Here is a 44,177-nt window from a genome sequence, read left to right as displayed (position 1 = left end):
CCATCTACTCCCGACCGCTCAGGCTACAGAGTCCAAGGGTGATCACTATATAAAGAAGAAAGAGACGTTATTCTAGCGCCTCAAAGCACGGTTATCCACAGTAAAAACTTCTTTTGTGCAAAAATATGAATAACCCGGATCAGGCCGCCAAAATCCATGATCTGGCTGACGCATACGTCATCAAAAGCCTGAAAAAACAGTTTAAAAACAACTTTTATTCATGGTTACCAACAGACCAAATCTATGTTTTATAATGATTAATTAAGATTAACCACAGAAAAAAACAGATAGTCATGGATGCAAAGCAGACCTACCTTACAAGCTCATTGTAATTTGGCCAGTGATTAGGGCCCGGCAAGATAATCACGTTAAAGGTGTAAAAATTGTTTGCAAGATAACCAGTAATTCCCTACACTTTCGCGTCTTGATTTTTTACCCGTGGATATCAGCCACCTCACGTACATCAGTGTAAGTAGGACTGAGGCAATGAAAAGAACATTCCAACCCAGCGTTCTGAAACGCAAACGTACTCACGGTTTCCGTGCTCGCATGGCCACCAAAAATGGTCGTCAGGTTCTGAACCGTCGTCGTGCTAAAGGTCGTAAGCGTCTGTCTGCTTAATTCAGACTCTGCATAAGGTCGCATGACTGAATGACCGACTTCCGATATCCCCGCCAGTTACGTCTGTTGACTGGCGGGGATTTCAAACGTGTATTCGACCGTGCGGTCGTCAAAGTACCAGACCAGCACCTGCTGATCCTGGCCCGCCCTAACGATCTCGGACATCCCCGGATCGGCTTTGTCATATCCAAGAAAAATGTCCGTCGGGCGGTGCAACGCAACCGTGTTCGGCGTATCATTCGCGAATCGTTTCGCCTGCACCAGCATCAACTCCCGGCATTGGACATGATCATTCTGGCCCGCAAGGGACTGGACGGTCTTGATAGCCCGGATTTGCATGCCATGATCAGGCGCTGCTGGACTCGTGCCGGCAAAAAAGCCCGAAAGCTCACATAACAAACTGATGGTTCTACCACCATGGATGTACAGCGAGTCATATTGATCGCCGCTCTGGCACTGGTCTCCTACCTGATGGTGCTGCAGTGGAATGAAGATTATGGTCCTGCCCAGCAACAGTCGCAGCAGCAGGTTACCACCGTTTCTGCCTACTCAAGCAATGGCACTTCACAAGGCACTTCCGAACTGCCCCAGGCTTCCGGAGCCTCAGCCAGTGCTGATATTCCGGTCACCGACAGCAGCGCACTCGCGCAAGCTGAAAGCGGCACCCTGATTCACATCCGTACCGATGTGCTGGACCTGCTTGTAGACCCCCGCGGAGGCGACATCATCCAGGCCGCCCTGCCGAAACACGATGCGGTACTGAACAGCGAACAGCCTTTCGTGCTGCTGGAACAGAACAGCAACCGTACTTATGTCGCTCAGAGTGGCCTGATCGGTCAGGATGGACCTGATGCTGCCAAGAGTGGTCGCCCGCTGTACAGCAGCAAGCTGACCGAATATGTGATGGAAGGTGACAGCCTGACCGTCGATCTGAACCTGACGACTGAGGCTGGAGTTCAGGTTACCAAGCGCTTCAACTTCACCAAGGGTGAATACAAGGTAGGTGTCGAATTCATCGTCAACAACGCCTCCGTCGAGCCATTCGATGCGGTGCTTTTCGGCCAGATAAAGCGCGACGGTTCACCTGACCCGTCTCAGCAGACCTCCATGGGCATGCAGTCCTATCTGGGTGCGGTATTCTCGACTACCGAGAACAACTACCAGAAAGTCGACTTCAGTGACATGGATGAAGAGCGCTTCAAGGCCAAAACTCAGGACGGCTGGGTGGCCATGGTTCAGCACTACTTCCTCAGTGCCTGGATCCCGGCACCGGGTGCCGAGTACACCTATGAGTCTCGCAAGATTAACGGCCAGTACCTGGTTGGCTTCCTGTCACCGGACTTCAGTGTTGCACCGGGTGAAACCCAGAGCGTCAGTGCGAGCTTCTATGCAGGCCCTAAAGATGTCGACCAGCTGGAGCAGATCGCCCCGAACCTGGATCTGACCATCGACTATGGCTGGCTGTGGTGGATCGCATCCCCATTGTACATGCTGCTGAAATGGATCCATTCCGTTGTCGGCAACTGGGGTCTGGCCATCATCGGTATCACCATTCTAGTTAAAGCCGCGCTGTTCCACCTGAACGCCAAGGCGTTCAAGTCCATGGCCAAGATGCGCAAGTTCGGCCCGGAAATGGCCCGCCTGAAGGAACTCTACGGCGACGACCGTCAGAAGATGTCCCAGGAAATGATGAAGCTGTACCAGAAGGAGAAAATCAATCCGCTGGGTGGCTGTCTGCCGATCCTGGTACAGATGCCGGTATTCATCGCCCTGTACTGGGTGCTGATGGAGTCCGTTGAGCTGCGTCACGCACCGTTCTACGGCTACATTCAGGACCTTTCGCAGATGGACCCGTACTTCATCCTGCCGATCCTGATGGGTGTGACTATGTTCATTCAGCAGATGCTGAACCCGACACCGCCGGATCCCATGCAGGCCAAGATGATGAAGATGCTGCCGATTGTGTTCACCTTCTTCTTCCTCTGGTTCCCGGCAGGTCTGGTTCTGTACTGGCTGGTTAACAACATCCTGTCGATCGCCCAGCAGTGGGTAATCAACAAGCAGATCGAAGCCGGCGAAGTCAAAGACTAACGTCCGCTTCCGCAGTAAAATAAAAGGCTCCTTCGGGAGCCTTTTTGCGTTTCAGGATCAGGAGACTCACATGCTCAGCACTCAACAGGACACCATCGCCGCCCAGGCCACACCACCCGGACGCGGCGGCGTCGGCATTATCCGGCTGTCCGGTCCACAGGCGCTGAGCATTGCCGAACAACTGCTGGGCTTTGTCCCCAAGCCACGCCACGCTCACTACACGCCCTTTACAGGCGAGGGCGGGCAGGTGCTGGATCAGGGCATAGCGCTGTATTTCCCCAACCCGCACTCCTTTACCGGTGAAGATGTGGTCGAGCTGCAAGGCCATGGCGGTCCGGTGATCATCGACCTGTTGCTTCAGCGCTGTATCTCGCTGGGTGCACGGCTGGCACGCCCCGGCGAGTTCTCCGAACGGGCCTTCCTTAATGACAAGCTCGACCTGGCCCAGGCCGAGGCGATCGCCGACCTGATCGACAGTTCATCCGAGCAGGCGGCGCGCTGTGCGCTGCGCTCCTTACAGGGAGCCTTCTCCGAGCGGGTGCATGCACTGGTGGAAGCACTGATTCAGCTCCGTATCTATGTCGAGGCCGCCATCGACTTCCCGGAAGAAGAAATCGACTTCCTTGCCGATGGCAAGGTGCAAAACGACCTTGACCTCATCCTGCAACAACTGGGTGAAGTGCGCCAGGAGGCGCGTCAGGGCAGTCTGCTCCGCGAAGGCATGAACGTGGTGATCGCCGGTCGCCCCAATGCCGGCAAGTCGAGTCTGCTCAACGCTCTGGCCGGACGCGAAACCGCCATTGTTACCGATATCGAAGGCACCACCCGCGATGTACTGCGCGAACATATCCACATTGACGGCATGCCGCTGCATATCATCGACACCGCGGGTCTGCGCGATGCGCCTGATGCCGTAGAGCGCATCGGCATCGATCGCGCCTGGGAAGAGATCCGCAAGGCCGACCGTATCCTGATGATGGTGGACAGCACCCGCTCGGCCACCACCGATCCGGCCGAGCTCTGGCCGGAGCTGGCCGATCATCTGGATGATTTCAGCCATGTCACCCTGATCCGCAACAAGGCCGACCTGACCGGCGAGCCCATCGGCCTGGAGCAGCAGGGCGAGTACACCCTGATCCGCCTCAGTGCCAAGGGCGGCGAAGGCGTCGATCAGTTGCGCCAGCACCTGAAAGAGGTGATGGGGTTCAGCAGTACCACCGAAGGCGGCTTCATGGCCCGGCGTCGCCATATCGATGCATTGGAGCGCGCCCGCGAGCTGCTGGATACCGGGGCTGAACAACTGCAGCTACATGGTGCTGGAGAACTGTTGGCCGAGGATCTGCGCCAGGCCCAGCAGGTACTGAGCGAGATTACCGGCGAGTTCACTTCCGATGACTTGCTGGGACGAATCTTCAGTTCTTTCTGCATCGGCAAGTGAGGACTGTGGCCGTCACAGGCTCAGGAACCCACGGGAAAGCCTCTCGACCCAACCGCGCATAGCACGTTTTGGTCAGCGCGCAATTGATCGATTAATCTGATCTTTTTCAATCAATCATTTGCGTTCATTTCAGCGTGCAACAATGTCACACTCGATCTGCACGTTTTGAGGAAACAAAGAATGCAGATCAAAAACAGCAGCTCTGGCTATGGCCTGGTGAGTATCCTGCTGCACTGGCTGATTGCCGTGACAATCTTCGGACTGACAGCCGCAGGGCTGTGGATGGTGGACCTGAACTATTACAGTCCCTGGTACAAGGCCGCTCCTTTCTGGCATAAAAGCATTGGTATAGCCTTGGCAGCCGCCTTGTTGCTTCGGCTGATCTGGCGTCTTGCATCCCCGGTTCCCGACTCGCCTGCAAACCATAAGCGCTGGGAGGTAGTACTCGCACACCTCATGCACCGGCTGCTCTACATACTACTGATCGCCATTCTGGCCAGCGGCTATCTGATTTCAACCGCCAAAGGGCAGGGTATCAGTGTGTTTGGATGGTTCGAGCTACCGGCATTGATATCCGGCATCCCCCGACAGGCGGACATAGCAGGTGAGCTACACTTCTGGTTTGCCATGGCGCTGCTGGGCTGCGTCACACTCCACGCCATCGGGGCGTTGAAACATCACTTTATCGACCATGATTCCACACTGATACGCATGTTGCGTCCGGGTTCCATTCAATCGAAGGAGAAATAAAATGAAAAAACTGCTTACGGGTGCTGCGCTGAGCTCACTGCTGGCGCTCTCTGCCACTGCATCTCAGGCTGCCGATTACGTCATCGACCGTGAAGGCCAGCATGCCTTTATCAACTTCAAGATCAGTCACCTCGGCTTCAGCTGGATGTATGGCAGCTTCAATGACTTCAGCGGTAAGTTCAGCTGGGATGCCAACGCTCCTGAGGCCAGTCAGATAGAAGTTGATCTGAAGACCGCCAGTGTCGATACCAATCATGCCGAGCGTGACAAGCACCTGCGCAGCAGCGATCTGTTGAATGTGGACGAAAACCCGACGGCCCGTTTTGTCTCCAAAAAGGTCTCCAGCACTGATGGTAAAACCCTGGATATTACCGGTGACCTGACACTCAATGGTGTCACGCGCGAGGTCAACGTCGATGCGGAATTCATCGGTGAAGGAGAAGATCCCTGGGGCGCGTATCGTGCCGGTTTTGCAGGCACTACCCGCATCAAACTCAAGGATTACAACATCATGATGAATCTGGGGCCGGCCTCTGAAGAGGTCGAGTTGATCATCAGCTTCGAAGGCATCCGCCAGTAAATCGACTGCAACACCGGCCGAGAAGCAGCCTGAGCTGTTTCTCGGCTTCACTTTTTATCGCCTGGTCTGAGCATCACACGCCCAATCCGGCTTATCTCCTCAGTTCCCCCGCACGACCAATCCACTGGAACGTCTGCTCCATCTTCCAAAATCAGACCTGAGTCATCAAAAATCCATTTCAACATCCTCTGTCCGGGGGCATATCCTTTAATCAGAACTTACCCACAGACGTTAAGAAAAATTTGTCCTGCGTGTTTACCCACAAGGTATTCTGGATTGCTGTGTCGATCGATCAGATAGCCACCAGACATGATTTCGAGATACATACGGGAGGATGAAACCGAGTACAACACACATAGTTATTAACATAATCACTGATCGCATGCTGTTGATTTATAATGTATTTTGGAGATATATCCGATATTTATAAAAAATTACACACAAAAGAGCAGCGACCTTTCCGAGTAAGTTATACAGACAATCAACAGGCTTATACACATGCGGAATCACAGAAAAAGTGAACAACATTTTTTCTATACACTCATACCCACAAGCTGTACATGTGTCATTCAGCGTTTGTTCAACGGACTATTCTATCCACATTTGCCTGGGCAGATCGTGTGTTTGTATCCCGAAACAGAGTGTGCATGGTCAGTGGATAGTTTGAACCTGTGCATAAACGGCCTGGTTACACACAGCCTGCCCCCACCCGTGACTCAGCCTGTACGCAAACGCTATACAAGGTTTGAAGATGGGTAAGTATCTGAAATGTATGGGTTAAGCAGAGGTACTCACGTAAAATGTGCTTCCCATATATAAAGCATAATAATCATCTTCTTATATAAAAGACTTTCTTATCTCTTTATATATAAGCTCATAGGCGTTCAGAGGTGAGCTGTTCAATCCTTGACCATTTCTTAAACGAAGACAGAAGGCTATACTTGTCAGCCTTTTCACCAGACCTCATCGGTCAACTCTAAACATGCAATTTTGTGAGGCCTTCTGTGGATTACCCTGACCACTTTGATGTAATCGTAATTGGTGGTGGACATGCCGGTACGGAGGCTGCGCTAGCGTCTGCTCGCATCGGCGCTAAAACGCTGCTGCTGACCCATAACATCGAAACTTTGGGGCAGATGTCCTGTAACCCCGCGATCGGGGGAATCGGCAAGAGTCACCTGGTCAAGGAAATTGATGCGCTTGATGGTGCCATGGCACGAGCGACCGACCGTGGCGGTATACAGTTCCGAGTGCTCAATGCTCGCAAGGGGCCTGCTGTGAGGGCTACGCGTGCTCAGGCAGACAGGATTTTGTACAAGGCGGCGATTCGCTCGATTCTGGAAAACCAGCCTAATCTGCAAATCTTCCAACAGGCAGCCGATGATCTGATCGTGGAGGGAGAAACAGTAAAGGGCGTCGTAACCCAAACCGGTATCCGCTTCCATGCCCGTTCTGTCGTTCTGACCGCGGGTACCTTCCTGGGTGGGGTCATTCATGTTGGCCTGGACAGCCATGCCGGCGGTCGTGCCGGTGATCCCCCGTCGATTCGACTGGCGCAGCGATTACGTGAGCTGCCGTTAAGAGTTGATCGTTTGAAGACAGGGACACCGCCCCGTATTGATGCCCGCAGTGTCGATTTCTCAGTGATGCAGCCACAGCCGGGTGATACGCCGACGCCGGTAATGTCATTCATGGGCTGTGTTGACGACCACCCGCAGCAGGTGAACTGCTACATCACGCACACCAACCTGCGCACGCATGACATCATCCGCGGAGGCCTGGATCGCTCGCCAATGTACACCGGCGTGATCGAGGGCATAGGGCCGCGTTACTGTCCATCCATCGAAGACAAGATCAACCGCTTTGCTGACAAGGACCAGCATCAGGTCTTCGTCGAACCCGAAGGGCTGACCACCCACGAGCTCTATCCCAACGGCATCTCAACCAGCCTGCCGTTCGATGTGCAGATGGAACTGGTGCGCTCCATTCGTGGCTTCGAGCATGCCCATATCACGCGACCGGGTTATGCCATCGAGTACGACTTCTTCAATCCCCAGGACCTGCGTCACACACTGGAAACCAAACATATCCAGGGGCTCTACTTTGCCGGTCAGATCAACGGTACGACCGGGTATGAAGAAGCGGGCGCTCAGGGACTGCTGGCCGGCTACAACGCTGCCGCCCGGGCATTGGACCGCGAAGCCTGGTATCCGCGTCGTGACGAGGCCTACATCGGCGTGATGGTCGACGACCTGATTACTCTGGGGACGTCCGAACCTTACCGCATGTTTACCAGTCGGGCTGAATACCGCCTCATCCTGCGCGAAGACAATGCCGACCTGCGTCTGACTGAAAAAGGCCGCGAACTGGGTCTGGTGGGTGATCAGCGCTGGGCACGCTTCGAGGCCAAACGAGAAGCGATGGAACAGGAGCTGCAACGGCTGAAAAACACCTGGGTGCATCCGAATACGCCGGAAGCCGAGCAGCTTGATGCCAAGCTCAAGACCGGGTTGAACCGGGAATACAATCTGGCTGATCTGATCAAGCGACCCGAGTTGAACTACACGGACGTGGCTAACCTCAAAGGCGAGCCGATCGAAGACGAGCAGGCGGCCGAGCAGGTCGAGATCCAACTCAAGTATTCCGGCTATATCGAGCGTCAGAAAGGCGAGATCGAACAGATGCGTCGTCAGGAGAATACCCGCCTGCCGGATGACTTTGATTACGAGCAGGTCAGCGGGTTGTCCAACGAACTGAAGCTGAAGCTTGGCCAGCAGCGCCCGGAGACGTTGGCACAGGCATCCCGCATCCAGGGCATGACCCCGGCGGCGATCTCGCTGCTGCTGGTGTACCTGAAAAAGCGTCAGCTCAACAAAAGCGTCAACAAGCAGGTAGCCGAGTAATGTCCGAATTTCGTGATCTTTTGCTGCGCGGCTTGAAACCGCTGCAGATTGAACTGGATCATCGCCAGATCGAGCGCCTGTTGGCTTACCACCAGATGTTGGTGAAGTGGAACAAGGCCTACAACCTGACGGCTGTCCGGGACCCTGCCGAGATGATCACTCGGCATTTGATTGACAGCCTCAGTGTGCTGCCCTGGATCGGCGAAGGCCGCCTGCTGGACGTGGGCAGCGGGCCGGGTCTGCCCGGTATTCCTCTGGCGATCTGCCGTCCCGATCTGCAGGTGACCACGCTGGACAGCAACGGCAAGAAGACCCGGTTTCAGGTCCAGGTGAAAGCTGAACTGGGCCTGGATAACCTGACCGTCATCAATGGGCGCGTCGAAGCGGTCGACGCCGAACCCTTTGACATGGTGATATCGCGTGCCTTTGCATCCATTGCCGACATGCTCAACTTAAGCGGACACCTGGCGGCTGATCAGGGTGTTTTTCTTGCCATGAAAGGGCTGTATCCTGATGCCGAGATTGAACAGATGCCGGCAGGTTTTACGTTGCGTGAAACGCACCGGCTGGAGTTGCCGGATACCGATGGCGAGCGGCACCTGCTGATTCTAGGGAGAGCATAGGCGTGGCCAAAATCATCACGATCACCAACCAGAAAGGCGGCGTCGGCAAGACGACCACCTGTGTGAATCTGGCTGCGTCATTGGCGGCGACTCACAAGCGGGTGCTGATGATTGACCTGGACCCCCAGGGGAATGCCACGATGGGCAGTGGCATCGACAAGCACCGACTCGAATATTCGGTGTATGAACTGCTTACCGGACAGGCTGAAGTCGGTGACGCCATCATCAAGGAAACCCAGTGTGGCTATCATCTCATTGGCGCCAATGGTGATTTGACGGCAGCCGAAGTTGAATTGTTGCAGCTGCCGCGTCGAGAGTTCCGGCTCAAAATGGCGCTGCTGCCGATCATGGATGATTACGATTACATCCTCATAGACAATCCACCGTCACTGAACCTGTTGACGGTTAATGCGCTGGCAGCATCGGCGGGTGTGATCATTCCCATGCAGTGCGAGTATTACGCGCTGGAAGGGATCAGTGCATTGGTCGGTACCATCAACAAGATCAACCAGCGTTTGAATCCGTCATTGAAAATTGAAGGTATCCTGCGCACCATGTTTGACCCGCGCATGAGCCTGACCAAGGATGTCTCGGCTCATCTGGTCGAATACTTTGGCGACAAGGTCTATCGCACGGTTATCCCGCGCAACGTACGCCTGGCAGAAGCGCCGAGTCATGGATTGCCCGCGTTGCAGTATGACAAGAACTCGCGTGGTGCTCTGGCCTATCTGGCCTTGGCCGGCGAGTTGATCCGACGTACGGATCGCGAACAGGCAGCAGCGGTTCAACCGGCGGAAACAGCGTTGACGGAACAGGAAACAGAATAAATGGTAGCGAAAAAACGCGGATTGGGACGTGGCCTGGATGCATTGCTGTCTGATGTTACCGGCAGTCACGGGTATTCCGACCCGAATGGCCATGTGAATAACGACCCGCAAGGAGACAACCTGCGGGAACTGGCGGTCAATGTCATTGAACCGGGCCGTTATCAGCCGCGTCGGGATCTCAATCCCGAAGCCTTGGAAGACCTGGCCAGCTCCATCCGTAGCCAGGGGGTGATGCAGCCGATTGTGGTTCGACCGGTGGCTGGCGATCGCTACGAGATCATTGCCGGGGAGCGCCGCTGGCGTGCCAGTCAGATGGCGGGGCTCGACCGCATTCCCGTGATCATTCGTGATGTGCCTGATGAAGCTGCCATCGCGATGGCCCTGATCGAAAACATTCAGCGAGAAAACCTGAATCCGATCGAAGAAGCCATTGCCCTACAGCGTCTTCAGAACGAGTTTGAACTGACACAGCAACAGGTGGCCGATGCGGTTGGCAAGTCCCGCTCAACCATTGCCAACCTGTTAAGGCTGATGAATTTGACGCCGGAAGTGCGCACCCTGCTCGAACATGGCGACCTGGAGATGGGACATGCTCGAGCGCTGTTGGCCCTGCAGGGCCTGGTACAGATTCGGGCTGCGGATGAAGTGGTTGCGAAAGAGCTGTCAGTGCGTCAAACCGAAGAGTTGGTAAAACGCTATCAGGGACAATCTGAAACGCCCGCCAAACCCAAATCGACTCCGGATCCTGAGCTTGAACAGCTCGCCAGTTCACTGTCACAGCGACTTTCAACCGGCGTCAGCATTCGCAGCACGTCCAATGGCAAAGGCAAGATCTCGATCGACTTCAAGACACGAGAGGAGCTGGACGCGATCCTGCAGTTGATCTCTTGACCCGACGCACCAAGGTGGAAAGAAGTTAAGACCTTAGTGCAAAACTGTTGGGATTAAGTTGAGAATGTGGGGGGGAATGCCTATAATCTGCCCGCTATTTGGGCACTGTTCAGGCAAGTGACAGGATCGATATTGAGTAAGGGTGAAGCAGAACAGGCTCCGGCTGCCGTCAGTCGTCATGTCAGACGCAGCTACAGGGAGTTCATACGCATCCTTCTCGTGCAGGCCGTGTTGATACTGTTGGTATCTACGGCCTGTTTGCTGAAAGGCACAGTGGAAGCCTACTCAGCGCTGATCGGCGGCATGCTTTACCTGCTGCCAAACCTGTATTTTACATGGCGTGCATTAGGCAACCGGCACGCCAACAGTGCACGAACCGTACTGGTCAGTATGTACGCGAGCGAAATAGGGAAAATGATGCTGGCGGTAGCACTATTCAGTGCCGCCTTCCTGATGGTTCGACCCCTGAGCCCATTTTCCCTATTTGGCACCTTCATTCTGCTGCAACTATCCGGCTGGATACTGCAGATGAAGCTGTTCAAGACCAGTTCCTGAAAAACTTTGAATGAGAGACGCTGAGAATGGCAAGTGGAACAGTTACATCCTCAGAATATATATCCCACCACCTGACGAACCTGACGTTCGGCAACCATCCTGAAAAGGGTTGGGGCTTCGCGCACGGTGCGCAGGAAGCAGCAGAAATGGGATTCTGGGCGATCAACGTAGATAGCATGATCTGGTCTGTTGGCCTGGGTCTTCTGTTTGTTTGGTTCTTCCGCAAGGTGGCCAAGGCTGTGACTTCCGGAGTTCCGGGTAATGCTCAGAACTTCGTGGAAACCATCATCGAATTCATCGATGAAAACGTGAAGAGTATCTTCCATCACAAGAACCCGGTGATCGCACCGCTGGCGCTGACCATCTTCGTCTGGATTTTCCTGATGAACCTGATGGACCTGGTACCGATCGACTGGATTCCGTACATCGCGGGCCAGATGGGTGTTTCCTACTTCAAGATCGTACCGACCACCGATGTTAACGTGACTGGCGGTATGGCGTTCAGTGTGTTTGCTCTGATCGTGTACTACAGCATCAAGCAGAAAGGCGTTGGTGGCTTCCTGAAAGAGCTGTCTTTCCAGCCGCTGCCGAAAATCTTCGCACCGTTCAACCTGTTCCTGGAAATCGTAGGCCTGCTGGCCAAGCCGGTATCTCTGGCACTGCGACTCTTCGGTAACATGTATGCCGGTGAAATGATCTTTATCCTGATCGCGCTGCTGCCGTTCTGGGCACAGTGGGTACTGTCCGTGCCCTGGGCGATCTTCCACATTCTGGTCATCACGCTGCAGGCGTTCATCTTCATGGTCCTGACGATTGTCTACCTGGCCATGGCTCACGATGATCACTGAGTGCGATCGGATAGTTAACGATTTACTTTTGTAAAACTCTGAAAACTTAAACTTAACCTTGAAAAAAGTTGGAGAAAGAAAATGGAAGCAATGCTGTATATCGCTGCTGCTCTGATGCTGGGTCTGGGTGCAATCGGTGCTGCTATCGGCATCGGTATCCTGGGTGGCAAGTTCCTGGAAGGTGCTGCTCGTCAGCCGGAACTGGTTCCGCTGCTGCGTACTCAGTTCTTCATCGTAATGGGCCTGGTTGACGCGATCCCGATGATCGGTGTTGGTCTGGGTCTGTACGTCCTGTTCGCTGTTGCTGGCTAACAAGTAGTTCGAATAGCGTTTTACGTAACTACTTAAACAGACAACCGCGAGAGGTAATGGCGTGAATATCAATCTCACCATCATTGGTCAGGCCATTGCATTCTTCCTCTTCGTCGTATTTTGCATGAAATACGTCTGGCCGCCGATTACCGGTGCGCTGGCTGAACGTAAGAAGAAGATTGCCGAAGGGCTTGATGCGGCCGACCGTGCTGAACGTGATCTGAAGCTGGCTCAGGAAAAAGCCGCCAACGATATGCGTGCCAGCAAGGAAGAGGCAGCCGCCATCATTGAACAGGCCAACAAGCGGGCTAACCAGATCATCGAGGAAGCCAAGCAGCAGGCACGCGTAGAAGCAAATCGCGTGAAAGCATCCGCTGAAGCTGAACTCGAGCAGGAAATCAACCGTGCCAAGGAAGCTCTCCGTGCACAGGTTGGCGCACTGGCTATCGCCGGTGCCGAGAAGATCCTGGAAGCCTCTGTTGACGAAAAAGCCCACGCACAGCTGGTTGAGAAACTGGCAGCTGAGCTTTAAGCGAGGTTTACGATGGCTGAACTCAATACAGTCGCTCGGCCCTACACCAAAGCCGCGTTCGAATACGCGCGCGACAAGGGCAACCTCGATCAGTGGTCCAACCTGCTGTCCCTGTCCGCTCAGGCGGTTCAGGACAGCGAGCTGGCCCGCGTGCTGAGTAATCCGGCACTGACAGTAGAACAGAAGGCGGAACTGGTGATCGCGATCTGCGAACAGCAGATCGACGATGCAGGCAAGAACTTTATCTTCCTGCTGGCCGAAAACCGCCGCCTGGCACTGCTGCCGGAAATTGCCGCGCAGTTTGCAATCCTGAAAGCCAACCTGGAGAAGAAGGTCGATGTTGACCTGACCACAGCGTTTGCTCTGGATGATGCGCAGCAGGAAAAACTGGCGAAAGCCCTCAGCAGCAAGCTGGGTCGTGAAGTGAAGCTTACATCTCAGGTGGATAAATCCATCATCGGGGGTGTGGTCGTTCGCTCTGATGACCTTGTGATCGACGGTTCCGTTCGTGCGCGACTGGCGAAACTGGCCGAAGCGATGAATTCCTGAGTGTGAGGAATAACAATGCAGCAACTGAATCCTTCTGAGATCAGCGAGATTCTCAAGAAGCGCATCGAAAAGCTCGACGTGTCTTCTGAAGCCCGTAACGAGGGCACCATCGTTAGCGTTTCCGATGGTATTATCCTGATCCACGGTCTTGCCGACGTCATGTACGGCGAGATGATCGAATTCCCGGGTGGCGTCTACGGTATGGCGCTGAACCTGGAGCGTGACTCTGTAGGTGCCGTAGTACTGGGCGACTACCAGGGTCTGGTAGAGGGCATGACTGCCCGTTGTACTGGTCGAATCCTTGAAGTACCGGTTGGTCCGGAGCTGCTCGGTCGCGTTGTTGACGCACTGGGTAACCCGATCGACGGCAAAGGCCCGATCGATGCCAAAATGACCGATGCTGTCGAAAAGGTAGCACCGGGCGTTATCGCACGTCAGTCCGTTGACCAGCCGGTTCAGACCGGTCTGAAAGCGATCGACGCGATGGTGCCGGTTGGTCGTGGTCAGCGTGAGCTGATCATCGGTGACCGTCAGATCGGTAAAACCGCGATCGCGATCGACGCGATCATCAACCAGAAAGGTACCGGCATCAAGTGTATCTACGTTGCGATCGGACAGAAGCAGTCCACTATCGCTAACGTGGTGCGCAAGCTGGAAGAACATGGCGCGATGGATCACACCATCGTTGTAGCTGCAGGCGCTGCCGATCCGGCTGCGATGCAGTACCTGGCGCCGTACGCCGGCTGTGCCATGGGTGAATACTTCCGCGACCGCGGTGAAGACGCTCTGATCATCTATGATGACCTGACCAAGCAGGCATGGGCATATCGTCAGATCTCCCTGCTGCTGCGTCGTCCGCCGGGCCGTGAAGCTTACCCGGGTGACGTATTCTACTTGCACTCCCGTCTGCTGGAACGTGCTGCACGCGTTAACGCTGACTACGTTGAGAAGTTTACCAACGGTGAAGTCAAGGGCCAGACCGGCTCCCTGACCGCATTGCCGGTAATCGAAACTCAGGGTGGTGACGTATCTGCGTTCGTACCGACCAACGTGATCTCTATCACCGACGGCCAGATCTTCCTGGAAACCAGCCTGTTCAACTCTGGCGTGCGTCCTGCGATCAACGCAGGTCTGTCCGTATCCCGAGTGGGTGGTGCTGCCCAGACCAAGATCATCAAGAAGCTGGGTGGTGGTGTGCGTCTGGCTCTGGCTCAGTACCGTGAGCTGGCAGCATTCGCACAGTTCGCGTCCGATCTGGACGATGCTACTCGTAATCAGCTGGAACACGGCCAGGCCGTAACCGAGCTGATGAAGCAGAAACAGTACTCTCCGATGTCCGTCGCTGAGATGGGTCTGAGCCTGTACGCTGCCAACGAAGGCTTCCTGAAAGGTGTCGAGCTGGACAAGATCGGTGCATTCGAAGCAGCCCTGGTCGCCTACTTCAACAGCGAACACGCTGATCTGATGGCGAAAGTGAACGAAAGCGGCGATTACAACGACGAAATCGCGGCTCAGTTCAAGGCTGGCATCGAGAAGTTCAAGTCTACCCAAACTTGGTAATCGCTCGTCAGAGCAGGTGACCGGCCAGACACACCGGCCGGTCCAATACTGAGTCAAGTTTAATAGGCGGAACTATGGCAGTCGGAAAAGAGATTAAGACGCAGATTGCGAGTATCAGCAGCACGCGCAAGATCACCAGCGCCATGGAAATGGTTGCTGCGTCGAAAATGCGCAAGGCTCAGGACCGCATGCAGTCTTCCCGTCCGTACGCCCAGAGCATCCGTGGTGTGATTCAGCACCTGGCGAAAGCCAACCCTGAATACAAGCACCTCTACATGCGCGAGCGTGAGGTCAAACGTGTCGGTTTCATCGTAGTGGCATCCGACCGTGGCCTCTGTGGCGGTCTGAACGTGAACGCGTTCAAGGCAGCTGTAAGCAAGATGAAAGAGTTCCACGACCAGAATATCGAAGTCGATATCTGTGCGCTGGGCTCCAAGGCAATCACCTTCTTCCGTAACTTCGGCGGTAACGTCGTAGCGGCGAAAGGCGGCCTCGGCGATGCGCCGGAGCTGGAGCAGTTGATCGGCTCCGTAAAGGTGATGCTGGATAACTACGACGAAGGCAAGCTGGATCAGCTGTTCATCGTGTCTAACGACTTCGTGAACACCATGACCCAGAAGCCGAGCGTAGAGCAGCTGCTGCCGCTGAAGGCGGAAGACGATGATGAGAAGCTCAGCCATCACTGGGACTATCTGTACGAACCGGACGCGAAAGAGCTGTTGAACGGCCTGCTGACGCGTTACATCGAGTCCCTGGTCTATCAGGCCGTGGTTGAGAACAATGCCTGTGAACAGGCAGCACGAATGCTGGCGATGAAGAACGCAACCGATAACGCCGGCAATCTGATTGATGAGCTGCAACTTGTATACAACAAGGCTCGTCAGGCGGCGATTACCCAGGAAATTTCCGAGATCGTCGGTGGTGCTGCTGCTGTTTGATGCAGTGAACAGGTTTAAAAGTTAAGAGGATCCGAACATGAGTAGCGGACGTATTGTTCAGATTATCGGTGCGGTTGTGGACGTGGAATTCCCGCGTGACAACGTGCCGAAGGTTTACGACGCGTTGACCGTCGAAAAAACCGGCCTGACACTGGAAGTTCAGCAGCAGCTGGGCGACGGTGTCGTACGTGCAATCGCCATGGGTCAGACTGAAGGTCTGAGCCGTGGTCTGGAAACGACCAACACTGGCGCTCCGGTTTCTGTACCGGTAGGTACTGCCACCCTGGGTCGTATCATGGACGTACTGGGTAACCCGATCGACGAGTGTGGCCCGATCGGTGAAGAAGAGCGTTACCCGATCCACCGTAAGGCTCCGTCTTACGCGGATCAGGCAGCGACTAACGAACTGCTGGAAACCGGCATCAAGGTTATCGACCTGGTATGCCCGTTTGCCAAGGGTGGTAAGATCGGTCTGTTCGGTGGTGCCGGTGTAGGTAAAACCGTAAACATGATGGAGCTGATCAACAACATCGCGACTCAGCACTCTGGTCTGTCTGTATTCGCAGGTGTAGGTGAGCGTACCCGTGAAGGTAACGACTTCTACCACGAGATGCAGGAAGCTGGCGTTGTAAACGTTGAGCAGTTCGACAAGTCCAAGGTAGCGATGGTCTACGGTCAGATGAACGAGCCGCCTGGCAACCGTCTGCGTGTAGCCCTGACCGGTCTGACCATGGCGGAGAAATTCCGTGATGAAGGCCGTGACGTACTGCTGTTCGTCGACAACATCTACCGTTACACCCTGGCGGGTACTGAAGTATCTGCACTGCTGGGTCGTATGCCGTCTGCAGTAGGTTACCAGCCGACTCTGGCGGAAGAGATGGGCGTTCTGCAGGAGCGTATCACCTCCACCAAGACTGGTTCCATCACGTCTATCCAGGCGGTATACGTACCGGCGGACGACTTGACTGACCCGTCTCCGGCGACCACCTTCTCCCACCTTGACGCGACTGTAGTACTGTCTCGTCAGATCGCGGAGCTGGGTATCTACCCGGCGATCGACCCGCTGGATTCCACCTCTCGTCAGCTGGATCCGCTGGTTATCGGTCAGGAGCACTATGAAGTTGCGCGTGGCGTGCAGTCTACCCTGCAGCGCTACAAGGAACTGAAGGACATCATCGCGATCCTGGGTATGGACGAACTGTCTGAAGAAGACAAGCAGACTGTATCCCGTGCGCGTAAGATCCAGCGCTTCCTGTCTCAGCCGTTCTTCGTTGCTGAAGTATTTACCGGTGCACCGGGTAAATACGTATCTCTGAAAGACACTATCCGTGGCTTCCAGGGTATCCTGAACGGCGAATACGACGAGCTGCCGGAGCAGGCTTTCTACATGGTCGGCTCTATCGAAGAAGCCGTCGAGAAAGCGAAGGGCCTGTAAGTTCCGCGCGGAACCTTTTAAGAGGTAATCAAGATGGCTATGACTGTTCATTGTGACATCGTAAGTGCCGAAGAGCAGATCTTCTCCGGCCTCATCGAGTTCGTCTCCGTGACAGGTAGCCTGGGTGACCTGGGTATCTACCCGGGTCACGCTCCGCTTCTGACGGAACTGAAACCAGGCCCTGTCGAGCTGCGCAAGCAGGGCGGTGAGGAAGATGTATTCTACGTCTCCGGTGGCTTCATCGAAGTCCAGCCGCATAAAGTGACAGTGCTTGCTGATACTGCACTGCGTGCGGGTGACCTGAATGAAGCTGCAGCGCTTGAAGCTCAGAAGCATGCCGAGCATGCCATGGCTGACAAGACCGGCGAGTTCGAATACTCCCGTGCTGCGGCTCAGCTGGCTGAGGCAGCGGCCCAGCTTCGCACTCTGCAGCAGATTCGTCGCAAGGTCGGCAAATAACCGATCGTACGACTGCATCCAAAAAGCAGCCCTTGGGCTGCTTTTTTTGTGCCTGAATGAAGCTGGCAGAAGACAGAGAAGTGCTAGCCAGAGTTTTAATGGGGGCGGCTACAACAAGCCCCAAAGCGTATTGAAAATGATCTGCTGAGCAGCAGCCACTTCACGTGAGTCGATGACCACGGCGGTAGGATAATTATCCGATGCCAGCGAGATGATCGCGCAGCGTGGTGGATAGATGGCGATATAGGCCGCATCCACAGGTCCATCGGTTCTGATCCACTTGCGCTCGGAATAATCGGCACTTTCACCCCCGTCTCCAATTGCAATGACTCTTACCCGAATCTTGCGTGCCACTCGTTGTGCCGTGAAGTTGGGAAAAGGACGGTAGAGCAGCGGACGAATGGGTTTGGAAGAAAACACCGAGTAGACGGGATCGTCCAGATCACCGACACGGTTGAGAATATCGCGCAGTACCAGTTCGATGCCGGCGTCACCCTCATAGAACTCGACGTTGGCAGTGCTGAAATCAGGCTTGAGGTGGTGCAGCTCGGGAATGACTGACGATTTCAGGCGCTGGATTGCACGATCCATCTGCTCTCGGCGATCATCGGCCAGCTGCAGCAACACCTCAGGTTCTCGTGCGGAAAAGTAGCGCCGCTTGCCTCTGGGCTGATAGGTCACAATGCCGCGCTGTTGCAGGCTCTTCAGGCATTCATATGTGCTGCCGCGATTGACACCTGAACGTTCAGCAATGGTTCGGATAGAGCTGGGTCCCAGAGCCAGCAGTGCCTTGTAAATGCTGATGTCGCGTTCGCTCAGACCGAGCAGGTCAAAAATCTCAGGAGTCATTTTGTCAATTTTTTTGTGACAATTAGGCTTGATCGAGAATGAGTATACGCTAAAGTTTCGTGCACTTTACATATCAATGACGTGACATGCGGTTGCGACCCTAGGGTACCGAGACAATATGAAAACGGATGTAGTGATTCTGGCGGCAGGACAGGGCAGCCGCATGAAGTCGGCAATGCCGAAAGTGATGCACCGTCTGGCGGGCAAGCCGATGCTCCAGCACGTGATTGACAGCGCCCAGCGATTGGCACCTGAAGCCATGCATGTGGTGATTGGTCACGAAGGCGAGCAGGTTGAGCAGGCCATGTCCGGCCAGCCCCTGAACTTTGTCTGGCAGCGTGAGCAGTTGGGAACGGGTCATGCCGTGGCTCAGGCCATGCCGAATATCGGCCAGGATTCCGTCGTGCTGGTGCTGTATGGCGATGTCCCCATGACCCGACCGGAAACCCTGCAGCAGCTGATCAAGATTGCTGCCCAGGGGGATCTGGGACTGTTGACTGTTACTCTGGATGATCCAACCGGCTATGGCCGCATTATCCGCAACGCCGTAGGCGATGTGGTAGCGATCGTTGAGCACAAGGATGCCACCGAGCAGGAAAGACTGATCCGCGAGGTGAATACCGGTATTCTGGCACTGCCGTCTGCAGCGCTGCATGAATGGCTGCCACGCCTGTCGGCTGACAATGCTCAGGGTGAGTACTATCTGACTGATGTCATCGCCATGGCCGCAGAAGAGGGCATGCGAGTACGCGCCATCCAGCCCGAAGCCGAGCAGGAGGTGCAGGGGGTTAACAACCGTCAGCAGCTGGCTCAGCTGGAGCGTTGGTACCAGCGTCAGCAGGCCGAGCAATTGATGACCGATGGCGTAACCCTGGCCGATCCGGAACGGATCGATATCCGCGGGGAGTTGAGAACCGGTCGTGATGTGCTGATCGACATCAACACGGTATTCGAAGGCGAAGTCGTGCTGGGCGAGGGAGTCGAAATCGGCGCCAACTGTATTATTCGCAATGCCCGCATTGGTGCAGGCACCCGTGTCGAGGCAAACTCCATCATCGACGGTGCCGTGGTCGCGGAAAATGCCCAGATCGGACCTTTTGCACGTCTGCGTCCCGGCACGGAACTGGCCGTTGGCAGCAAGGTCGGCAACTTTGTCGAAACCAAAAAGGCGCGTATCGGTGAAGGCTCCAAGGTAAACCACCTGACTTACATTGGCGATGCCGAGATTGGTCGTAACGTGAATGTAGGAGCGGGTACGATTACCTGTAATTATGACGGCGTGAACAAGTCGCAGACCAAAATTGGTGATGGTGCCTTTATCGGCTCCAACAGCTCGCTGGTCGCGCCGGTAGAAATTGGCGCCGGTGCAACGGTGGGTGCCGGTTCCACAGTGACCAAAACGGTGGCTGACAACCAGCTGGCCGTGGCGCGTGGCAAGCAGATTAATCTCGACAACTGGGCGCGCCCGAAGAAAAAGGGATCCTGAGCATGTGTGGAATTGTAGGCGCCATCGCAGCGCGTCCGGTGGCCGGTATTCTGTTGGAAGGCCTGCGCAGGCTGGAGTACCGTGGCTATGACTCGGCTGGCATGGCGGTCATGGATCAGGGCCAGATCAATCGTTTGCGCCGTATTGGTAAGGTAAAGGCGCTGGCCGATGCCTGTGAGCAACAGCCCCTCCCGGGTCACCTGGGTATCGCTCACACCCGTTGGGCGACCCACGGCAAGCCTTCAGAGCGGAACGCCCATCCTCACATGTCCGGCCAGCGTCTGGCGGTGGTCCATAACGGTATCATCGAAAACTTTGAGCCGCTCAAGCGTGAGCTGCAACAGGCAGGCTACGTGTTCACGTCGGAGACCGACACCGAGGTGGTTGCCCATCTGCTGGACCGTGAGCTGAAGGCGGGTCTGAGCCTGACAGATGCCCTGCGCGAGACCCTCACTTTTCTTGAAGGTGCGTTTGCGCTCGGGGTGATCCATGCCGATCAGCCGGAGCAGCTGCTGACCGCTCGCAAGGGCAGTCCGCTGGTCATTGGTGTCGGCATTGGCGAAAACTTCATCGCTTCGGATCAACTGGCATTGTTGCCGGTAACGGACCGCTTCATGTTTCTGGAAGACGGTGATATCGCCATTCTGGAAGCCGATCAGATTCAGGTCTTCGATGCCCAAGGGCAGGTGGCTGCACGAGCCGTAAGCACTTTCGAGCATGGCCAAGGCAGCGCCGAGAAGGGCGAATTCCGCCATTTCATGCTCAAGGAAATCTACGAGCAGCCACGCGTGATGCAAGCTGTGCTGGAAGGGCGCATCGCGTCGGGTCATCTGCTGGAGCAGGCGTTTGGCAGCGAAGCCGGCGCGGTTTTCGATCGGGTAAAACAGGTGCAGATTGTGGCCTGTGGTACCAGTTTCCATGCGGGCATGGTGGCCAAGTACTGGATCGAGGAATGGGTGGGTATCCCGTGCATGGTAGAAGTGGCGAGTGAATTCCGTTACCGCCCGGTGGTACTGCCCGAGGGCACCCTGTTGCTGACGCTGTCTCAGTCGGGTGAAACCGCCGACACTCTGGCGGCCTTGCGTGAGGTCAAGGATCGTGTCCTGGCGACACTGGCGATCTGCAATGTACCGGGCAGCTCACTGGTCCGTGAGTCCGACCTGAGTCTGATGACCAATGCGGGTCCTGAGATCGGGGTGGCATCCACCAAGGCGTTTACTTCCCAGCTGGTCGCTCTGATGCTGACAACGATTGCCCTTGGCCGACGCCATGGTCTGGATGTTGAACAGGAGTCCGAGCTGATTTCAGCGTTGCAGCAACTGCCCGCGCTGCTGGAACAGCTGTTGCAGCTGGATGGTCCGATTGAAGCGATGTCGGCCCATTTCGCCGAGAAACAGCATGCCCTGTTCCTGGGGCGCAACAGTCTCTATCCGGTGGCGATGGAAGGAGCACTGAAGCTCAAGGAAATCTCCTACATCCATGCCGAGGCCTATCCGGCCGGTGAGCTCAAGCACGGTCCCCTGGCACTGGTGGACAAGGAGATGCCGGTCATCGCAGTCGCTCCGCGCAACGGTATGCTGGATAAACTGAAGGCAAATTTGCAGGAGGTGCGTGCCCGTGGCGGTGAACTCTTCGTCTTTGCCGGTTGTGATGAAAGTATCCAGCCACAGGAAGGTATCCATGTCATCTATCTGCCGGCGATGCCTGCGGTACTGGACCCGATCGCCTTTACCCTGCCGTTGCAGCTGCTGTCCTACCATGTGGCCGTGCTTAAGGGCACGGATGTGGATCAGCCGCGTAATCTGGCCAAGAGCGTGACTGTAGAATAAGACTCTTACGTGCTCGATGAATGCCCCGCATCCGCGGGGCATTTTTGTCTGAGGCCCAGGTCAGGCTGAATTGCGGGGGAGCTTCTGGCGCGAGATTTTCGGGCAGGGTTCGGGCCGCGTCCATACCACCCCTGCACCAAAGGCGATCAACAGCATGATAATGGTGATGAGCAGAGGCTGCTCGATACTGACCAGCACGATGATCAGTGCCGTCATCATGCCGAAACTGGCGAGCCACTTGGTGCGCCGGTCTATGTAGCCCCCTTGTTCCCAGTGATGCAGGCTGGGGCCCAATAGACGATGTTGCCGCAGCCACTGATGGAGTCTTGGAGAGCAGCGAGACGCACTCCATGCCGCGATCAGTACGAATACTGTCGTCGGCAGTCCCGGCAGCATGACACCCAACAGTGCCAGGGCGATACAGCACCAGGTCAGCAGCAGCCAAAACCAGCGCAGCTGGCTAAACCTCGGTTGATGTGTTGGTTGCATAGGCAAGATCCAGCCGTATTGTGACCACTTTCAGTATAGATAATGGGTCAACCTCTGGGTGCAGAACAATTAATTCGTTCCAGTGATTCAATAGCTGAATTCAATTGGTGTCGTTTCCTTCCAGCACTTTCAGAATGTAGGCCAGCACCCGACGCGAATAGATCAGGCTGGTATGGCTCAGAGGAAAGACCTTATGTTCTGTCATGCCCGTGACGCGGGTTTCGTCGATCAGCACGGTACCGTCCGACTCCGATTCGGGACTCAGGAACGGCATAAGACCAACCGGCAGATCGCCGGCAATGCTGTACAACCGGGCAGGGAAGGGCCAGTGCTGGTTATCCGCCAGCAGGTACTCGATGCTGTCCTTCAACATCCCCTTGAGCTTTGAAGCGTTAATTTCCTTCGCCAGAGAGCTGCCTTTGTGAGGTGTACCGAGAGTGATCACCGTGTCGACCCAACGGCTTTGTTCACTGCCGTGTTCCAGATAGCGGCGTGCGATCAGTCCTCCCATTGAATGGCATACAAACGCGGTGGGCTCGCCAGCGACGAAACCGTCGATGCGATCACATATTGCATTCATATCCGGTGAAAGGGTGTTGTAGCTCAGGTTCAGAGTGGCATATCCCTGCTTCTCGAGGCGTCGGCACAGGGGGTACATCACCAGGCCTGACATGTAGAGTCCATGCAGCACCACAACCTTTTTGATGTTCATATCCAATGGCTCCTTCCATCTGTGTCATGCAGCTTAACGCTGACTGTCATGGGCGTAAAAGTCCTTGCCGCTTTTCGGTACAGGTCATGGCTGTTACACCGGCTGCGCGTTAGGATAGAGCGACGTTGAACTGAGTGGAACAAGGAACGAAATGAACGATACCCTCTTCATGCTGGCGATCGGTTTTATCGCACTGATCGGTGTGATCGTGTTGCTGGTCATAGTCGGTGCCTTGATCACGGCTGTGGTCATGTACCAGGTCGACAAGCGTCAGACCGCCCATACCATCCGCCGCAACTATCCGCTGTTGGGACGTTTCCGCTACATTTTTGAGGAGTTGGGTGAGTTCTTCCGCCAGTACTTCTTCGCCATGGACCGCGAAGAAATGCCGTTCAACCGAGCCCAGCGCTCCTGGGTGTATCGGGCAGCGAAGAACATCGACAACACCGTGGCTTTTGGCTCGACGCGAGACCTGCGCAAGCCCGGGACCTACTATTTCCTCAATTGCCCCTTTCCGACGCTCAGCGAAGATGCGGCCGCCAGCCAGTCGATGCGAATCGGTCCCTATTGTCGGACACCCTATGATGCCCCCTCATTCCTCAACATCTCCGGCATGAGTTTCGGCGCACTTTCTGCCCCGGCTGTCAGAGCACTGTCTATGGGGGCTGCCAAGGCGGGGTGCTGGATGAATACCGGTGAAGGTGCACTGTCCAAGTATCATCTGGAAGGGGGCTGTGACATCGTGTTCCAGATTGGTACGGCCAAATACGGGGTGCGTGACGAGCAGGGTCGACTGGATGACAAGCGTCTGGCCGAAGTGGCGGCAATTGAGCAGGTTCGCATGTTCGAAATCAAGCTGAGCCAGGGAGCAAAGCCCGGCAAGGGCGGCATCTTGCCGGGTGACAAGGTAACTCCCGAGATTGCCGAAGCCCGTGGTATTCCTGTGGGGCAGGCGTCGATCAGTCCCAACCGCCATCCGGAAATTTCCAGTATCGATCACTTGCTCGACTTCATCGCCCACGTGCGCGAAGTGACCGGCAAGCCGGTAGGCTTCAAGCTGGTGCTGGGGTCTACCGACTGGCTGGACAGCTTTTGCGAAGCGGTGATCAAGCGGGGCAGCGAATCGGCACCGGACTTTATCACGCTGGACAGTGCCGATGGCGGTACCGGGGCGGCCCCAATGCCGCTGATGGACAGCGTTGGGCTGCCGTTACGTGAAAGCCTGCCGCTGCTGGTGAACAAGCTGGCGCAGCATAACCTGCGCAATCGGGTTCGGGTGATTGCGTCCGGCAAGCTGATCAACCCGACGGATGTGGCCGCGGCAATCTGTTTGGGTGCGGATTTTGTGGTGACAGCGCGAGGCTTCATGTTTGCGCTGGGTTGTATCCAGGCCCTGCAGTGCAACAAGAATACCTGCCCGACCGGGATCACCACTCATGACCCCAAGCTGCAGCAGGGGTTGGTGCCCGAGGTGAAAGCTGAGCGGGTGGCCAATTTCCACCATAATCTGGTGCATGAGGTGGAGTTGATCGCTCACGCCTGTGGTGTCACCGAGCCCCGTCAGCTGAGCCGCGAACATGCAGCGGTGGTGGTCGATGGTGGTGGTGCGGTGCCACTCAACATCCTGTATCCGCGCTCCTGACAGTAAAAAGCCAGCCCCCTGGGCTGGCTCCTCCTGCAGTATCAGTGCTCGTCTTCGAACCAGGATTCTTCATCGATCCAGGATTTCAGCTCCTGCTCTTCCCGGTGTCGTTCGATGGCACGCCTGGCTTCAAGAAGACGGCGGGTTGCATGCTGCTTGCGACGATTCTTCTGCTCGATATCGTAACCAACCATGATATCGAAAACCTCGGTCTGGATAGGGTCCAGGTCCTGCTCTTTCCGTATCAGCATAGCCTTGCTCCGATCTCAGGGTTACTGTAATCAGGAGACAAAAGTGTGTCTGACTGAGTACAGCAAACACGCATTGAGATTTTTTTTTACCGCGTTGAGGAAAAAAGATCAATTCCCAGATGGGATAGGCTGAGCTTAGAGCAGGGGTATTGCAGAGGGATGACGGCGAGTGATTACTCGCCGTCAGAGTCCAGCGAAGGACGACGCATTGGCGGAATGCGCTTGTCGTTCTGGCGCAGGTTGCGCAGGCTGCGTTTGATGGTCTTGAGGTGATCGACCAGCGCCGGGCCGAGCTTCATCGCAACGCCAACCGCGAGAATGTCGATGATCACCAGGTGCACCACGCGCGATGACATCAGTGTGCTCAGGTCCTTGTCTTCTTCCACATCCACGTGAATCGGAATGGTGGCCAGATCCGCCAGCGGTGTATTGCCCGGACACAGGGTAATCACGGTAGCTCCCTTGTCCTGTACCAGTTTGGCCGTGTGCAACAGGTCCTTGGTACGACCGGTCTGTGAAATTGCCACGACCACGTCCCCTTCACCCAGGGTCAGAGCCGATATGGTCTGCATGTGCGGGTCAGAGTAGGCCGCCGCGGACACCATCAAGCGATAGAACTTGTGCTGAGCATCGGCGCAAACCGGAGCCGATGCACCGAAGCCGTAGAACTCGACATGCTTGGCCTTGGCCAGGGCATCAATCGCTTCCTCCAGCGTGCCCGGATCAAGCTGATCTCGGATGTTGATCAGGTTGCCGATCATGGAGTCGAAAATCTTCTGCTTGAACTCGATCACCGTATCCTTGGAGTCGAGAGAAAACTGCTCGTAACTGGCGTTGCTTGCCAGGCCCTGAGCCAGAGTCAGTTTGAAATCCTGAAAACCGTCGTAATCCAGTGCACGGCAGAAACGAACCACCGTGGGCTCACTGACCTGCGCTTCGGACGCCAGATCGACGATCCGCATATGGATGACTTCGTTGGGGTTGGCGAGGACGTAGTCCGCCACCTTTTGTTCGGACTTGCGCAGTCGGGTGCGAGCATCGGCGATCGATTTGAGCAGGTTGAAGGAGTTCATCTCCGTTGTTTCCGTATCATCGCATGAGGGGCCAGTATAGCAATGAATCGAGAAGGGACCCAATGCCACCGAAGGCCTGATACCAGAGGCCCAGAGTTGCCTAAGGGGCAATTGCAGCGGGTGGGGGAGCATGCTAATTTCAAGCGGTAATCAATTTATTCCAACTAATACTAATAAGGGAAGAGCCAGTGAAACGTCGAGACCTTGTGAAAGTAGCAGGATTGACAGCGGCGGCTGGGATTTTGTCCGCTTGTGGCAAAGAGGAAAAGGAAGAAAAAGTACAATCCTCTGAGCAAAGCAAAGTAATTGAATGGAAGATGGTCACTACCTGGCCGAAGAACTTCCCGGGCCTGGGCACGGGTGCCAACCAGCTGGCCGAAATGATCAACAAGATGTCCAACGGCCGTATTCAGGTCAAGGTCTATGGTGCCGGTGAGCTGGTCGGTCCTCTGGAGATCTTTGATGCGGTTTCGCGCGGTACTGCTGAGATGGGCCACGGTGCTGCCTATTACTGGAAAGGCAAAAGCACGGCGGCGCAGTTCTTTGCGGCCGTACCTTTTGGCCTGACGGCTCAGGAAATGAATGCCTGGCTGTACCACGGCGGTGGCATGGAGCTGTGGGAAGAGGTGTATGACAAGTTCGGTCTGGTGCCGGGAGCAGCTGGCAACACCGGTGTGCAGATGGGTGGCTGGTTCAACAAGGAAATCAACAGCGTAGAAGACCTCAAGGGTCTGAAAATGCGTATTCCGGGCCTGGGCGGCGAAGTACTCAAGCGTGCCGGCGGTACTCCGGTGCTGTTGCCGGGTGGTGAAATCTTCCCGTCACTGCAATCTGGCGCCATCGATGCGACCGAGTGGGTGGGTCCATACAACGACATGGCCTTCGGCCTGCACAAGGCCGCCAAGTACTACTATTACCCGGGCTGGCATGAGCCGGGCACGACTCTGGAGTGCTTCATCAACAAGGAAGCCTTCATGGCCTTGCCGGAAGATCTGCAGATCATCGTGCGCAATGCCCTGCGCGTTGCCAACCAGGATATGCTGGCCGAGTTCATGACCAAGAACAACCAGGCCCTGGACCAGCTGGTCAATCAGCACGGCGTCGAGCTGCGCAACTTCCCGGAAGATGTCATGCGCAAGCTGCGTGAAATCTCCGACGAGGTGGTGGCCGAGGAAGCACAGAAGGACGAAATGACCAAGAAGGTCTACGATTCCTTTATCAAGTTCCGCGACCAGGTTCAGAAGTGGACCGCAGTGTCCGAGCAGGCCTACATCAATGGCCGCTCCCTGAGCTGACAGGACCCCAACTGAAAAGGCCGGAGATTCTCCGGCCTTTTTCGTTTCCGAGGAGTAGATCATGTCCGATGCCCTGAATGAGCTGCGTGAATACTTGACGCGCCACCACGGTGGTGATGGTGATGACGCCGCCACACGTGCCCTTGATGGCCACGCGCGCAATCATGATGATGTGTTCCGGCGTTTCTGGTCAGAACATACAGGTGCTCAGCTGAAGGCTGATGGCCGAGTCGTCGATTTGGGCTGCGGGCCCGGGTTGTTCCTGCGTGACCTGTCGCTGACCCGTCCTGATCTGGAGCTGGTGGGGGTGGAAGCGGCGCCCTATATGCTGGAACGGGCCTGCGACGAGGACTACGACTTCAATATTCGCGTGGCGGATCTCAATGATCCTCCAGCAGAGCTGTTCGATATGGCATCGATTGACGTTGCGTTGGCGAACCGCCTGTTCCATGAGCTGCACCAGCCGCTGGTGCTTTTGCAGCGACTGTATGACTGGCTCAAGCCGGGAGGCGTCCTTATCCTCGTTGATATGGTGCGTCAGCCTCTGGGCAGCTTTCTGACCCACAAGTTCGGTCGAGACCGGCTGGATGAGCCACTGGATGCAAGGGCGATGAAGGCCCTCTTCGAGGATTACTTCGAGCATAACCGCTATCACGACTACGATTTGCTGGCGTTGTTAGTCATGACCGGCTACGAGGTGCTTGCGGAGGAATCGATCCGCAGTGGTCGGGCTGTTCAGATAGCGGCGCGCAAGCCGGCTGGTTGATCGCACGCTTCCAGCGCCCGGCGACACCACAGAAAAGGGGCCTTCAGGCCCCTTTTTCAGTTTGTTAATGCGGCGACCAGTGTGCCTCACACCTTGTGATAGATCTCGGCACCGCTGTCCTTGAACTCGGCTGACTTCTCCTTCATGCCCTGTTCCGCCTGCGCATTGATTGCGGCTACCTGGCTTTCGTCCAGTTCTCGGACCTCTTGAGAGATCTTCATCGAGCAGAACTTGGGTCCGCACATGGAGCAGAAGTGTGCCACCTTTGCAGATTCCTTGGGCAATGTTTCATCGTGATAGGCGCGGGCGGTGTCCGGGTCCAGGCCGATGTTGAACTGGTCTTCCCAACGGAACTCGAAACGTGCCTTGGACATGGCGTTGTCGCGGATCTGTGCACCCGGATGACCCTTGGCCAGGTCGGCAGCATGGGCGGCGATCTTGTAGGTGATGATGCCGGTCTTGACGTCGTCCTTGTTGGGCAGCCCCAGGTGTTCCTTCGGGGTGACGTAGCAGAGCATGGCGCAGCCGTACCAGCCGATCATCGCCGCACCGATACCGGAGGTGATGTGGTCGTAGCCCGGTGCGATATCGGTGGTCAATGGGCCCAGAGTATAGAAGGGCGCTTCGTGGCACTCCTTCAGCTGCTTGTCCATGTTCTCCTTGATCATGTGCATCGGCACATGGCCCGGACCTTCGATCATCACCTGCACATCGTGCTGCCAGGCGATCTTGGTCAGCTCACCGAGGGTTTCCAGCTCAGCGAACTGGGCGGCGTCGTTGGCGTCGTAGACTGAACCCGGACGCAGGCCGTCGCCCAGGGAGAAGGCCACATCATACGCTTTGCAGATCTCGCAGATCTCTTCAAAGTGGGTATAAAGGAAGTTTTCCTCGTGGTGAGCCAGGCACCATTTCGCCATGATGGAGCCGCCTCGGGAGACGATGCCGGTCATGCGCTTGGCGGTCAACGGCACGTAGCGCAGCAGGACGCCTGCGTGAATAGTGAAGTAGTCCACGCCCTGCTCGGCCTGTTCGATCAGGGTGTCGCGGAACACCTCCCAGTTCAGGTCTTCGGCGATGCCATTAACCTTCTCCAGCGCCTGGTAGATCGGTACGGTGCCGATCGGTACCGGCGAGTTGCGCAGGATCCATTCGCGGGTTTCGTGAATGTTCTTGCCGGTGGACAGGTCCATGATGGTATCCGCGCCCCAGCGGGTACCCCAGGTCATTTTCTCCACTTCTTCTTCAATGGAGGAGGTTACCGCGGAGTTACCGATGTTGCCGTTGATCTTCACCAGGAAGTTGCGGCCGATGATCATCGGCTCCAGTTCCGGGTGGTTGATGTTGCAGGGGATGATGGCGCGGCCTGCAGCAACTTCATCGCGCACGAATTCCGGCGTGATCTCGTCCGGCAGGTAGGCGCCGAAATTGTGGCCCGGGTGCTGCTCGGCAACGATATTGCCTTCCGCTTTGGCCTTGGCCAGTTTCATGTTTTCGCGGATGGCGATGTATTCCATCTCCGGCGTGATGATGCCTTGGCGTGCATAATGCAGCTGGGTGACATTCTTGCCTGGCTTGGCACGGCGCGGCTTGCGGGTCAGTTCAAAGCGCAGTTCATCCAGACGCAGGTCGGCGGCACGTGCACGGCCGTATTCGGAGGTCAGACCATCCAGCTGTTCAGTGTCGTCGCGCTCCAGAATCCAGTCCTCGCGCAGTGGGGCCAGGCCCTTGCGGACGTCGATGGCCACGTCCGGGTCAGTGTAGGGGCCGGAAGTATCGTAGACGTACAGCGGATCGTTCTTCTCGCCACCCATGTCAGTAGGGGTGTCGTCCAGGGTGATTTCGCGCATGGGGACGCGAATGTCCGGACGGCTGCCTTCGACGTAGACTTTGCGTGATTTTGGGAAGGGCTGCACGGAATCCGTATCGACAGTCGCGGTGCTGCTAAGGTGTTGGGTTGTCATCATGGTCTCCGGGTTATAGGTATTTTAATCGTCAATCGGCCAGATCCAGGCCCATCTGCCAGAAGCTGACTTCCATACGTGTGGCTGTACGGAAGCGGTGTTCAAGCGAGGACAGGCGGGCAGGAGGCAGGTCCTGCCCCAGCTTGTCCAGCAGTTCGCGTTCGACCCGAGCGGCCTGCTGATATTCATCGCTCAAGTACATTTCAATCCAGGCATTGTAGGGGTTGCCCTCCCGCAGAGTGTCCGGCTGCTTGGCCAGCCATTGGGCGATCTCGGCATAGCCAATGATGCAGGGTGCCAGGGCCACATGCAGGTCAAGCAGATCGCCGGCAAAGCCGGCATCCAGTACATAGCGGGTATAGGCAACCGTGGCTGCTGCTTCGGGCAGGGACTGCAACTCGGCCGCAGTGATGCCCCATTCGGTACAGTACTGAACGTGCAACCCGATCTCGGTATCCAGCATGGCATTGAGGCCGGCCTGAGCGTAGCGCATGCTGTCCAAATCTTCGCTCTTGAAGATTGCCAGTCCCCAGGCGCGACTGAACTGGGTCAGGAACAGATAGTCCTGCTTCAGGTAGTGCTGGAAACATTCCTTTGCCAGGGTGCCTTGTCCCAGCTGGCGAACAAAGTCGTGCTGGATATAGGCATTCCAGTCGTCCTGGCAGCGGTTTTTCAGGTGTTCGTACAAGGACATGGAGGCTCCTCAGGGACTGATGGCATAGGTGGCGACCGCCGGGTTGGCTTTGGTCAGCCCCTGAGCCTGCATGAAGGCGCCAAAGCGCTGATAACGGCCAGCATCCAGAGCGGCCGGTCGCAGGGCAAAGCGGGTCAGGGTATCGCGCCAGGCGCGACGGTTCAGTTCAGTGTTGAGTTCATCCGGCTTGTAGCTGATGAAAGTGGCCCAGGCCGCCTCCGGGTGGTTAACGATATACTGGGTTGCCTGTTCCAGAGCCGTCATGACACGTGGCCAGCGGTCGTCGTTCAGTTGTGCATTATTGACGACCAGAATCAGCTCGTCGTAGGCGGGAACCCCCTCTTCTTCGACGAAGAAGGCACGGCCGGGGTGACCCTCGATATCCATCTGGTTGAGCTCAAAATTACGGAAGGCACCGATAACGGCGTCGACCTGGCCGCTGATGACTGATGGGGACAGTGACCAGTTGACGTTGACCAGCTCAATGTCGTCGTTTTTCAGGCCGTGCTTGTGAAGCATGGCACTCAGCAGAGCATCCTCGAAACCGCTGACGGAGAAGCCCACCTTTTTACCTTTCAGGTCTGCGATGCTCTTGATCGGACCGTCTTTCAATACCACCAGTGAGTTCAAGGGAGTGGCCACCAGGGTGCCGACACGTGTCAGCGGCAGTCCCTGATCCACTTGCAGGTGCAGCTGCGGCTGATAGCTGATCGCCATATCGGCCTGCCCGGCCGCGACCAGCTTGGGCGGCATGGACGGGTCTGCGGGCTCGACCAGCGAAACGTCCAGTCCCTGTTCGGCAAAGTAACCCTTTTGCTGAGCGATGATCAGTGGTCCGTGGTCGGGGTTGATGAACCAGTCGAGCAGCAACTCGACCTTGTCGGCGGCTAACGCCTGAGCGGAAAGCAGGCAGCCGCACAGCAGAGCAGACAGTCGTTTCATATGCTATTACCTCGGAAATTGGACGACGTGGATTCGCTCAGCCAGGGGGTGAGCCGTCGTGCGATCAGATTGACGGAAAAATAGAGTGCCAGTGCCATGACGGCGAGCACCAGCAGGGCGGCAAACATCAGATCCACTTGCATGCGGGCATTGGCATTGAGCATCAGGTAACCCAGGCCGGTGGAGGAGCCCACCCACTCACCGACGACCGCACCGATGGGTGCTACGGAGGTGGCCACACGCAGGCCAGAGCCAAAGGCCGGCAGGGCAGCAGGCAGACGTATCTGCAACAGCTGGGCACGGCGGCTGGCGCCCAGGGTGCGGGCCAATTGCAGGTAGCCGGCGGGTGTCTGGCGCAGGCCGTCAAAGCAGGCAGCGGTGACCGGGAAGTAAATGATCAGTGTGGCCATGGCAACCTTGGAGGCCATGCCGTAGCCGAGCCAGAGCATCAGCACGGGCGCCAGGGCAAATACGGGAATCGCCTGGCTGACCACCAGCACCGGCAGCAGCCAGCGGCGCAGACTGCCCCAGGTCACCAGCGACAGGGCGCTCATCAGTCCCAGCAAGGTGCCCAGCAGGAGGCCCAGCAGAATTTCGACGAGCGTGACGGCGGCATGCTTCATCAGGAGTGGAAACTGGCTGAACAGTGTTTCCAGCACCAGCAAAGGGCCTGGGAGGATGAAGCGGGGCGCATGGGTCAGCCAGACAACCAGCTGCCAGATGACGAGCAGTCCCAGTGTAATGATCAGCGGGCGCAGCAGACGCATCATATCGTCTCCTGGGCCAGCTGTTTGAGTAGCCGTGCCTGGTGATGCAGCACCTCGGGGGCGTCGATGGCGCGCGGCACCGAACCGGAGGGCTCGATCGCTTCTGAGAGTCGCGCCGGGTGGCCCTGCAGGACCAGAATTCGATCGGACAGGCGCAGTGCTTCCAGCGGATCATGGGTGATCATCAGGACGGTGCGGTCAGCCAGCAACTGCACAGCCAGGTCCTGGAGTTTGAGCCGTGTGATTGCATCCAGTGCCGAAAAGGGCTCGTCCATGCATACCAGGGGCTGATCCTGAAACAGGGTACGGGCCAGCGCCACGCGTTGACGTTGGCCACCGGACAGCTGATCAGGACGTGCCTCAGCCCGATCGGCCAGCTGAACCTGGCTGAGCAGATAGCGGGCGCGCTCAACCTCTCCCGGGGAGAGTCTGTTGCCTTGCAGCCGAGCCGCCAGCAGGACGTTGTCGAGTACCGACAGCCAGGGCAGCAACAGATCCTGCTGTGCCATCCAGGCCACCCTGCCCTGAAGCGGCAAGCCGTCGCTGCAGAGGATTCGGCCTTTGATGTCGGCGTCATCGGCGATACCGCACAGCAGCTGCAACAGAGAGCTCTTGCCAACGCCGGACTGGCCCAGAATGCTGGTCCACTGCCCTTCGGGCAGTTCCAGATTCAGTTCGCTGAACACACAGTGGTGCTGCCAGTGGAGGCTGGCCTGTTCAAGCCGGATATCCAAGGATTACCACCAGGCGTGGAAGTGGTGGGTCGGTCCGTGACCGGCGCCTACCTGCAGGCGGTCGGCAGCGGCAATGGCTCCGGTAACATAGGCTTTGGCCTCTTCCACTGCTGCTCGGACATTCAGCCCCTTGGCCAATCCTGCTGCAATGGCAGAGGAGAGCGTGCAACCGGTGCCATGGGTGTTACGGGTGGCGATACGTTTGGCCGGCAGCCAAAGGGCTTCACTGCCGTTCAGCAGCAGGTCGGCACTCTCGTCGCTGGCAGAGTCGGCCAGGTGGCCGCCCTTGATCAGTACAGACTGAGGGCCAAGGGCCAGCAGCTGCGCCGCTTGCGCCTGCATGGCAGCCGTATCGGCCGCCTCCTGAATATACAGTAATACTGAGGCTTCCGGCAGATTGGGAGTGATCAGAGTGGCCAGCGGCAACAGCTCGCGGCGCAGGGCATCAACCGACTCATCGGCCAGCAGCTTGTCGCCGCTTTTGGCGACCATGACCGGGTCCAGTACGATGTTGGTCAGACCACGCTGGCGCAGAATGGCGGCAATGATCTCGATAGTCTCGGGGCGGCTGAGCATGCCGATTTTGATGGCATCGACCTGAATATCATCCAGAACCGTATTGAGCTGATCCGCGATGAACGCCGGGGGAACATCATGGATGGCGCGTACTTCACGGGTGTTTTGGGCGGTCAGTGCCGTAATCACTGATGTCCCGTATACACCCAATGCTGAAAAGGCTTTCAGGTCGGCCTGAATACCGGCGCCACCGCCACTGTCGGATCCGGCGATGGTTAGGGCTACAGGTGTGTGTGTCATGCGGATGCTCCTATACGGGAGAAAACCGCACTGGCCATGCGCAGGCATGGTGCGTTCGTGACGGTCATCTCGATTTCCTACGCCGGTATCAACCGGATCAGGTTCAGCGGGTCTCATCTCAGCCCATTCAAGCGGGCACCCCGACCAAGATTCAGGCGCTAAGTTTAGGCAGTTGAAGTGGAACTGTCTATGCTTTAACCAGAAGAGTCCGAGGTCAGCCAAGCAACGATTAGAACGGAGGTGGATCTCAATGAACCCCTTGGAAGTGGTTGAGCTGATGTGCCCCTGGTGCAGCGAACCGATCAGTCTGACAGTCGATGTGACCGAGCCTGAGCAGGAGTACAGTGAGGACTGCACAGTCTGCTGCAGTCCTATTACGGTATATGTGGCGGTGGGGACCGAGGGAGCTCCTGACGTCAGGGTTGAGCGTGAAGGCGGTTAAAGGTCGTGTCTGCCGTGGTAAACAAGAGCCGGCAGCGCATCCTGAGTGCGGATACGACGGGGCAGGAGGTTCGCCACAGTGCCTCCAATCTGATTGCCCAGACCCGGGAACGACTGAACAAGGGATGTTCAGGGCCGCCAGATGACTATGACGAAGTGGTCCACCAGACACGAGTCGATATGAAACGGCTCAGGTCACTCTGGTATCTGATACAACCAGGGTTGAGCACGCAAGAGGCTGCGAAACTCCACCAGTCTGCCCAAAGAGTTGCATCGAGTTTATCCGGGGCCAGAGATCTGTCTGTCATGCTGACCACGCTGGGAACACTGTCCACTGAGCTTTCAGAGGATACCCTGGCAGCCATACAGGCTGAAATTCGCAGGTGCGTCGATAATGCTGAGGTAGACCGTGTTGCACTGGAATCCGCATGCCGGATGCTGGATCAGATGGAACATCAGCTGGGGGCTGTGGACTGGTCATCCCTGATGCGATGGCATATCGCGCAAAGACTCACCCAAACAGGCCGCAAAAGTCATGTACTTTACCGTCGAGCCTCCCGAGTGGCCGATGTCGATGCGCTGCACCGCTGGCGTAAATGGGTGAAAGTCTGGATGTACCAGCTGCAGTGGCTGGTGCCTGAGGCTTCGCCGGCAAAAAAGTGGATGGATTTGCTCAAACCCCTGGGCAGTAGCCTGGGCAATATTCATGACGTGGACATCCTGATTGAACTGCTGGGGAGGATGGCGGAACCACAGGATAGGCGCATCCGAATGGCACTGGTAAAGGACCTGCAACGCCAGCGTCAGCAAAACCTGATACGGGTTCATGAGCTTGCTGACAGGATCTATACCAAACCTCCCGGGCGGCGGTGCCGAAACGTCATCCACCAATGGTTGAACGTGCCGAGGGAATATCGGTATTGTTCACTATAGCCCCATCAAGCAAAAGGGCTTTTGCTTGTCTGTAACTATGCTAGTCTGTAGCCAATTATTCTCCAATTACCAACAGTGCTTGTTGAAAGAGTGGCCCCCATGTCTCTGAACAATCTCTCCGTTCGTGCCAAGCTATGGCTGCTGGTGTTCGTTGCCAGTGCCATGTTGATCATCCTGAGTCTCCTGTCCCTTCTTGATATGCGTGCTTCCCTGCAAAACGAGCGGCGAAACCAGCTCCATTCGTTGCTGGACAGTGCTGAAGGGCTGTTGCAAGCACAACAAGCCCGAGTTGATGCCGGTGAGATCAGCCTCCAGCAGGCCCAGAGCGGCGCCCGCCAGATGCTGGAAAGCATGCGTTACAACGACAATGACTATTTCTTCGTTTTGGATGCTGATGCAAGAATACTGGTGCATGGTGCCAACACTGATCTGGTCGGGCAGGTTCTTAAGGAAAGAAAAACCGTGGACGGCAAGCCTATCTTTGCTCAGATGGCTGCCCTGCTGGGCACCGGCAAGGATATTGAACAGCTGAACTACAGCTGGCCATACCCGGGCAGCAGTGAGCCACGGCCCAAGATAACTCTGGCCAAGCCTTTTGAGACCTGGGGGTGGGTCGTGGCGACAGGCGTCTATGTCCACGACCTGGATGAGGCGTTCTACCGTGATCTGACCTACATCGGCTTTTTGCTGGCCGGTGTGCTCCTCGTGCTGGTGGTGTTGGCGGTGCCCTTGAGCCGTTCTATCACGGGGCCGCTGGAGCGGATCGATGAGGTGATGAAGCGGGCCGCCGAAGGGGATCTGACCGTCCAGACGGGACTCAATACCCGCGATGAGCTGGGCCGGGTTGGTCAGCGTATCGATCAGACGCTCGCGACTTTTAAGGATCTTGTCTATCAGATTGCCAGCTCAGCGAATCAGGTATCTACGAGTGCAGAGGGACTGGCGCGCAGTGCCGAAGAGACCAGTGTAGCTCTGGATCAGCAGGCGCAGGAGGCTGAGTTGCTATCCACCGCCATGAACGAAATGGCCGCCAGCGTGCATCAGGTGGCCCGAAGTGCAGGGGAAACATCCGATGCTATCGAAGCTGCGGATCATGAGGCAGATGAAGGCAATCATGATGTCGATGATACCGTGCACCGCATACAGGCCTTGGCGCAGGAAGTGGCTCAGGCGGCTGAGGTGATTAAAGCTTTGGAAGGCGATACGGTACAGATCGGTCAGGTTCTGGAAGAGATACAGGCTATTTCTGAACAGACCAATCTGCTTGCCTTGAATGCCGCTATCGAGGCAGCACGTGCGGGTGAGTCGGGCAGAGGCTTTGCTGTGGTGGCCGATGAGGTGCGTCAGCTGGCACAGCGTACCCAGGGCTCCACCGAGGAAATTCGCAGCATGAACGCTCGCTTGCGCAGTGCGGCTCAGAAAGCGGTAGAGGTGATGGAACGCTCGCGCCAGGGGGCTGATGACAGTGTGAAGACAGCACTTCACGCCGGGCAGGAGCTGACCCGCATTGTTGAACAGATGGCGCATATTCGTGATATGGGGGTTCAGGTGGCTGCGGCGGCTGAACAGCAGAGCCAGGTATCGGAGGAGATGAACTCCAACCTGCTGCGTATCACCCAGGCCTCGGAAAGTACGGTTGCGGCTGCCAATGCTGTGGCCTCGAGCGGTGAAGAGCTGCAACGGCTGGCACATGGCCTGCAGGAGCAGATCAACCGCTTCAAAACCTGACTTTTAGCCCCGAGGGTCGATATACTGGCGCAAACTGTTACTGAACCTGTGGACCTTTATGAAATATCGCATCATTCCGGTGACCCCGTTCCAACAGAACTGCACGTTGCTCTGGTGTGAGCAAACCCGTAAGGCAGCAGTCGTCGATCCCGGAGGAGATTTGGCCAGGATCAAGGCGGCGGTCGCCGAAGAAGGTGTGGAGCTGGAAAAGATTCTGCTGACGCATGCCCATATCGATCATGCCGGAGGCAGCGCGGCGCTGGCGCGTGATTTGTCCCTGACGATTGAAGGGCCCGGCCGTGATGATGAGTTCTGGATCGAGGGACTGCCCAAACAAAGCCAGATGTTCGGCTTTCCGGATGTGGAAGTGTTTACCCCGGACCGTTGGCTGGAAGATGGTGATCGGGTCAGATTCGGGGAAGTAACACTGGAGGTGATCCATTGCCCCGGTCATACGCCGGGGCACGTGGTTTTTTACCATCGTCCTTCTGCGCTGGCTCTGGTTGGCGATGTGCTCTTCCAGGGTTCAATCGGGCGCACTGACTTCCCCCGTGGGGATCACGCGACTTTGATCCGCTCGATTCGCGAAAAGCTGTTCCCATTGGGTGATGAGATCGATTTCATTCCGGGACATGGCCCCATGTCGACCTTCGGTCTGGAGCGTCAGACCAACCCCTTCGTGGCGGATCGTTTTGGTTAACGACTGCTGTTTTCCTTACGGGTGGATACGCCGCCGCTGACGATGAAGGTAGTGACCTCGCTGGCGGGACATTCCAAAGGGATGACCCGGCTGGCAGGTACGATGATCAGGTTGCCGGCAAAGTTATAGGATTGGGGCAGATAGACAGCCACATCCTGCTCCAGTCCCCAGTGAGACAGGTCTTCGGCGGTAATGAAGCCAGCGACCCTGATTTCGCCTCGCTCATCCAAGCTGACCATGACCGGTTTCTCGAAACGCTTGTCTTCGCCCAGAAACGCATGAAACAGGTCTCTGAGTGCGTTATAGAGCAGCTTGATCAGAGGGATCCGCTTCATCAGCTGTTCGAACTTGCCGATTACGAAACGACCAAGGAAGTTGGATGCCAGAGCCCCAACAAGGGTGATAATCATCAGGGTGCACAGGATCGCCAACAGGGTGGTGGTGAGCCCGGGTTGGAGTTGCGGAAACAGCTGCTGAAACAGGCTGCTGAGCGCACTGAATAAGGTGTTGTTCAGTGCCGTGAAAATGGCGTACACCAGATAGATGGTGATGATGGCCGGCAGCAGTATGAGCAAGCCCTGAAAAAAGAGTCGAACGATCAGTCGCATGGGGCTTCCTTGACTACTTGTGCAGCAAGAGTGCGAGTTCAAACAGCTTGGGGTCCAGTCCCTTGCGATATCGGATTACGCTGTCCAGAGGGACGTCAACGATGGCTCCGTCAGCAATTCCAACCATGATGTCGCTGTAACCGGCCAGCAGGTAGTTGACAGACATGGCTCCCAGGCTGGAAGCCAGTACTCGATCATGGCCACTGGGCCTGCCTCCGCGCTGGATGTGCCCCAGAATGCAGACCCTTGGCTCTTCTCCCAGCTGCTTGAGCTGTTGGGCCAATCGGTAGGTGAGTCCAGGCTCCTGTCCTTCAGCGACGACGATAATCCCGCTGGAGCCCTTGCCGGTTCGACGGCTTTCGCTCAGTTGCTGCCCCAGCTGCTCGATGTGTACTTCGTACTCCGGCACGATGACCATCTCGGCGCCTGCGGCAATGCCAACATGTGTGGCGAGGAAGCCCGAGTTGCGCCCCATGACCTCGACGAGAAAATGGCGCTCGTGAGAGGATGCGGTGTCACGGATCTTGTCGATGGCATCCAGCGCGGTGTTCACCGCAGTGTCGAAGCCGATGGTGTCCTCGGTGCCGAAAATGTCGTTATCGATCGTACCGGGTAGACCGATGATGGCAAGATCACTCTCTTCGGCGAGCAAGTGAGCACCGGTTAGTGAACCGTCACCTCCAATCACGACCAGCGCATCGATTCCATTGCTTTTCAGCACCTCGATTGCCCGCTTGCGAACCTCTTTCTGCTTGAACTCTTCACAACGGTCACTTTTCAGAATGGTCCCGCCGCGTTGCACGATGTTGCGCACGGAGGCTGATGTCATCACGCGCAGGTCGCCTGCCAGCAGGCCACTGTAGCCTCGTTGTACACCGTAGACCTGGATGCCGTTGTTCAATGCCGCGCGCACGACACCGCGAACGGCAGGGTTCATGCCGGGAGAGTCGCCTCCGCTGGTCAAGACAGCGATGGCGTTGAAGTCGCGAAGTACTTCCAGATCAGGCAGGGTATACATCTCGGTTCCTTCCAACAGCGGTATTTGATTCCACTATAGCGGAATTGGATGACGCTGATGAGTCTCAGGGGCTTTCATGTATGAAAGATCTATGTCACCGTTTTTACAGTAAAAATTCAGTGAGAAGTTGAACAGGGCCCAGCCCTGGCTAATACTGAAAGTCTGAACGGGCCCAAAAAGCATAAAAAGCATAAAAAGCATAAAAGGGGCCTTTCTGATACGAAACAGGAGAGTTCGATATGGCACTGAAGAAAACGTTGATTTCCGCTGCTATGGCTGCTGCAGTCGCTGCTGGTGGTCTGGCGACAGCTACGGTTGCTCAGGCGGAGAACTTTATTACGATCGGTACCGGTGGTGTGACCGGGGTATATTACCCGACCGGTGGTGCGATCTGTCGTCTGGTGAACAAGGATCGTGCGGAACACGGCATCCGCTGCTCAGTGGAAAGTACGGGAGGCTCCGTTTACAACCTGAATACCATTCGGGCTGGTGAGCTTGACCTGGGTGTTGCCCAGTCTGACTGGCAGTTCCATGCCTACAACGGTACTGACAAGTTTGCGGATCAGGGAGCGAATCCGGATCTACGCTCTGTTTTCTCTCTTCATGCCGAGCCCTTCACAGTTGTAGCCCGTGCGGATTCAGGCATTAAAAACTTCAATGATCTCAAGGGTAAGCGCGTCAATATTGGCAACCCGGGCTCAGGTCAGCGCGGTACAATTGAAGTGGTAATGCAGGCCAAGGGCTGGACCACCGATGATTTTTCTCTCGCCTCTGAATTGAAGGCTTCCGAGCAGGCCAGTGCACTCTGTGACAACAAGATCGATGCAATGGTTTACGTGGTGGGGCATCCGAGTGGTGCGATCAAGGAAGCGACTACCTCCTGTGACAGCGTGGTGGTTGAAGTGAAAGACGAAACCATCGAAAAACTGATCGCTGATAACAGCTATTATCGTCATGCGACAGTCCCGGGAGACATGTACCGTGGCAACCCCGAAGATGTCATGACCTTCGGTGTGGGGGCGACCATCGTCAGCTCCGCCAAGGTGCCGGACGATGTGGTTTATCACGTGGTCAAGGCCGTGTTTGAAAACTTCGATACGTTCCGCAAGCTGCATCCGGCATTTGCCAACCTCAAGAAAGAAGAGATGGTACGTGATGCTCTGACAGCTCCGTTGCATCCGGGGGCTGAGAAGTACTACAAGGAAGCAGGTTTGCTCTAAACCTGCGTTTCATGGGGGTGTATGCACCCCCTTTTGTTTTGTTTTTCTGCTGAAGGGTGTTCGCCGTGTCTCAGGATGAAACTTACAAAACCCCGAACGACGACATTCAAGAGCTGGTCGCTCAGTCAGACAGCGGTGCACGCGCACCCAAAGGATTACCGGGTAAATTGCTATGGGGAATAGCCCTTGCCTGGGCATTATTTCAACTCTGGTATGCATCGCCATTACCCTTCATCTTCGATTTTGGCGTTATCAATGACTCCAAAGCCCGAGCAGTTCATCTGGCGTTTGCGATTTTTCTGGCATATACCGCTTATCCGGCATTAAAAAGTTCCCCGCGTTTTCATATTCCCTGGCATGACTGGCTGTTTGCATTGGGTGGGGCATTTTCCGCTGCGTACCTGGTGCTGTTCGAGGAGCAGTTGGCCACGAGGGCAGGAGCGCCCATAACGGTTGATATTGTCGTTGCCGTAGCGGGTATGCTGCTTCTGCTTGAAGCGACTCGTCGTGCGTTGGGGCCGCCGCTGATGGTGGTTGCGGCAGTATTCCTGATCTACACCTTTGCTGGTCCATACATGCCGGATGTAATCGCGCACAAGGGGGCTAGCCTTGCCAAGGCGATGTCTCATCAGTGGCTGACCACTGAAGGCGTGTTTGGCGTTGCTCTCGGCGTATCTACAAGCTTTGTATTTCTGTTTGTACTCTTTGGTGCCTTGCTGGAGAAGGCTGGAGCCGGTAATTACTTTACTCAGGTATCTTTCTCCCTTCTGGGACATATGCGCGGAGGCCCTGCCAAGGCTGCCGTGGTCTCATCCGGTCTCAGCGGTCTGATTTCAGGCTCCTCCATAGCCAACGTGGTGACCACGGGCACTTTTACCATCCCCTTGATGAAAAGGGTTGGCTTTCCGGGGTATAAGGCCGGTGCTGTCGAGGTGGCCGCATCCACCAATGGACAGCTGACCCCGCCGATTATGGGTGCTGCCGCTTTTCTGATGGTGGAGTATGTGGGGATTTCCTATATCGAGGTGATTCAGCATGCCATTCTGCCGGCACTGATCTCCTACATCGCCCTGATCTATATCGTTCACCTGGAAGCCCTTAAAGCGGGCATGGAGGGGCTGCCAAAGCCTGACGACGGTCGCACCCTGGCGCAGAAACTGGCGACCTGGTGTGGCATTGTCCTAGGTATATGCCTGTTGTCCCTTGGGCTCTATTACGGCTTTGGATGGACGAAGGAGTACTTGGGGAATGCCAGCTATTGGTTGATGTCCATCGTTATTCTGTTGGCTTATGTTCTGCTGGTTCGTTACGCGGCCACCTACCCCGAACTGAAGATGGATGATCCCAACTCTGAGATCGTATCACTTCCGGAGACAGGGCCCACCGTGAAGTCCGGTCTGTATTTTCTGTTGCCGGTATTCGTCTTGGTATGGTGCCTGACGGTAGAACGTTTTTCACCGGGGCTATCTGCATTCTGGGCGACAGTCTTCATGATCGCGATAGTGCTGACACATAAGCCACTGAAGGCGATGTTCCGGTCCGGTAAAGAATCCTTCTCCAGTGGTGTTCAGACCGGCTTTTGCGATCTTCTGGATGGTCTGGTCACCGGTTCTCGCAACATGATCGGAATCGGGGTGGCAACGGCTGCAGCTGGTGTAGTTGTGGGTACGGTTACGTTGACCGGTATCGGTCTGGTCATGACGGAGTTCGTCGAATTTATCTCAGCGGGCAATATCATGTTGATGTTGCTGTTCACAGCAGCCATCAGCCTGCTGCTGGGTATGGGGTTGCCGACTACAGCCAACTACATAGTGGTATCCACACTGATGGCACCGGTCATCGTCACGCTGGGAGCGCAGCAGGGGCTGATAGTACCGCTGATCGCAGTGCATCTGTTTGTGTTCTATTTCGGTATTCTGGCAGATGACACTCCCCCGGTGGGGCTGGCGGCATTTGCTGCAGCAGCGATTGCGCGCTCTGATCCCATTCGCACGGGTGTTCAAGGCTTCACGTATGACATTCGTACTGCAATCTTGCCGTTCATGTTTATTTTCAACACAGAACTGCTGTTGATAGGAATTGAAAGTATTCCGCACCTGCTCATGACAATAGTGACGGCTGTCATCGCCATGCTGATTTTTGCAGCTGCGACTCAAGGCTTCTGGTTGGTGAAGAGTCGCTGGTATGAAACGCTGATGCTGTTGCTGATCGCGTTTACGTTGTTCCGCCCGGGCTTCTGGTGGGATGAAATTTACCCCCCAGTTGTGATGTCACCACCACAGCAGATTGAACAGCTGGCCGCTGAGGCTCCCCCTGGTGGACATTTGATGCTGCAGGCTGAAGGCATGACGATTGACGGAGATATGGTGACCAAGCTGGTGAAATTGCCACTGGGAGAAGGTAGTAGTGGCGGTGAAAAGCTGGCTGAAGCAGGCCTGACGCTGGGCATCAGTGAAGAGCAGGTCGTGATAGAACTGGTTGGATTCGGCAGCCCGGCTCAGGAAGCTGGACTGGACTTCGATTGGCAAATACTGGGCATTCAGCAGGAAGCGGATCGGCCTGACAAGCAGTGGATGACCCTGCCGGCACTGCTACTGCTGGCAGGTTTGGCAATGTTGCAACTGCGCCGTCGCCGTCAACAGCAAGCTCTATAGGAGAAAGGTATGTTCAATAAAATATTGTTGCCGGTTGATCTCCAGGACAAGCAAACTGCGCAAAAAGCCTTAATTGAAGCCAGTCATTATTTGGCAGGGGATGAGGGCGAATTACATGTAATGGCGGTACTGCCGGGACTGAATATGCCAATGGTCGCGGCGTACTTTCCGGATGATGCCGTAGAAAAGGCATTACATGGAATGAAGGCAGAACTACATGAATTGGTAAAGCGGACGGTACCTGAAGTAAAACACTGCAAGGAACATATCGGTGAAGGCAGCCCGGCTCGGGAGATCATCAAAGTCGCTGAGAAGATTAAAGCTGACCTCATAATCATGCCCAGCCACAACTATACCCGTGTCGAGAATATTCTGATTGGATCCGTGACATCTAAGGTGGTTGAGCGGGCGCATTGTTCGGTCATGGTGTTGCGAGAACTTCCTGTAAAATAATTTCAAAAAGGCGTTGACACCCAGGCGGGGATGCGTAGAATACGCCTCCTCGCTTGAGACGACAGGGTTCGCGAAACACTGAGCGGCTCTAGTGAGAAGGAGATAAGTTCTTGAAACTGAATAAGTTTCTGATGTAGAATCTGCCTCCTTGATCTCAACCGGATCGTTGTGAAGTGTTACGACACTGAAACAAAAAACGAAAAA

44 protein-coding genes and 1 riboswitch are annotated in these 44,177 nt (G+C 56.0%); of the genes, 31 read left to right on the top strand and 13 right to left on the bottom strand.

Features of this window, described 5'->3' with window-relative positions:
- Positions 1-486: 486 nt before the first annotated feature.
- From rpmH to LN244_RS16305, 19 genes are all read left to right on the top strand, one after another.
- Positions 487-621 (top strand): 50S ribosomal protein L34, encoded by a 135-nt coding sequence (gene rpmH / locus LN244_RS16395; RefSeq protein ID WP_010324470.1) that lies wholly within the window; start codon positions 487-489, stop codon positions 619-621.
- A 30-nt stretch (positions 622-651) separates the two neighbouring features.
- Positions 652-1,017 carry a ribonuclease P protein component gene (gene rnpA, locus LN244_RS16390; RefSeq protein WP_239040819.1) on the top strand — a complete coding sequence of 122 codons (366 nt, stop codon included), beginning with the start codon at positions 652-654 and terminating at the stop codon, positions 1,015-1,017.
- 21 nt (positions 1,018-1,038) lie between these two features.
- Positions 1,039-2,712 (top strand): membrane protein insertase YidC, encoded by a 1,674-nt coding sequence (gene yidC / locus LN244_RS16385; RefSeq protein WP_239040818.1) that lies wholly within the window; start codon positions 1,039-1,041, stop codon positions 2,710-2,712.
- Between the two features lie 70 nt (positions 2,713-2,782).
- Positions 2,783-4,150 (top strand): tRNA uridine-5-carboxymethylaminomethyl(34) synthesis GTPase MnmE, encoded by a 1,368-nt coding sequence (gene mnmE, locus LN244_RS16380; protein ID WP_239040817.1) that lies wholly within the window; start codon positions 2,783-2,785, stop codon positions 4,148-4,150.
- A gap of 180 nt (positions 4,151-4,330) precedes the next feature.
- Entirely contained in the window at positions 4,331-4,900 is a 570-nt protein-coding gene (locus tag LN244_RS16375) for a cytochrome b (protein WP_239040816.1), read from the top strand.
- Between the two features lies 1 nt (position 4,901).
- Positions 4,902-5,480 carry a YceI family protein gene (locus LN244_RS16370; RefSeq protein ID WP_239040815.1) on the top strand — a complete coding sequence of 193 codons (579 nt, stop codon included), beginning with the start codon at positions 4,902-4,904 and terminating at the stop codon, positions 5,478-5,480.
- A 1,004-nt stretch (positions 5,481-6,484) separates the two neighbouring features.
- Positions 6,485-8,383 (top strand): tRNA uridine-5-carboxymethylaminomethyl(34) synthesis enzyme MnmG, encoded by a 1,899-nt coding sequence (gene mnmG, locus LN244_RS16365; RefSeq protein WP_239040814.1) that lies wholly within the window; start codon positions 6,485-6,487, stop codon positions 8,381-8,383.
- Complete coding sequence (gene rsmG, locus LN244_RS16360) at positions 8,383-9,006, top strand: 16S rRNA (guanine(527)-N(7))-methyltransferase RsmG (protein WP_239040813.1); 624 nt, start codon at positions 8,383-8,385, stop codon at positions 9,004-9,006. Before mnmG ends, rsmG begins: the two co-directional genes overlap by 1 nt.
- 2 nt (positions 9,007-9,008) lie before the next feature.
- A complete protein-coding gene (locus LN244_RS16355; protein WP_239040812.1) occupies positions 9,009-9,833 on the top strand; it encodes a ParA family protein in 825 nt (274 codons plus the stop codon).
- Positions 9,834-10,724, top strand: a complete 891-nt coding sequence (locus tag LN244_RS16350; RefSeq protein WP_239040811.1) for a ParB/RepB/Spo0J family partition protein — start codon at positions 9,834-9,836, stop codon at positions 10,722-10,724.
- 132 nt (positions 10,725-10,856) lie between these two features.
- Positions 10,857-11,279, top strand: a complete 423-nt coding sequence (locus tag LN244_RS16345; RefSeq protein ID WP_239040810.1) for an ATP synthase subunit I — start codon at positions 10,857-10,859, stop codon at positions 11,277-11,279.
- A gap of 26 nt (positions 11,280-11,305) precedes the next feature.
- Positions 11,306-12,127, top strand: a complete 822-nt coding sequence (gene atpB, locus LN244_RS16340) for a F0F1 ATP synthase subunit A (protein WP_239040809.1) — start codon at positions 11,306-11,308, stop codon at positions 12,125-12,127.
- A gap of 81 nt (positions 12,128-12,208) precedes the next feature.
- Positions 12,209-12,439 carry a F0F1 ATP synthase subunit C gene (atpE, locus tag LN244_RS16335; protein ID WP_106591824.1) on the top strand — a complete coding sequence of 77 codons (231 nt, stop codon included), beginning with the start codon at positions 12,209-12,211 and terminating at the stop codon, positions 12,437-12,439.
- 61 nt (positions 12,440-12,500) lie between these two features.
- Positions 12,501-12,971 carry a F0F1 ATP synthase subunit B gene (locus LN244_RS16330; RefSeq protein ID WP_239040808.1) on the top strand — a complete coding sequence of 157 codons (471 nt, stop codon included), beginning with the start codon at positions 12,501-12,503 and terminating at the stop codon, positions 12,969-12,971.
- Between the two features lie 12 nt (positions 12,972-12,983).
- A complete protein-coding gene (locus tag LN244_RS16325) occupies positions 12,984-13,520 on the top strand; it encodes a F0F1 ATP synthase subunit delta (RefSeq protein ID WP_239040807.1) in 537 nt (178 codons plus the stop codon).
- 15 nt (positions 13,521-13,535) lie between these two features.
- On the top strand, positions 13,536-15,080 hold the full coding sequence (gene atpA / locus LN244_RS16320) for a F0F1 ATP synthase subunit alpha (RefSeq protein WP_239040806.1): 1,545 nt from the start codon (positions 13,536-13,538) through the stop codon (positions 15,078-15,080).
- Positions 15,081-15,154: 74 nt separating this feature from the next.
- Positions 15,155-16,018, top strand: a complete 864-nt coding sequence (gene atpG / locus LN244_RS16315; RefSeq protein ID WP_239040805.1) for a F0F1 ATP synthase subunit gamma — start codon at positions 15,155-15,157, stop codon at positions 16,016-16,018.
- Positions 16,019-16,055: 37 nt separating this feature from the next.
- Positions 16,056-17,453 (top strand): F0F1 ATP synthase subunit beta, encoded by a 1,398-nt coding sequence (gene atpD / locus LN244_RS16310; RefSeq protein ID WP_239040804.1) that lies wholly within the window; start codon positions 16,056-16,058, stop codon positions 17,451-17,453.
- Between the two features lie 33 nt (positions 17,454-17,486).
- The gene (locus LN244_RS16305; RefSeq protein ID WP_239040803.1) at positions 17,487-17,912 is read left to right on the top strand and encodes a F0F1 ATP synthase subunit epsilon; all 426 of its coding nucleotides are present in this window, start codon (positions 17,487-17,489) and stop codon (positions 17,910-17,912) included.
- Between the two features lie 108 nt (positions 17,913-18,020).
- On the opposite strand, the gene LN244_RS16300 is transcribed toward LN244_RS16305, so the two are convergent.
- The gene (locus tag LN244_RS16300) at positions 18,021-18,761 is read right to left on the bottom strand and encodes a TrmB family transcriptional regulator (RefSeq protein ID WP_239040802.1); all 741 of its coding nucleotides are present in this window, start codon (positions 18,759-18,761) and stop codon (positions 18,021-18,023) included.
- A gap of 118 nt (positions 18,762-18,879) precedes the next feature.
- Between LN244_RS16300 and glmU the strand changes: the two genes are divergently transcribed.
- Both glmU and glmS read left to right on the top strand, forming a co-directional pair.
- Positions 18,880-20,247, top strand: coding sequence for a bifunctional UDP-N-acetylglucosamine diphosphorylase/glucosamine-1-phosphate N-acetyltransferase GlmU (glmU, locus tag LN244_RS16295; RefSeq protein ID WP_239040801.1), 1,368 nt, complete (start codon positions 18,880-18,882; stop codon positions 20,245-20,247).
- Between the two features lie 2 nt (positions 20,248-20,249).
- Positions 20,250-22,076 (top strand): glutamine--fructose-6-phosphate transaminase (isomerizing), encoded by a 1,827-nt coding sequence (glmS, locus tag LN244_RS16290; protein WP_239040800.1) that lies wholly within the window; start codon positions 20,250-20,252, stop codon positions 22,074-22,076.
- Positions 22,077-22,136: 60 nt separating this feature from the next.
- Here the strand turns inward: glmS and LN244_RS16285 are convergent, their stop codons facing one another.
- Positions 22,137-22,565 carry a YbaN family protein gene (locus tag LN244_RS16285; protein ID WP_239040799.1) on the bottom strand — a complete coding sequence of 143 codons (429 nt, stop codon included), beginning with the start codon at positions 22,563-22,565 and terminating at the stop codon, positions 22,137-22,139.
- A gap of 100 nt (positions 22,566-22,665) precedes the next feature.
- Positions 22,666-23,277: a PGAP1-like alpha/beta domain-containing protein gene (locus LN244_RS16280; RefSeq protein ID WP_239040798.1), complete on the bottom strand. Its 612-nt coding sequence runs from the start codon at positions 23,275-23,277 to the stop codon at positions 22,666-22,668.
- 151 nt (positions 23,278-23,428) lie between these two features.
- Here LN244_RS16280 and LN244_RS16275 point away from each other — a divergent pair, with 151 nt between their 5' ends.
- On the top strand, positions 23,429-24,919 hold the full coding sequence (locus LN244_RS16275) for an FMN-binding glutamate synthase family protein (RefSeq protein WP_239040797.1): 1,491 nt from the start codon (positions 23,429-23,431) through the stop codon (positions 24,917-24,919).
- A 41-nt stretch (positions 24,920-24,960) separates the two neighbouring features.
- On the opposite strand, the gene LN244_RS16270 is transcribed toward LN244_RS16275, so the two are convergent.
- Together LN244_RS16270 and hexR are read right to left on the bottom strand one after the other, a co-directional pair.
- On the bottom strand, positions 24,961-25,170 hold the full coding sequence (locus LN244_RS16270; protein WP_239040796.1) for a PA3496 family putative envelope integrity protein: 210 nt from the start codon (positions 25,168-25,170) through the stop codon (positions 24,961-24,963).
- A gap of 173 nt (positions 25,171-25,343) precedes the next feature.
- Positions 25,344-26,243: a transcriptional regulator HexR gene (hexR, locus tag LN244_RS16265; RefSeq protein WP_239040795.1), complete on the bottom strand. Its 900-nt coding sequence runs from the start codon at positions 26,241-26,243 to the stop codon at positions 25,344-25,346.
- Between the two features lie 317 nt (positions 26,244-26,560).
- Here hexR and LN244_RS16260 point away from each other — a divergent pair, with 317 nt between their 5' ends.
- Positions 26,561-27,538, top strand: a complete 978-nt coding sequence (locus LN244_RS16260) for a TRAP transporter substrate-binding protein (protein WP_338037880.1) — start codon at positions 26,561-26,563, stop codon at positions 27,536-27,538.
- 61 nt (positions 27,539-27,599) lie between these two features.
- A complete protein-coding gene (locus tag LN244_RS16255; RefSeq protein WP_239040793.1) occupies positions 27,600-28,304 on the top strand; it encodes a class I SAM-dependent methyltransferase in 705 nt (234 codons plus the stop codon).
- Between the two features lie 86 nt (positions 28,305-28,390).
- Here LN244_RS16255 and thiC read toward each other — a convergent pair whose 3' ends face one another.
- From thiC to thiD, 6 genes are read right to left on the bottom strand one after another with little or no spacing between them, the layout of a single operon-like run.
- On the bottom strand, positions 28,391-30,268 hold the full coding sequence (gene thiC, locus LN244_RS16250) for a phosphomethylpyrimidine synthase ThiC (protein WP_275424698.1): 1,878 nt from the start codon (positions 30,266-30,268) through the stop codon (positions 28,391-28,393).
- Positions 30,269-30,296: 28 nt separating this feature from the next.
- On the bottom strand, positions 30,297-30,959 hold the full coding sequence (gene tenA, locus LN244_RS16245; protein ID WP_239040791.1) for a thiaminase II: 663 nt from the start codon (positions 30,957-30,959) through the stop codon (positions 30,297-30,299).
- Between the two features lie 9 nt (positions 30,960-30,968).
- Positions 30,969-31,901 carry an ABC transporter substrate-binding protein gene (locus LN244_RS16240; protein WP_239040790.1) on the bottom strand — a complete coding sequence of 311 codons (933 nt, stop codon included), beginning with the start codon at positions 31,899-31,901 and terminating at the stop codon, positions 30,969-30,971.
- The gene (locus LN244_RS16235) at positions 31,898-32,671 is read right to left on the bottom strand and encodes an ABC transporter permease (RefSeq protein WP_408904449.1); all 774 of its coding nucleotides are present in this window, start codon (positions 32,669-32,671) and stop codon (positions 31,898-31,900) included. Before LN244_RS16235 ends, LN244_RS16240 begins: the two co-directional genes overlap by 4 nt.
- Positions 32,668-33,402, bottom strand: a complete 735-nt coding sequence (locus LN244_RS16230) for an ABC transporter ATP-binding protein (RefSeq protein WP_239040789.1) — start codon at positions 33,400-33,402, stop codon at positions 32,668-32,670. Before LN244_RS16230 ends, LN244_RS16235 begins: the two co-directional genes overlap by 4 nt.
- A gap of 3 nt (positions 33,403-33,405) precedes the next feature.
- A complete protein-coding gene (gene thiD / locus LN244_RS16225) occupies positions 33,406-34,218 on the bottom strand; it encodes a bifunctional hydroxymethylpyrimidine kinase/phosphomethylpyrimidine kinase (protein ID WP_239040788.1) in 813 nt (270 codons plus the stop codon).
- Positions 34,219-34,275: 57 nt separating this feature from the next.
- Positions 34,276-34,371, bottom strand: a riboswitch (TPP riboswitch).
- 97 nt (positions 34,372-34,468) lie between these two features.
- Here thiD and LN244_RS16220 point away from each other — a divergent pair.
- The 4 genes from LN244_RS16220 to LN244_RS16205 all read left to right on the top strand — a co-directional run bounded on the left by LN244_RS16220 (position 34,469) and on the right by LN244_RS16205 (position 38,020).
- Entirely contained in the window at positions 34,469-34,660 is a 192-nt protein-coding gene (locus tag LN244_RS16220) for a CPXCG motif-containing cysteine-rich protein (protein WP_239040787.1), read from the top strand.
- A 5-nt stretch (positions 34,661-34,665) separates the two neighbouring features.
- Positions 34,666-35,592: a CHAD domain-containing protein gene (locus tag LN244_RS16215; protein WP_239040786.1), complete on the top strand. Its 927-nt coding sequence runs from the start codon at positions 34,666-34,668 to the stop codon at positions 35,590-35,592.
- A gap of 99 nt (positions 35,593-35,691) precedes the next feature.
- On the top strand, positions 35,692-37,320 hold the full coding sequence (locus LN244_RS16210; protein WP_239040785.1) for a methyl-accepting chemotaxis protein: 1,629 nt from the start codon (positions 35,692-35,694) through the stop codon (positions 37,318-37,320).
- Positions 37,321-37,378: 58 nt separating this feature from the next.
- A complete protein-coding gene (locus LN244_RS16205) occupies positions 37,379-38,020 on the top strand; it encodes an MBL fold metallo-hydrolase (RefSeq protein WP_239040784.1) in 642 nt (213 codons plus the stop codon).
- Here the strand turns inward: LN244_RS16205 and LN244_RS16200 are convergent.
- Together LN244_RS16200 and pfkA are read right to left on the bottom strand one after the other, a co-directional pair.
- On the bottom strand, positions 38,017-38,628 hold the full coding sequence (locus LN244_RS16200) for a DUF502 domain-containing protein (RefSeq protein ID WP_239040783.1): 612 nt from the start codon (positions 38,626-38,628) through the stop codon (positions 38,017-38,019). The genes LN244_RS16205 and LN244_RS16200 overlap by 4 nt on opposite strands.
- 13 nt (positions 38,629-38,641) lie before the next feature.
- Entirely contained in the window at positions 38,642-39,646 is a 1,005-nt protein-coding gene (gene pfkA / locus LN244_RS16195; protein ID WP_239040782.1) for a 6-phosphofructokinase, read from the bottom strand.
- A gap of 239 nt (positions 39,647-39,885) precedes the next feature.
- On the opposite strand from pfkA, the gene LN244_RS16190 reads away from it, so the two are divergent.
- The 3 genes from LN244_RS16190 (at position 39,886) to LN244_RS16180 (ending at position 43,973) form a co-directional block, all read left to right on the top strand.
- The gene (locus LN244_RS16190) at positions 39,886-40,866 is read left to right on the top strand and encodes a TAXI family TRAP transporter solute-binding subunit (protein WP_239040781.1); all 981 of its coding nucleotides are present in this window, start codon (positions 39,886-39,888) and stop codon (positions 40,864-40,866) included.
- A 65-nt stretch (positions 40,867-40,931) separates the two neighbouring features.
- Complete coding sequence (locus LN244_RS16185; RefSeq protein ID WP_239040780.1) at positions 40,932-43,520, top strand: TRAP transporter permease; 2,589 nt, start codon at positions 40,932-40,934, stop codon at positions 43,518-43,520.
- A 9-nt stretch (positions 43,521-43,529) separates the two neighbouring features.
- On the top strand, positions 43,530-43,973 hold the full coding sequence (locus LN244_RS16180; RefSeq protein ID WP_239040779.1) for a universal stress protein: 444 nt from the start codon (positions 43,530-43,532) through the stop codon (positions 43,971-43,973).
- The last annotated feature ends 204 nt before the right edge of the window (positions 43,974-44,177 follow it).

Origin of the sequence: Marinobacterium sediminicola (assembly GCF_022343685.1) — a bacterium.
GTDB lineage: Bacteria > Pseudomonadota > Gammaproteobacteria > Pseudomonadales > Balneatricaceae > Marinobacterium > Marinobacterium sediminicola.
This window is presented reverse-complemented; position numbering and strand designations above follow the sequence as displayed.

Excerpts from the sequence above, each read along its gene's own strand:
- rpmH (WP_010324470.1), top strand. The coding sequence starts at position 487 with ATGAAAAGAACATTCCAACCCAGCGTTCTGAAACGCAAACGTACTCAC.
- rnpA (WP_239040819.1), top strand. The coding sequence starts at position 652 with ATGACCGACTTCCGATATCCCCGCCAGTTACGTCTGTTGACTGGCGGG.
- yidC (WP_239040818.1), top strand. The coding sequence starts at position 1,039 with ATGGATGTACAGCGAGTCATATTGATCGCCGCTCTGGCACTGGTCTCC.
- mnmE (WP_239040817.1), top strand. The coding sequence starts at position 2,783 with ATGCTCAGCACTCAACAGGACACCATCGCCGCCCAGGCCACACCACCC.
- LN244_RS16375 (WP_239040816.1), top strand. The coding sequence starts at position 4,331 with ATGCAGATCAAAAACAGCAGCTCTGGCTATGGCCTGGTGAGTATCCTG.
- LN244_RS16370 (WP_239040815.1), top strand. The coding sequence starts at position 4,902 with ATGAAAAAACTGCTTACGGGTGCTGCGCTGAGCTCACTGCTGGCGCTC.
- rsmG (WP_239040813.1), top strand. The coding sequence starts at position 8,383 with ATGTCCGAATTTCGTGATCTTTTGCTGCGCGGCTTGAAACCGCTGCAG.
- LN244_RS16350 (WP_239040811.1), top strand. The coding sequence starts at position 9,834 with ATGGTAGCGAAAAAACGCGGATTGGGACGTGGCCTGGATGCATTGCTG.
- atpB (WP_239040809.1), top strand. The coding sequence starts at position 11,306 with ATGGCAAGTGGAACAGTTACATCCTCAGAATATATATCCCACCACCTG.
- atpE (WP_106591824.1), top strand. The coding sequence starts at position 12,209 with ATGGAAGCAATGCTGTATATCGCTGCTGCTCTGATGCTGGGTCTGGGT.
- LN244_RS16325 (WP_239040807.1), top strand. The coding sequence starts at position 12,984 with ATGGCTGAACTCAATACAGTCGCTCGGCCCTACACCAAAGCCGCGTTC.
- atpA (WP_239040806.1), top strand. The coding sequence starts at position 13,536 with ATGCAGCAACTGAATCCTTCTGAGATCAGCGAGATTCTCAAGAAGCGC.
- atpG (WP_239040805.1), top strand. The coding sequence starts at position 15,155 with ATGGCAGTCGGAAAAGAGATTAAGACGCAGATTGCGAGTATCAGCAGC.
- atpD (WP_239040804.1), top strand. The coding sequence starts at position 16,056 with ATGAGTAGCGGACGTATTGTTCAGATTATCGGTGCGGTTGTGGACGTG.
- LN244_RS16305 (WP_239040803.1), top strand. The coding sequence starts at position 17,487 with ATGGCTATGACTGTTCATTGTGACATCGTAAGTGCCGAAGAGCAGATC.
- LN244_RS16300 (WP_239040802.1), bottom strand. The coding sequence starts at position 18,761 with ATGACTCCTGAGATTTTTGACCTGCTCGGTCTGAGCGAACGCGACATC.
- glmU (WP_239040801.1), top strand. The coding sequence starts at position 18,880 with ATGAAAACGGATGTAGTGATTCTGGCGGCAGGACAGGGCAGCCGCATG.
- glmS (WP_239040800.1), top strand. The coding sequence starts at position 20,250 with ATGTGTGGAATTGTAGGCGCCATCGCAGCGCGTCCGGTGGCCGGTATT.
- LN244_RS16285 (WP_239040799.1), bottom strand. The coding sequence starts at position 22,565 with ATGCAACCAACACATCAACCGAGGTTTAGCCAGCTGCGCTGGTTTTGG.
- LN244_RS16280 (WP_239040798.1), bottom strand. The coding sequence starts at position 23,277 with ATGAACATCAAAAAGGTTGTGGTGCTGCATGGACTCTACATGTCAGGC.
- LN244_RS16275 (WP_239040797.1), top strand. The coding sequence starts at position 23,429 with ATGAACGATACCCTCTTCATGCTGGCGATCGGTTTTATCGCACTGATC.
- LN244_RS16270 (WP_239040796.1), bottom strand. The coding sequence starts at position 25,170 with ATGCTGATACGGAAAGAGCAGGACCTGGACCCTATCCAGACCGAGGTT.
- hexR (WP_239040795.1), bottom strand. The coding sequence starts at position 26,243 with ATGAACTCCTTCAACCTGCTCAAATCGATCGCCGATGCTCGCACCCGA.
- LN244_RS16260 (WP_338037880.1), top strand. The coding sequence starts at position 26,561 with ATGGTCACTACCTGGCCGAAGAACTTCCCGGGCCTGGGCACGGGTGCC.
- LN244_RS16255 (WP_239040793.1), top strand. The coding sequence starts at position 27,600 with ATGTCCGATGCCCTGAATGAGCTGCGTGAATACTTGACGCGCCACCAC.
- thiC (WP_275424698.1), bottom strand. The coding sequence starts at position 30,268 with ATGATGACAACCCAACACCTTAGCAGCACCGCGACTGTCGATACGGAT.
- tenA (WP_239040791.1), bottom strand. The coding sequence starts at position 30,959 with ATGTCCTTGTACGAACACCTGAAAAACCGCTGCCAGGACGACTGGAAT.
- LN244_RS16240 (WP_239040790.1), bottom strand. The coding sequence starts at position 31,901 with ATGAAACGACTGTCTGCTCTGCTGTGCGGCTGCCTGCTTTCCGCTCAG.
- LN244_RS16235 (WP_408904449.1), bottom strand. The coding sequence starts at position 32,671 with ATGATGCGTCTGCTGCGCCCGCTGATCATTACACTGGGACTGCTCGTC.
- thiD (WP_239040788.1), bottom strand. The coding sequence starts at position 34,218 with ATGACACACACACCTGTAGCCCTAACCATCGCCGGATCCGACAGTGGC.
- LN244_RS16220 (WP_239040787.1), top strand. The coding sequence starts at position 34,469 with ATGAACCCCTTGGAAGTGGTTGAGCTGATGTGCCCCTGGTGCAGCGAA.
- LN244_RS16210 (WP_239040785.1), top strand. The coding sequence starts at position 35,692 with ATGTCTCTGAACAATCTCTCCGTTCGTGCCAAGCTATGGCTGCTGGTG.
- LN244_RS16205 (WP_239040784.1), top strand. The coding sequence starts at position 37,379 with ATGAAATATCGCATCATTCCGGTGACCCCGTTCCAACAGAACTGCACG.
- LN244_RS16200 (WP_239040783.1), bottom strand. The coding sequence starts at position 38,628 with ATGCGACTGATCGTTCGACTCTTTTTTCAGGGCTTGCTCATACTGCTG.
- pfkA (WP_239040782.1), bottom strand. The coding sequence starts at position 39,646 with ATGTATACCCTGCCTGATCTGGAAGTACTTCGCGACTTCAACGCCATC.
- LN244_RS16190 (WP_239040781.1), top strand. The coding sequence starts at position 39,886 with ATGGCACTGAAGAAAACGTTGATTTCCGCTGCTATGGCTGCTGCAGTC.
- LN244_RS16180 (WP_239040779.1), top strand. The coding sequence starts at position 43,530 with ATGTTCAATAAAATATTGTTGCCGGTTGATCTCCAGGACAAGCAAACT.